Origin of the sequence: Streptococcus sp. SP8 (assembly GCF_030440045.1) — a bacterium.
GTDB lineage: Bacteria > Bacillota > Bacilli > Lactobacillales > Streptococcaceae > Streptococcus > Streptococcus parasanguinis_I.
This window is the reverse complement of sequence record NZ_JAQFJL010000007.1, coordinates 1-57,671: the sequence shown is the minus strand read 5'-3', so window position 1 is coordinate 57,671 and position 57,671 is coordinate 1. Positions and strand designations below refer to the sequence as shown.

General features: G+C 43.4%; 44 protein-coding genes and 1 tRNA gene (1 of these 45 running past the window's edge). 6 read left to right on the top strand and 39 right to left on the bottom strand.

Annotated features, from left to right (window positions below; translation table 11 throughout):
- From PCY11_RS06560 to PCY11_RS06520, 9 genes are all read right to left on the bottom strand, one after another.
- Nucleotides 1-200, bottom strand: partial view of an AAA family ATPase gene (locus PCY11_RS06560; RefSeq protein ID WP_003009019.1) — the beginning only. 862 nt of this gene lie to the left of the window's left edge; 200 of the gene's 1,062 nt are visible here — the first part of the coding sequence; it begins with the start codon at nucleotides 198-200; its stop codon lies beyond the left edge, outside the window.
- A gap of 164 nt (nucleotides 201-364) precedes the next feature.
- The gene (locus tag PCY11_RS06555) at nucleotides 365-1,090 is read right to left on the bottom strand and encodes a hypothetical protein (protein ID WP_045759992.1); all 726 of its coding nucleotides are present in this window, start codon (nucleotides 1,088-1,090) and stop codon (nucleotides 365-367) included.
- A gap of 162 nt (nucleotides 1,091-1,252) precedes the next feature.
- On the bottom strand, nucleotides 1,253-1,660 hold the full coding sequence (locus PCY11_RS06550) for a DUF4430 domain-containing protein (RefSeq protein WP_070846144.1): 408 nt from the start codon (nucleotides 1,658-1,660) through the stop codon (nucleotides 1,253-1,255).
- Nucleotides 1,638-2,126: an ECF transporter S component gene (locus PCY11_RS06545; RefSeq protein WP_070846142.1), complete on the bottom strand. Its 489-nt coding sequence runs from the start codon at nucleotides 2,124-2,126 to the stop codon at nucleotides 1,638-1,640. The genes PCY11_RS06550 and PCY11_RS06545 overlap by 23 nt, the downstream gene beginning before the upstream one ends.
- A gap of 9 nt (nucleotides 2,127-2,135) precedes the next feature.
- A complete protein-coding gene (locus tag PCY11_RS06540) occupies nucleotides 2,136-4,565 on the bottom strand; it encodes an ATP-dependent Clp protease ATP-binding subunit (protein WP_049485777.1) in 2,430 nt (809 codons plus the stop codon).
- Nucleotides 4,566-5,030 (bottom strand): CtsR family transcriptional regulator, encoded by a 465-nt coding sequence (locus tag PCY11_RS06535; RefSeq protein WP_049485776.1) that lies wholly within the window; start codon nucleotides 5,028-5,030, stop codon nucleotides 4,566-4,568. It lies immediately after the preceding gene.
- Between the two features lie 374 nt (nucleotides 5,031-5,404).
- A complete protein-coding gene (locus tag PCY11_RS06530) occupies nucleotides 5,405-5,605 on the bottom strand; it encodes an LPXTG cell wall anchor domain-containing protein (protein WP_256318478.1) in 201 nt (66 codons plus the stop codon).
- A gap of 18 nt (nucleotides 5,606-5,623) precedes the next feature.
- Nucleotides 5,624-9,115: an alpha-L-fucosidase gene (locus PCY11_RS06525; protein ID WP_256318471.1), complete on the bottom strand. Its 3,492-nt coding sequence runs from the start codon at nucleotides 9,113-9,115 to the stop codon at nucleotides 5,624-5,626.
- A 105-nt stretch (nucleotides 9,116-9,220) separates the two neighbouring features.
- Entirely contained in the window at nucleotides 9,221-16,069 is a 6,849-nt protein-coding gene (locus tag PCY11_RS06520) for an Ig-like domain-containing protein (protein ID WP_301362595.1), read from the bottom strand.
- A 240-nt stretch (nucleotides 16,070-16,309) separates the two neighbouring features.
- On the opposite strand from PCY11_RS06520, the gene PCY11_RS06515 reads away from it, so the two are divergent.
- On the top strand, nucleotides 16,310-16,927 hold the full coding sequence (locus PCY11_RS06515) for a hypothetical protein (RefSeq protein WP_049474192.1): 618 nt from the start codon (nucleotides 16,310-16,312) through the stop codon (nucleotides 16,925-16,927).
- A 78-nt stretch (nucleotides 16,928-17,005) separates the two neighbouring features.
- On the opposite strand, the gene PCY11_RS06510 is transcribed toward PCY11_RS06515, so the two are convergent.
- Nucleotides 17,006-17,527 (bottom strand): DNA starvation/stationary phase protection protein, encoded by a 522-nt coding sequence (locus PCY11_RS06510; protein WP_049522575.1) that lies wholly within the window; start codon nucleotides 17,525-17,527, stop codon nucleotides 17,006-17,008.
- Between the two features lie 169 nt (nucleotides 17,528-17,696).
- Between PCY11_RS06510 and PCY11_RS06505 the strand changes: the two genes are divergently transcribed.
- Nucleotides 17,697-18,167, top strand: a complete 471-nt coding sequence (locus tag PCY11_RS06505; RefSeq protein ID WP_049522574.1) for a small multi-drug export protein — start codon at nucleotides 17,697-17,699, stop codon at nucleotides 18,165-18,167.
- Nucleotides 18,168-18,293: 126 nt separating this feature from the next.
- On the opposite strand, the gene tsf is transcribed toward PCY11_RS06505, so the two are convergent.
- Entirely contained in the window at nucleotides 18,294-19,334 is a 1,041-nt protein-coding gene (gene tsf, locus PCY11_RS06500; RefSeq protein ID WP_003001949.1) for a translation elongation factor Ts, read from the bottom strand.
- 82 nt (nucleotides 19,335-19,416) lie between these two features.
- Nucleotides 19,417-20,199 (bottom strand): 30S ribosomal protein S2, encoded by a 783-nt coding sequence (rpsB, locus tag PCY11_RS06495; RefSeq protein ID WP_003002189.1) that lies wholly within the window; start codon nucleotides 20,197-20,199, stop codon nucleotides 19,417-19,419.
- A 264-nt stretch (nucleotides 20,200-20,463) separates the two neighbouring features.
- On the opposite strand from rpsB, the gene PCY11_RS06490 reads away from it, so the two are divergent.
- Nucleotides 20,464-20,534: transfer RNA gene (locus tag PCY11_RS06490), tRNA-Cys, on the top strand.
- Nucleotides 20,535-20,678: 144 nt separating this feature from the next.
- Nucleotides 20,679-21,428, top strand: a complete 750-nt coding sequence (locus PCY11_RS06485; protein ID WP_070846138.1) for a hypothetical protein — start codon at nucleotides 20,679-20,681, stop codon at nucleotides 21,426-21,428.
- A gap of 60 nt (nucleotides 21,429-21,488) precedes the next feature.
- On the opposite strand, the gene nusG is transcribed toward PCY11_RS06485, so the two are convergent.
- From nusG to rpmG, 3 genes are all read right to left on the bottom strand, one after another.
- Nucleotides 21,489-22,025 carry a transcription termination/antitermination protein NusG gene (gene nusG, locus PCY11_RS06480; RefSeq protein WP_003002077.1) on the bottom strand — a complete coding sequence of 179 codons (537 nt, stop codon included), beginning with the start codon at nucleotides 22,023-22,025 and terminating at the stop codon, nucleotides 21,489-21,491.
- A gap of 187 nt (nucleotides 22,026-22,212) precedes the next feature.
- Nucleotides 22,213-22,389 carry a preprotein translocase subunit SecE gene (gene secE / locus PCY11_RS06475; RefSeq protein ID WP_003002261.1) on the bottom strand — a complete coding sequence of 59 codons (177 nt, stop codon included), beginning with the start codon at nucleotides 22,387-22,389 and terminating at the stop codon, nucleotides 22,213-22,215.
- 9 nt (nucleotides 22,390-22,398) lie between these two features.
- Nucleotides 22,399-22,551 carry a 50S ribosomal protein L33 gene (gene rpmG / locus PCY11_RS06470; RefSeq protein WP_003009043.1) on the bottom strand — a complete coding sequence of 51 codons (153 nt, stop codon included), beginning with the start codon at nucleotides 22,549-22,551 and terminating at the stop codon, nucleotides 22,399-22,401.
- 144 nt (nucleotides 22,552-22,695) lie between these two features.
- On the opposite strand from rpmG, the gene PCY11_RS06465 reads away from it, so the two are divergent.
- Entirely contained in the window at nucleotides 22,696-23,610 is a 915-nt protein-coding gene (locus PCY11_RS06465; protein ID WP_003009045.1) for a neutral zinc metallopeptidase, read from the top strand.
- A gap of 329 nt (nucleotides 23,611-23,939) precedes the next feature.
- Here PCY11_RS06465 and pbp2a read toward each other — a convergent pair whose 3' ends face one another.
- Nucleotides 23,940-26,174, bottom strand: coding sequence for a penicillin-binding protein PBP2A (gene pbp2a, locus PCY11_RS06460; protein ID WP_070846136.1), 2,235 nt, complete (start codon nucleotides 26,172-26,174; stop codon nucleotides 23,940-23,942).
- Between the two features lie 103 nt (nucleotides 26,175-26,277).
- Here pbp2a and PCY11_RS06455 point away from each other — a divergent pair, with 103 nt between their 5' ends.
- The gene (locus tag PCY11_RS06455) at nucleotides 26,278-27,141 is read left to right on the top strand and encodes an RluA family pseudouridine synthase (protein WP_301362594.1); all 864 of its coding nucleotides are present in this window, start codon (nucleotides 26,278-26,280) and stop codon (nucleotides 27,139-27,141) included.
- 26 nt (nucleotides 27,142-27,167) lie between these two features.
- Here the strand turns inward: PCY11_RS06455 and PCY11_RS06450 are convergent, their stop codons facing one another.
- The 23 genes from PCY11_RS06450 to cls form a co-directional block, all read right to left on the bottom strand.
- Nucleotides 27,168-29,939 carry a GBS Bsp-like repeat-containing protein gene (locus PCY11_RS06450; protein ID WP_301362593.1) on the bottom strand — a complete coding sequence of 924 codons (2,772 nt, stop codon included), beginning with the start codon at nucleotides 29,937-29,939 and terminating at the stop codon, nucleotides 27,168-27,170.
- 143 nt (nucleotides 29,940-30,082) lie between these two features.
- Nucleotides 30,083-33,553, bottom strand: coding sequence for a GBS Bsp-like repeat-containing protein (locus PCY11_RS06445; protein ID WP_301362592.1), 3,471 nt, complete (start codon nucleotides 33,551-33,553; stop codon nucleotides 30,083-30,085).
- Nucleotides 33,554-33,697: 144 nt separating this feature from the next.
- Entirely contained in the window at nucleotides 33,698-34,750 is a 1,053-nt protein-coding gene (locus PCY11_RS06440; RefSeq protein WP_070846130.1) for a sugar transferase, read from the bottom strand.
- Between the two features lie 10 nt (nucleotides 34,751-34,760).
- Entirely contained in the window at nucleotides 34,761-35,753 is a 993-nt protein-coding gene (locus PCY11_RS06435; protein WP_070846129.1) for a stealth family protein, read from the bottom strand.
- A complete protein-coding gene (gene glf / locus PCY11_RS06430; protein ID WP_045760006.1) occupies nucleotides 35,750-36,850 on the bottom strand; it encodes a UDP-galactopyranose mutase in 1,101 nt (366 codons plus the stop codon). The genes PCY11_RS06435 and glf overlap by 4 nt, the downstream gene beginning before the upstream one ends.
- Before the next feature lie 10 nt (nucleotides 36,851-36,860).
- Nucleotides 36,861-38,276 carry a flippase gene (locus PCY11_RS06425; protein ID WP_070846154.1) on the bottom strand — a complete coding sequence of 472 codons (1,416 nt, stop codon included), beginning with the start codon at nucleotides 38,274-38,276 and terminating at the stop codon, nucleotides 36,861-36,863.
- 2 nt (nucleotides 38,277-38,278) lie between these two features.
- Nucleotides 38,279-39,427 (bottom strand): polysaccharide polymerase, encoded by a 1,149-nt coding sequence (locus PCY11_RS06420; RefSeq protein WP_070846127.1) that lies wholly within the window; start codon nucleotides 39,425-39,427, stop codon nucleotides 38,279-38,281.
- A gap of 32 nt (nucleotides 39,428-39,459) precedes the next feature.
- A complete protein-coding gene (locus PCY11_RS06415) occupies nucleotides 39,460-40,530 on the bottom strand; it encodes a glycosyltransferase (protein ID WP_045760008.1) in 1,071 nt (356 codons plus the stop codon).
- The gene (locus PCY11_RS06410; protein WP_045760009.1) at nucleotides 40,530-41,495 is read right to left on the bottom strand and encodes a DUF6625 family protein; all 966 of its coding nucleotides are present in this window, start codon (nucleotides 41,493-41,495) and stop codon (nucleotides 40,530-40,532) included. Before PCY11_RS06410 ends, PCY11_RS06415 begins: the two co-directional genes overlap by 1 nt.
- Nucleotides 41,492-42,133 (bottom strand): DUF1919 domain-containing protein, encoded by a 642-nt coding sequence (locus PCY11_RS06405; RefSeq protein WP_045760010.1) that lies wholly within the window; start codon nucleotides 42,131-42,133, stop codon nucleotides 41,492-41,494. The genes PCY11_RS06410 and PCY11_RS06405 overlap by 4 nt, the downstream gene beginning before the upstream one ends.
- Nucleotide 42,134: 1 nt before the next feature.
- Complete coding sequence (locus tag PCY11_RS06400; RefSeq protein WP_070846125.1) at nucleotides 42,135-43,283, bottom strand: glycosyltransferase family 4 protein; 1,149 nt, start codon at nucleotides 43,281-43,283, stop codon at nucleotides 42,135-42,137.
- Nucleotides 43,284-43,285: 2 nt separating this feature from the next.
- Nucleotides 43,286-44,458, bottom strand: a complete 1,173-nt coding sequence (gene cps2T / locus PCY11_RS06395; RefSeq protein WP_070846123.1) for a beta 1-4 rhamnosyltransferase Cps2T — start codon at nucleotides 44,456-44,458, stop codon at nucleotides 43,286-43,288.
- Between the two features lie 38 nt (nucleotides 44,459-44,496).
- Entirely contained in the window at nucleotides 44,497-45,873 is a 1,377-nt protein-coding gene (locus PCY11_RS06390; protein WP_049492609.1) for a sugar transferase, read from the bottom strand.
- Nucleotides 45,874-45,891: 18 nt separating this feature from the next.
- Nucleotides 45,892-46,584 (bottom strand): tyrosine-protein kinase, encoded by a 693-nt coding sequence (locus PCY11_RS06385; RefSeq protein ID WP_070846121.1) that lies wholly within the window; start codon nucleotides 46,582-46,584, stop codon nucleotides 45,892-45,894.
- Nucleotides 46,585-46,596: 12 nt separating this feature from the next.
- Nucleotides 46,597-47,292 carry a Wzz/FepE/Etk N-terminal domain-containing protein gene (locus PCY11_RS06380; RefSeq protein ID WP_049472727.1) on the bottom strand — a complete coding sequence of 232 codons (696 nt, stop codon included), beginning with the start codon at nucleotides 47,290-47,292 and terminating at the stop codon, nucleotides 46,597-46,599.
- A 44-nt stretch (nucleotides 47,293-47,336) separates the two neighbouring features.
- Nucleotides 47,337-48,068, bottom strand: coding sequence for a capsular polysaccharide biosynthesis protein Cps4B (cps4B, locus tag PCY11_RS06375; protein ID WP_045760016.1), 732 nt, complete (start codon nucleotides 48,066-48,068; stop codon nucleotides 47,337-47,339).
- Nucleotides 48,065-49,534, bottom strand: coding sequence for an LCP family protein (locus PCY11_RS06370; RefSeq protein WP_070506017.1), 1,470 nt, complete (start codon nucleotides 49,532-49,534; stop codon nucleotides 48,065-48,067). Before PCY11_RS06370 ends, cps4B begins: the two co-directional genes overlap by 4 nt.
- 468 nt (nucleotides 49,535-50,002) lie before the next feature.
- Complete coding sequence (gene nrdG / locus PCY11_RS06365; RefSeq protein WP_070846119.1) at nucleotides 50,003-50,608, bottom strand: anaerobic ribonucleoside-triphosphate reductase activating protein; 606 nt, start codon at nucleotides 50,606-50,608, stop codon at nucleotides 50,003-50,005.
- A 4-nt stretch (nucleotides 50,609-50,612) separates the two neighbouring features.
- A complete protein-coding gene (locus PCY11_RS06360; RefSeq protein ID WP_070846117.1) occupies nucleotides 50,613-51,113 on the bottom strand; it encodes a GNAT family N-acetyltransferase in 501 nt (166 codons plus the stop codon).
- 317 nt (nucleotides 51,114-51,430) lie between these two features.
- A complete protein-coding gene (locus tag PCY11_RS06355; RefSeq protein WP_003002079.1) occupies nucleotides 51,431-51,571 on the bottom strand; it encodes a hypothetical protein in 141 nt (46 codons plus the stop codon).
- Between the two features lie 11 nt (nucleotides 51,572-51,582).
- Nucleotides 51,583-53,793: an anaerobic ribonucleoside-triphosphate reductase gene (gene nrdD, locus PCY11_RS06350; RefSeq protein WP_301362598.1), complete on the bottom strand. Its 2,211-nt coding sequence runs from the start codon at nucleotides 53,791-53,793 to the stop codon at nucleotides 51,583-51,585.
- A gap of 122 nt (nucleotides 53,794-53,915) precedes the next feature.
- On the bottom strand, nucleotides 53,916-55,754 hold the full coding sequence (locus PCY11_RS06345; RefSeq protein WP_070846116.1) for an MFS transporter: 1,839 nt from the start codon (nucleotides 55,752-55,754) through the stop codon (nucleotides 53,916-53,918).
- A 170-nt stretch (nucleotides 55,755-55,924) separates the two neighbouring features.
- Nucleotides 55,925-57,460 (bottom strand): cardiolipin synthase, encoded by a 1,536-nt coding sequence (cls, locus tag PCY11_RS06340; RefSeq protein ID WP_070464702.1) that lies wholly within the window; start codon nucleotides 57,458-57,460, stop codon nucleotides 55,925-55,927.
- Nucleotides 57,461-57,671: the final 211 nt, after the last annotated feature.

Here is a 57,671-nt window from a genome sequence, read left to right as displayed (position 1 = left end):
TCATTTGAGAAGGCTTCGCGGATATAACGGAAGCGTTTTTGTAAGGTCAGTCCCACTTCTTCACCACGGTCCCCTTCATAACCAGATACAATGACACGAACGCGATCACACTGACGCTTGGCCCGCTGGATCAGGTCAATATGCCCTTGATGAAGAGGCGCAAAGGTTCCAAAAACCAGGGCAATTCTTTCTTTTTTCATATAAGCTCCTTTTTATAATTTTTTATAAATAGATTTTCTTTATGTTTTTATTATAAACTATATTTTCTATCTGTCAATAGTTTTTTATAAAAAAATATATTTTTATTCAAATCAACAAAAAAAGATCTGAAAAGAGATGCTTCTCCTTTCAGATCTTTCGAATTTTATTCACGAGTGAGGGAGTGACTGACACCGTCTTTAAGAACCGTCACACTAGACACAGAACCATCTTTTCCAACTACGATATCTAGAGTCGCTGCAGATCCATCGCCTGCTGAGAGATTAGCATGGTAATGACCATCATCCAAGGTATAGTTATAAGCGCTGATACCATAGGCTACGGGTTGGCCCCCAGGAAGTTGGATGGTTACTTGACCGCCTTGGCCAATAGTGACTCCAGTGTCGCGTTTGTCAGACCAATTCCCAGCTGCTGCGGAGAAATCCCCTGCTGCTACAGAATAGACTCCCTTGTATTGGGCATTCTCCGTCGCAGAAGCTTGCTTCTTAGCCTGAGCATGACCGTCTTCTAGACTTGGCAATTTTGCTTTCGCTGGTGTTGCTGGAGTGGCTACTTCTTTTGTTTCTTTTGTTACGGGTGCTGCTGGTGTCGCTTCTTTAGCTGGAGCTGGTGTTTGACTAGCTGCAGCTTGGTTATTTTTGCTACCAACGGTATGACTTTCTTCTGATTTGCTATCAGAGGATGAAGAGGCAATTGGATCTTTACTAGTGATCACTTTTTTCTTAGAAGAAGAACTTGTTTGTTTAACCTGACTGGTCTTTGAACTGCTTGCTTCTGAAGTTTTTTCTTCTTTATTCCCGCCACAAGCTCCTAGGAAAAGACTAGCTGTCAAAGCTAGGGCTGCTAGGGAAATGATTTTTTTGTTTTTCATAACAGAACCTCTTTTGTAACATTTGTAATATTTTGTAACATTATTGTAACACTGTTATATGAGGCTGTCAATAGTTTCTTAAATATTTTTCTAATTTGAAAGAAGTTTTAAGTAAGTTCCTAAACTTTGCAAAAAAAAGCCGGACATACTGTCCAGCTTTTCTTATTTATACACTTCTTGATAGAATTCGATCTTGTCCCCTTTTTTAACGGTGGTTTCAGCAGCACCTTTTGGAGCCATTTCGCCATTGATCTTGTACATCCAGTAAAGACCTTTTGCTTCATCTTGGCTGTGACCGTCAATCGAGGTGATCATGCCATTTTTTTCTTCAATCTTGTAGTTGGCTTTGAGCACTTTCATGAGGTTGCTCTCTTCTGCTACTTTCAAGGTTTTCGATTGCGCTTTTTGACCTTCTGGCGTCACGCTAATCGTAATCGAAATTTCGTTTTTCTTGGCAACTTCTGTGCTAGAAGCACTTGTTTGATTGTTTGTGCTATGAGACGGAGCGCAACTCGCTAAAAGAAGAGCTGCAAGTAAGGTCATCAAGCTAGAAATGGGTTTTTTCAACATAAAATCTCCTAAAGATTTGATAGATAATGGGATAGAAAATGATCGTCGACAGAGCATGGGCAAGGTTAAAACTAAAACCATTGACCAAAGCATAGGTCCACCAAGGAATATGGTATATCAAGGCATAAACACTATCGATCAAGATCCCATAAGCAAAGGACAGTAGGCCCACAAAAAGGATCTGAAGGACATGGGGCAACCACTTGTAACTGATGCGCCAAATGAGCATCAAACAGCCAAAGGCGACAATCTGAAAGAACACAATCAGGCTCATCCCCAGGAAAAAGGCGGAGACAAACATAGTGATCATCATCACAAGAAAAGCAAAGCTATACCCTTCAAATATCACCAAGAGAAAAAAGATGGCAGAAATAGGTTGGACATTTGGAAAAGGGGCAAAAGCCTGACGTAGAGCGACACAAAGGGCCGCCAAAAGCGAAATACGAGTTAATCGCTGAAGCGTCATGACATCCTCCTAGACAATCTCAAACTTGATCGTTCCGGCTGTTGTTCCAACCTTGATGGTTTGCCCTTCTTGGGCTTGCCCTTTCAGCAATAGCTCTGCTAGTTGATCTTCCACTTCGGTCTGCAAGACACGACGCAGTGGGCGAGCTCCCATTTCTGGATCGTAGCCTTTGGTTGCTAGCAACTTGAGCGCTGAAGGCTGGAATTTGAGGGTCATGCCTTGTTCGGCCAAGGTCGCGATGAGCGGTTTGACCATGACTTTCACTACCTGCTGCATATCCTCGCTGGAGAGACTATGGAAGACCACCTTTTCATCAATCCGGTTGATAAACTCTGGACGATAGGTCTTCTTCAACTCTTCAAACATGCGTTTTTCCATATTGGCTTGGTCAAAGCGGATATCTTTAGCACCAAAGCCAACGGTCTTATCATCCCGAAGGGCTGTTGCTCCCAGGTTTGAGGTCATGATGATAATGGTATTGGAGAAGTCGATCTTCCGGCCTTTGCTATCGGTTAAGACTCCGTCATCCAAGACTTGCAAAAGGACATTGAAAATATCTGGATGGGCTTTTTCCACCTCATCAAATAAGAGAACTGAATATGGTTTGTTGCGGACTTTCTCGGTCAACTCGCCTCCTTCTTCGTAGCCCACATAGCCTGGAGGAGCTCCGTTGAGGCGACTGGCCGCGAATTTTTCCATGTACTCACTCATATCAAAACGGATGAGGGCCGATTCATCATCAAACAGAACTTCCGCCAAAGCTTTGGCTAACTCTGTTTTTCCGACACCGGTAGGTCCTAGGAACATGAAAGAACCGATCGGACGCTTGTTGCTACGGATCCCCGATTGATTGCGTCGAATAGCCCGACTGATACTCGAAACGGCTTGGTCTTGACCAATCACGCGCTTGTGCAATTCTGCTTCTAAGTTTAGGTACTTCTTGGCATCGGTTTGGGTCAGTTTTTGAGTTGGAATACCGGATAATTGGCTCAAGGTCACCAAGACATCTTGGTCAGTGACTTCTTTTTTGTAGACAATGGGAGCGGCCTCTACTTCTAAGAGCTGGGCTGCTTTCTTCCACTTGCCGTCCATCAAGGCCCGGTCTAAGGCGGTCAACTCTTCTTTTACGTGACCGTTGGAATCGCGGTTTTGTACAGTAGCTGCCGCTTCATCCAAGAGATCAATGGCTGAATCTGGCAATTGACGGCTGGTCAAATAGCGATGGGCATATTTGACAGCTGTTTCGATCGCTTCATCAGTAATGGTCACATGATGGTGGTCCTGGTAGGTTTCTTTCAAGCCTTGGAGAATTTGGATGCTATCTGCAACACTTGGCTCTTCAATGGTGACTTTCGCAAAACGCCGAGAGAGGGCTGCATCTTTTTCAATATGCTTTTGGTACTCATCTTGGGTCGTTGCCCCAACTGTACGCAAGGTTCCCCGTGCCAGGGCTGGTTTTAGAATATTGGCTGCGTCTAAGGTCGAATCAATACCGGATCCTGACCCCATAATAGTATGCAGTTCATCGATAAAGAGAATCACGTGACCGTCTTCTTCGATGTCCTGGATGATATTGTTCATCCGTTCTTCGAAGTCCCCACGGAAGCGCGTCCCAGCAACGACATTCATGAGATCCAATTCCAGAACACGCATCTGCGCGATTTCAGCTGGTACATTGCCACTAGCGACACGCTGGGCCAGACCTAAGGCAAGGGCTGTTTTTCCGACCCCTGCTTCTCCCACCAATACAGGATTGTTCTTCGTCTTGCGGCTGAGGATTTGGATCATGCGTGAAATCTCTGCATCCCGACCAATCACAGGCTCAAGCTGGCCTGCACGCGCCATTTCTGTCAAATCACGGGTATAATCTTCAAGACCTCCACTGGTGCTTGGGGGCATGCCCATCATATTTCCCATGGTTTGGCGGTTAGGGTTTTGGGCGCGATAGAGACTCCGAATGGCTTTGATATCATTCTTGTCCCAGCCTGCCTTGTCCTCAAGATTCTTTCGAAGAGAGGCAATAGGAACTCCCTTGTCTTGCTCTGTAAAGGCAAAGCCGGCAAACTCCATGACTTGGCTCGCCAAGGTCCCACGGTCTGCTAGAAGAGAGAGGAGCACATGCTCTGTTCCCAAGGTCTTGGCATGAAGGACCTGGGCAATCTCTCTTGCGTGCTTCATAATGGCTTCCATCCGATAAGAAAATGGGAAGATTTCATACCGATTGTCGCTTTGAAAAGCTTGGCCTGTAATATGCTCCGCCGCATCCTGAAACTCATCGATCTGCATAGGATAATCGTTCAGTACAGAACCTGCCACGCTATAGGGATTATTGGCCATAGCCGTCAGGAGATGCCAAGTATCTAAGGTATGCCCCTGATAGTGGCCTGCTAGTATTTGGGCCGCTTCTATACTTTCTAACAGTGCTGTTGAATAGTTCATCTAGTCGGTATTTCCTTTTCTATCTACTTGTTGAATGATTTTTTTCAGCATCGTTGCTCGTAGGATGAGAGCATCTCGACCTAGGACCTCATCGGAGGTCGTCGCAAGCAAGAGCTGAGCCTCACGTTTTGTCAATAATTTTTCTTCATAGAGCATCTGGAGGATATCATGGAAGACCTGCTGGCTGATGGTCTCTCCAATATTGGCTGCCAAGTCTTGGAGCATCTGATGGTGATCTGAAAACTGGACCTTGCCAATGCGGATATAGCCACCACCACCGCGCTTGCTCTCTACAATATAGCCTCGGCTCTCGGTAAAACGAGTCTTAATGACATAGTTAATCTGACTAGGTACGACCTGAAAGACATCGGCTAACTCACTTCTTTTGAGCTCTGCCATGCCAGCTTGAGCCAGCAAGGCCTTAATATAAGCTTCGATGCTATCAGATGTGTTCTTATTTGCCATGATGCTCCTTTCTGGCTTGTTTTTTTCTAGATGGATGCTCTGTTCTTTGGCCCATAAAAAATGGCCTTGGAGTGTTCCTTCTCATCATTGACCTTATTTGACTATTATACAATTTTTACGGCTGTAAATAAAGCAAAGACTCTATGGAAATGGGAATCTCTTAAGGAAGGGAGAAAAATAAAAGAGAGTGGGACAGAAATCGGTAATTCGTTAGAATTCGATTTCGTCGTCCCACCTCCGCACAGTTGAGTAGGGCTGTAAAAGCTGATGAAATCAGCGCAGTAGAGCCCACTCAACCACTGCGTCTTGCTCGACAATCCAAAAATAATTGAGAGGCTAGGACTTGTGTCCCAGCCTCTTATGCGAAGAAGGAGCTACTCTTTGCGACGAGCAAATTTCGCGCCTCCGCCCAAGAATCCTAGACCAAGAAGACCTAACCAAGCAAACAATCCACTTTGTTTTGTACCGGTTTTAGGAAGTTTTCCTTCCGATGGTAGAGAAGGACTTTTAACCACTTCTTTTTCCGGATGGTCTGAAGTCGAAACAGAAACTGCTTCTGGGGTTTTCGGTTGCAAGAGAACAGGTCTTCCTTTTTATTTTTTGTCTTCAGCTTGAGAAAGAGTCATAACTTCTGGTTGCATCTTACTTGGGGTGACAGGAGTGGTTGGAGTCGGCATATCAGCTATCAACGGACTTTTTTCCGCTTCCTTCGTCCCGACTTCCGTAATCTGATCCTGGGCATCCACTTCGACAAAGGCATCGACTTCTGTCCGAATTTCTTTGCCTTCTTCTTGTCGAACCTCGATCAATTTCAAGCGGCGTCCGACCTTCCCTGCTTGAAGGATCCGGCTTTCGCCCTTGGCCAAGTCCTTGTTCTCACGCGTTTGACTCTCAAATGGAATCTCCTCCGCTTCGATGAGTAGTTCTGGTTTTTCAAGAATCAAATCCCGAACACCTTCGTCTGGGCGTGTCTGCGTCAGCGGTTCATAATTGCGAGCATCTTCTAAGATGGTTTCAAGGGCTTCGACTTGATTAGCTGCAGCAACCAAATCTGGCCGCTCTTGATCCAACAACTGAGTCAAGTCCGTCAATTGTCCTTGAACCGTCGGTTTGAGATCTGCTTTCAAGCGATCGAGAGAAGTAGCCTTGATCTTTTCTACTCCTTCTCTGATGATCTGTTGTAGCTCTTCTTGACTGAGCAACTGGCTATCTTTCCCTGATAGGATAAATCGGTCTACCTGGATGGCTCTGGATGACTGAGGGTCATTGAGGGCTGGATCTAGGTGCAAGCGTAATTGGTGATAACCTTTTGCTAGACCTTGCAGATTGACCAAACTCTGGTCGAGCTTGCGTTGATCTCCATAGCCACTGAAATAATGATCGCCTTCGATTTCATAATCATAGCCACGACCTTCTTCGAAGGCTATTTCTTTTCCATCCAGGGTGACGCTGTAAAGACCATGACTTGGGTCGACTACTCCTCGAACCTCCACACCCGTGCCCTTAAAGGTAATGGTCACTTCAATGTGTTTCTTGCCTTCCTCATCGGTCACTTGGTTAAAGCTGGACCAAGATTCTGTGCCATTTGAAAAGTCTTTGTTGTCCGTCTCATGGTGCCAACCCTCACTGTAATGCAGTTTCGGATCTTGGTCATCCACTTCTTTGCGATTTTCTGGCAACTGGTCTTCATTCATCACTTGGACTGTCAGTTCTGGAATAAAGCCGACCAGACTTCCTTGATCCGGATGGAGCAATTTGACCTTAAAGTCATAGACGTCGGTCGCTTTTCCTGCAAAATCAAGGGTTGGAACTTGGACTGTTTTTTCCGTCTCTCCATCTGCGAACTCAAGGGTGACGTTGGTATCTTTGTAGACCTTGCCATGAACCCCTGTTCCTGGTTCTGTGATTAATTTGAGACTGGCACTTCCTTTAGAGCCACCTTTTCTCTTGACGACGACTTGCGCTGGGTCGCCTTTCTTAACAGCTAGGGTTGGCTGAGCAAATTCAAAGAGACCCTTTTCTTGGTTATTGAGAGCATAAATCCCTTCCGTTGCGATCGCATCTCCCTTGCTATTGACCAAGGTCAAGGTGTGAGATCCTGCTGTCAAATCCGGTGTTTCATAGACCTTTTGGCTACGTTTGCGGCTTGGGCTTTGGGTATTGATGGTCGCTAGCTTTTGGCCATCGACATAGACATCCATTTCCCCATGACCAGGGTCGACAGTTGCGATCACATAGGCCTTAGTGCCTTCAAACTGATAGGTCACCGAAGCTCCCTTTTCTTTGGTCCACATAGAGGTGCCTCGAACGCCTTCTCCCTCTTCATTCCATTGGCCATTGGCCCGCTCTGCTGTCCGGTCAGAATGATAAGTCAAACCAAGCGGATAGCCATCGGTTTCTTCAATGCTAGCTGGCGTCTTATAGACAGAGACTCCGTTCAAGATTGGAGTAGCTTGGGCATCGGTGATGGACACCCGGATATAGCGACTATCAACTGGTTGCCCTTTGATCAATCGGCGGTATCCTACGGTTGAGCCAGCACCATATGGAACCCATTGGCCATTCACTGCCACATCAATGGTGAAGCCAGAAATCCGTTGGCCTTTCTCGATGGTTTCTTTAAGCTCTACCACATCAAAATGCTGTTCTTTTCCAAGATCGAGAACAAAAGAGCCGGTCTTGGCATCATCTGCAGGTGCCCAACTGGTCTTTTCATCACCATCTGTCAAATGGCTGGCCTTGTAGAGCGGATTGCGTCGTGTCGAGTCAGCTTCTACCAAAGCTCCTGCCGCATAGTTCACACTGTAGAGTTGGTCCAAGGTCTGACGGAATTCTTTCAAACGGGCCACATCGGCATCCGCAAATTTTCCGTCTTGGTTGGGTGGAATATTGAGCAAGAGTGGAGTTCCACGGCCGACCGATTTGAAGTAAATGTCCATCAATTCGCGCAAGGACTTAGGCTCTTGATTGTCATGGTAGAACCAGCCGGAGCGAATAGAGACATCGGCTTCTCCCACTGAGTATTGCTTCCCTTCTGGATCCCCGTGATTGAGGTAACTATTGGATGGATTGTTGCGGATCTTATCTGGATTGACCTTATGCCAAACTGGATCTCCAGCGATTCCCTTTTCATTTCCGATCCAACGAACATTGGTGGGCTCAGCTGAGAAGATGGCAATGTCCCCTTGGGCCTTACGAATGGCATCAAACCACTTGTCGAAGGTATAGGTGACTTTTTGAGCCCCATCGCCCCGCGCTCCATCCATCCAGACTTCTACGAACTTGCCCTTGTTTCCATATTTTGGATCTTCAAGGATTTCTTTGAGCTGGTTGAGATAGTATTCGTTGTATTGGTCCTCTGTATCCACATGGTAGAGCGGGCTGTGAGCATCCCAAGGCGAGAGGTAGACCCCCATATCCATGTCATACTTGCTGGCAGAAGCAGAAACCTCGGCTAGGATATCGCCTTTTCCTTCCTTCCAACCACTTTTAGCAATGGTATGGTCAGTGTATTTAGAAGGGTACAAGAGGAAGCCATCGTGGTGCTTGACGACCATGATGGTTCGTTTGAAGCCCGCTTCTTTCAGGGTTTTGATCCACTGATCGGTATCTAGATGCTCTGGATAGAAATAATAAGGGTCTTCTTGCCCATCTCCCCACTCACGATCGTAGTAAGTATTCATCCCAAAGTGGATGAAAGCTGCTAGCTCTTCGCGGTGATATTGCATCTGAGCCTTGCTTGGAAGTGGTCCATAATCCGCAATCTCAGGCTCCTCATTTAGAGAAGTGGCTGGTTGGCTTGCTTCTGTCCCTTGGCTAACTGCGCGATTTTCTTTCTCACTAATAGCTGGTGAGGACTGTTCTGATTCTTCTTGGTGCTCGTTCACAGTTTTCTCCTCCTTTCCTTGATCTCCTGCATTGCTCGTTTCAACCCGTTCTTCACGTGGTTCACTATTCTCAGCTTGTTCCTCTGCGTAACTGGTAGTCACTCCCAAAAAACAAGTCGCTACGACTACCGAGCAGACGCCTACTGAGAGTTTACGAATGCCAAATCGATTTCTCTGATCAACTAATCTTTTTCCCATATTCCATTCCTTTATGTCATCAGGTAAAGAGGGTGGAGACTTTCCCCATCCTCTTTCTGTTACCTGTGAACTTTTCACCGTATAGTTGCTGGCTTATCCAGCTTTTTACTTGGCCTTATCGGCTCTTTTTTTCTGATCATCCAGCACAGTACCGGCAAGACCTGCTGCTAAGAGACCTACCACAAGGCTTGCGACGCTTTCTTCCGTTCCTGTATTTGGTAAAGTCCCTTCGGAAACTGGAGCAGCTGAAACTGCTGGTGTTTGAGCTGTTTTCTCGACTTCCTTCCCTGCTGCATCTGTCCCTTCCTGACGCACTGCTTTGACCTCAAGAGATGCTTGAGGAGTTGCGGCAGCTACTGGTCCTTCTGAGCCATGAGGATGTTCTGGGTTCGGAAGCGGTTGTGGCTCTGGCCGCGGTTGCGGTTGTGGCTCTGGTTGTGGCTCTGGTTGTGGCTGAGGTTCTGGCTGTGGCTCTGGTTGTGGAGTGTCTGGAAGTACTTCTTTAGTGCCCACCTCTGTAATTTCTGCCACTGGATCTAGCTCTACAAAGGCATCCAGTTCCTTCCGGCTTTCCACACCATTTTCTTGAGAAACTTCCACCAAGCGCAATTTGCGGCCTTTTTGACCTTCTTGAACCACACGTTTCTCACCTTTTGGAAGATCCGCATTTGGACGTTCTAGGCGTTCAAAATCCATCTCTTCTGGCTCAATCACCAACTCTGGTTTGGTGTGGACCAGATTCTTAACCCCTTCTTCGGGAATGGCTGAGCCTGTAGGTGCTTTTGCGGATAGGGAAAGTTGATATACTTTTTCGAGCTTGCCATCTTCTGAGACAACCTTGACAAGAACCGGAGCATTGGCACTTTTAGCATCGATGACCGTAACGGCTGTTCCATTCTTGCCTTGTGCTGAAACGATTGGACGGTCTCCCTCATACTCTAGATGATAATCTGTCACATCTGGTTTAAAACCTTCTAGGTCTTTGCCATTCACTTGGATCGTAACGTCAGTTGTTGCCTGAGCCTCTTCTGTTGGGGCATAGGCGCTCAATTCAATGATTCCAATTCCTTTAAGATTTTCATCACGGACCATTCTTAAACGGATGGCTTTGGTTCTAGTTTCGTTGAAGCTGAGGTTAGAGATATAACCAGGCTCAAAGGCATAATCCAAGCTATACGGGATTTCTTCCCAGTTTGAGGCTTGGTTAAATGGATGATCTGGAAGATTTTTCAAATTGCCGTAATCATCTGGGACATCAAAGTCTGGACCAATATAGCGTTCAAGAACCGTTTTCGTTGGCAGACCTGTTTCCTGATCTGCAAAGAAGTCGACCGCTACTTTATTGACCAAGCGCTCTGTTACTTGACCATTTTTCTTGAAGATGAGACCAGCAAACACTTCTGTCTGATCCGGCTCTCTCTTCCAGTTGGTCCAACGGTAGTACTCATTGTAGCCACCATCATTGATGTAATCGATATAGTCGATTTGATTTGGATCGAGATCGTTGGTTTCACTAGCAAATGCCCTGGTATCTTCTGCATTGTAGTCACGGTTCACAGAGAGGTTTTCTCCTGTCTTTTCTGACACCCGGACGGTCAGCTGAGCTGTCAGATCATAGCCGAGGACTTTTCCTTCGAGCGTGAAGCTACCTTCGTGAGAAAGCGCATCAGCTGGTAGAGGCTTCCAGTCCAACGTAAGCTCCTTGCGTTCATAGCCTGTATCCCCTTGGAAATAAACGCCTACGGTAGATGGTAGAACCAGATCTTGACCGACTTTCACAAATCGGCTACCTGCTTCCACTGCTACTGGGGCAGCTTGTTTCAGTTTTTCTGCATCACTTGTGAGATGGAGGCGGTATTCTTGTAAGATAGTACCATCTTCCGCTTTATGGATGACACGGATTGGCTCCCCTTCATGAACGCTTGGCACAACCGTTGCAAGACCGTGATGGCTAGCTGTCGCTTCCACTTGTGGATAAGCCTGATCACGCGCATCGATGTAGTAATCGGTCACACTTGGGTTGACACCTGGCAATACATCGCCATTGACGCGAATGGTCAACTGGCTCTTTTCTTCTGCCGCAACCTTATTGGCAAAGATCTGAATCTCTGAAATAGAGCTTCCACGCTTGCCTTCTGGCGTCTTCATACGGATACGAACAGCATAGGTGTCGACTTTATCAAAACTGAAATGATTCATCTTACCAGCTGCTACCGGTTCTTCAACGGTTAGGTTGCTGACTTCTTTCCAGTTAGCTGGATTGTTAAATGGATGGTCTGTTTCGTCTTTAACACGATTTGGATTGCTTGGAACTGTTGGGATTTGTTCCCCTGTATAGTACTCAATCACATATTCACTTGGAGCGCCAACGCCGTGGTCTTCATGGAAACCAACATGGAGGTTGTCCACTGCTCGCTTGGTCAAGATACCAGAATCCCCAAACAAGATACCAACAGAATCTTCCGCATTGTCACGGCCCCAGTTGGTCCAACGGTTAGCTGGAGCATCGGTAAAGGAGATGACCTTATCATTGACCTTAGCAACTGGATCTGCATCGTTAGAGTCACTTGCAAAAGCGAGTGGCAAGACAGATCCTGTCCATTGCTCTGCAACGTTAGCACCCTTGACTGTGTTTGCGGAAACACGAATATGAAGACGTGTTGGAAGATCCGTTCCTTCTACACGACCAGCTAGGACAACTTCTCCTTCTTTGGCCAAGAGTTGCGGATCGACCGCATCCCAGGCCACCTTAGCTGTATAGGTCTTACCATTAGAGTGATAGGTCCGCACGCTTTCTGGAAGAGCTGGTTTCTCGCCGACTGGAGTGGTGGTGCTGACTTCTTCTACAGCAATAATGCCTTCAACCGTCACTTGAGCTTGGGCTTCTTTTTCCACACCCTCTACATGACCTGTGACTGTAAAGCTATGGTAATCCTTGACTTGATCTGCGGTTACAGCATCCCAGGTCACGCGTTTTTCTTTCGGGAATCCCTTATCATACTCGACCAAGACGGTTTCTGGAAGAGCTGGCAAAACGTTTCGATCGGTGCTGATCCGTACAGGACGCACCTTCACAACCGTTTTTTCTTCTAGATTTGGCGTGATGGTAAAGCTGACTTCTCCCGTTTGTCCTTGGTAGTTGGCTTCTAAATGAACCAATCCTGCTTCTCGCAATTCCAAACCTTTATTGGTTGCGACGGCTTTTCCTTGGCTACCAGCTCTTGTTTTCACATCGATTTGATCTGCTTTGAGACTTGCCTGGCTACCATCTTGGTAATGGGCAATGACTTCAAGTGGTACCGTTTGGTCTTCCTTGAGTTCCTGTCCTTCTGGCAGACGCAATTCTAGGCGCTCGATCTGTGGACTTTCTTCTTGGAATTGGACCACATAGGTCTGTACAGCTCCCGTATCCTTAGCCGTCACAAAGATTTGGGCTTTCAAACCATTTTCGCGATTAGCTTGTAGGACCGTCACTTGAGCATTTTCTGCACTTGCTGTGACTTGACCTGGCTCTTGACCATAAGCGAGGGAACGGAAAATGGTATGGTTGCCACTACCAAATTTTGGAAGAACTACTCCATCTAGCTGAACCGTTGGTTTCTTAGCCTTGGCTACATCTCCTCCTGCAACCACTAGTGTCGCTTGGACCGTTTCCCCATTGCCTAAGAGTCCTGTAGCTTTCAAGCGTGCTCCTGGTGTGGACAACTGATCTTCTTGACCAGCTTCCAAGGTCCATTGATCGACCTCATAGTGAGCAGTGGTCCCATCGGTGAAGACTAATTGCACAGCCTTATCCACGGTTGCTAGATCTGCTCCCTGTGGGATTTGTTTGATGACTGGAAGGACTTGTTCCACGCCGATCACATCGACCAGAGCTTCGACCGTGCGTCCTTGAACATGACCTGTCACACGGACTTGGCCAGCACGGCTATAGTCTGCCGTATCCCATTCAACGGCTTCTTCTTGGGCCTTGCCATCACTATAGACCACATTGACCTTACTTGGCAAGGTTGGTTTTTCTCCTAGATAAGCACTTTGTCGAACAGGTTCCACACCTAATACAGTGCGTTCTGCTTGGTCCTTCTTACCTGTAAAGAGGCTGACTTGGTCTGATTGCAAGCGGTCTGAGTCTGCATACAGAGTAAAGGCACCCGCCTGCTCAGTTGATTTGACAATCACAACTCCTTTACCGTTGAAGGCTTTGCGTTGCCATGTGCCATCTTCCTGCGCTTTGTAGCGTTCACGGCTGGCCTGTTCCCCATTATCGACACCGACAATTTGGCCTTGTCCATGCAAATGGAAATGCACCAAATTATTGGCAGTTGGGACAACACGACCTTCTTCATCGACGATTTCATAGGTAATATAGGTCAAATCCTTACCGTCCGCTGCGATCGCGTGTTCTTCTTTCAACAAACGAACACCCGCAGCCTTGCCGGCTGTTTCAACTTGATCTTTCGCGATCACTTCTCCTGCTTCGTTGCGCGCAATAGCTTCCACCTTACCTGGTACATAAGGGACCAACCACTCTAGATAAAGTTCATCCGGATTTGCCCCTTCTTGGTAGGTCCGGCCATCAGCTGTGGTCTTCTTGGTAAAGGTCTTCACTCCTTGTGATTCCCCATTGACAATCAATTCCACACTGTGGGCATTGGAGAAGGTCCGAACAGGAATCCGTCCTTCTTCATCCATGACACGATTGGCTAATTCTGGATTGTCCCAGTTCCAATGTGGCAAGAGATGCACCATTGGATGTTTCTCAGCTGACACCCATTGACTTTGGTAAAGGTAAAAATCATTCTTTGGAAGGCCGGCCGTATCCACGATACCGAAATAAGAACTTTTCACAGGTGTGTCATTTTGGTTGTGCCATGGGGTTGGCTCACCGATATAATCAGTACCGGTCCAGATAAATTGTCCTGCATAACCGGCATGATCACGGTCAAAGGTCCAAGAGGCGGTTGCTGTCCGACCCCAACCAACCCGGTCATTGCCGTAGTCTGATTGTTCATAGTGGCGGTCTTCTTGGTTGCTGCCGACCCATTCTCTTTCAGGATGATAGTATGAGCCCCGTGTCCGCGTTGCAGAAGAGGTTTCCGAACCATAAATGAGCCAGTTTGGATGTTTGGCCCGTAAGCTTTCATAGTTGGCCTCTGAATAGTTAAATCCAACCGCATCGAGCTCTGCTGCTACCTTTTCATGGCCTCCTGATCCATCGCCAAAGCGGAATTTATCAGCTCCCATAGTGACATAGCGGGTTGCATCCACGTCCTTGATGGTCTTGACCAAGCGACGAACGGTTGCGACAGATTTGTCTGAACCATCTGCTTCACCGACTTCGTTACCGATTGACCACATGACAATGGCTGGATTGTTCTTGTCCCGCTCTACCATGGTCCGTAGATCGTAATCTGACCAAGTATCCCCCTTACGAGCTTCTGGGTGAGTGGCATCTTTTTCAAAGAAACGACCGTAATCGTATTGCTTCTTGCCACCATACCAGGTATCAAAAGCTTCTTCTTGGACCATCAAGCCCAACTCAGCCGCAATTTTCAAGGTTTGTTCACTGGCTGGGTTGTGGGTCGTCCGGATGGCATTGACTCCCATGTCTTTCATCTGTTTGAGACGACGGTATTCAGCCTTGTAATTTTCCTCAGCTCCAAGAGCCCCGTGATCATGGTGAAGGGATACCCCGTGGAATTTCGTCGCCACCCCATTGAGGAAGAAGCCACCTTCTGGCGTCCAGTTCAGATAGCGATAACCAAAGCGTTCCTTTTGCACATCGACCAACTGCGAATCCCGATAAACCCGCGTATACAAGGTATAGAGAGCTGGATGATCCGTTTTCACATCCCAGAGGGTTGGTTTTTCAACATGCAAGGTTTGAGATAGGTTGATCTCTTGACCTGCTAAAACAGCTTGTGCTTCACTGCGTGTTTTTTCGCTCACCACTTGGCCATTTTGATCGACAATTTCATATTCCGCATAAATACTATGAGCTTGATCATCTTGGTTGACAATGTGGCTCTTCACCACTGTATCTACTGCCCCATTTTGCTGTTTTTCCAACTGAGGGGTCGTAATCGTAGTCCCATACTGCGCTAAATGAACCTTGTCCGTTACACTCAGCTTCACATCCCGGTAAATCCCACTACCAGAATACCAACGGCTACTTGGTTGTTGATTGACCACATGAACGGCGATGGTATTCTCGCTTCCATCCGCATTCAAATAAGGAGTAATATCATAAGAAAAGGCATTGTAGCCATTTGGATAATGACCGACGAATTGTCCGTTTACATAGACTTTGGAATCCATATAAACCCCGCCAAATTCCAAGCGAACCTTCTTATCTAGATCTTTGTCGTCCAAACGGAAGGTCTTACGATACCAAGCATCCCCTCCGTTTAATTGTCCCCCCTCATTTTGAGCAGGAGAGTTGTGATCGAAATCAAAGAAAATAGACCAGTCATGAGGAAGATCTAATTTTTTCCAATCCTTGACATCCACTTGACGCCCTTCTGCACCAGGAGCCGCATTTAATTTAAAATACCAATCTTTATTAAAATCACGTTCTCGATCTTGCACAATATCCTCCGCTACACGATTTTGATCTGGAGCTGCTGTTTCTTCCGTTCCTGTAGCACGCTCAGATGAAGCTGAAATGGGCTGGCCTTCGCCTTGAGGCGCCGGCTTTTCCTCAGCTCCGGTAGGGGTGATGACAGCTGGAGCTTCTGAAACCCTTGCAACAGCTCCAGGAACTTCCGCTTCTGAGTTTTCCGTCATAACACTTGGTGTCTCCAACGAAGTCGGTTCACTTTCGAGGGCTGGCTTTTCTTCCGCATGGACCCTTGAAAGACCCAAGGCAGAAAGCCCAATCACAACAGAACAAGCTCCAACTGAGAGCTTACGAATACTAAAAACAGGACGCTTTTCAAAAAAAGACTTTCCCATAAAAACCTCCTCTTAGGATTAATTATTCAATTTGTAAGCGCTTTCTTATATCTGCGAACGCTTACAGAAAATCACATATTAACTATACCAAAAAAAGAGGAGCGATAGGCCCCAATTTCGCTCCAACTATAGTTAGATTAAGAATTCCTTTAATTAGTACAAACAAGCTTTATTTGTTACCTACCCGTAATAAAAATATGATAAAATGGTTCAACTAATGTAAAAAAATGAGGTTTACCTATGAGTGAAAAAATAGAATATAAAAAAGAAAAAATTTCTTATTCCTATTCTATCGTTCCTATAATCGTGATGATTTTAATTTTTCTATTTCAAGCAATCCAATCAGGTTCTCAAGTAAAATCAACTCCCCAAGGGACCTTCTCTAGTTCAAGGCAAGAACTTCACTACTCTTCAACCCAGAATCAAATCACGTCCGCAAGGAATACCGAAGCCTCTCAGCTTTCAAGTTCAAGAAATAATGATGATTTTCTTTTTCTTTTTCTTGTATTCACCGGATTTTCTATCGCTTCCTTCTTACTTATCGCCTGCTACAATGGGATGACAGCAATTGAGCCTCCCCTCCTCACTATCACTGATGATGCTATCTATACTATTGGAAATGCATATCGAAACCAGTTACAGATGAAATATAGCGACATCCATAAAATAGAATACAAAATAAAGACTAGCTCCGCTAACGATGTTACTTATACAGATCGCTTTCTTTATTTTTATGATAAGAAGGACAAACTACTCGACAAGGTGAATTTTTCAAATGCAGAAGGAGCCGATTTTAATACAATACAAAAGCAAATTAAAGAACGCGCACCTCACATCGAATGGATTTATCCTTCCTAAATAAATTTCTACTAATTTTTCCCACTAGAAAAAACACCAAAAAAATAGAAGCCAATGGCTTCTATTTTTTTTATGATCTTATAATCCTGGTTCTTGACCAAGTTCAGCTGCCACCATCCAAATGTTCTTTTCAAGTTCTGCTTTAGCCCCAACAAAGATATCGTTGGTTACATCGTCGCCTTCAGCGTCGGTAACATCCAAAGCTTTTTGGTAAAGGCCGTCAAGGTAATGGAAGATTTCAAGAGCACGTGTCAAGCTTTCTTCTACATTTTTCGTAAATGTTCCACGGCGTTCTTCAATATTGCTGTGTTCCAAAAATTCAGTCATGCTAGAATATGGCGCGCCACCAAGAGTGATCAAGCGTTCGCTCACTTCATCCAAGGTTGCATCCAAGCTGTCCATGTATTCGTCCATCTTTGGATGCCAAACCATAAAGCCACGTCCACGCATATACCAGTGTACTTGGTGAAGGGCAATGTGAGCGACGTAGAGATCTGCTACGACTTGGTTCAAGAGGGCTTTTGTTTCTGGAAGAGTTTCTTTATTAGAAGGTGCAAAAGTTGCTACATCAGTAGCTGCTTCATGTTTCATAGTTGTCATATCGTTTCTCCTTTTTTATAATGATTCTAATTAACTATGTCTCTATTATATGCTTCCTCCACCAGAAAGTCAAGATAAAAGATTTAAAAAGTTCATTCCAAAGCTGGAATAGTTGTCAATTGAAGGAAGATACGATAGAATGAAGAAGACTAATCGAAAGGCTTGACTAATGAAATATATCTTTACCTTCCTGATCTCCATGGTGCCCCTTGTTGAATTGCGTGGAGCCATCCCTTTTGCCATTGCAAATGGTATTCCCTTATGGACAGCGCTCCTGATCGGAGTGATCGGAAATCTTCTCCCCGTCCCTCTGATCTTCTTCTTCGCCCGCCATATTCTTACTTGGGGGGCAAAAAAACCAATTATCGGAGGCTTTTTTAGCTGGTGTCTCAATAAAGGCCATCGAGGCGGACAGAAATTAGAAAAAGCTGCAGGAGACAAGGGAATTTTCTGGGCCCTACTCCTATTCGTCGGCATTCCTTTACCAGGAACTGGTGCCTGGACCGGAGCTCTTGCAGCTTCTATCCTTGACTGGGACATCAAACGCAGTAGCCTCGCAGTCATGCTCGGAGTGATACTAGCCGGCCTCATCATGGGAACCCTGTCTCTGCTTCTAGGAATCGATACCTTCGCACATTAAGCAAAAGAATGAGCCCATGATATCAGTTCACATAATATTTTCTCTGAATCTTTCCTTAGGTGAGTTATTTAGATGAATTTATCTTACAAAAAAGAGGTTTCCTTCGAAACCTCTTATTTTTTATTCTTAGTTGTTAAGAGCTGCTGCCATTGTAGCTGCAACTTCTGCTTCAAAGTCATTTGAAGCTTTTTCAATACCTTCACCAACTTCAAAACGAACGAATTCGATAACTGAAGCATTTACTGATTCAAGGTAAGCTTCAACTGTCTTGCTGTCATCCATGATGTAGACTTGTGCAAGAAGAGTGTAGGCTTGGTCAACTTTTGTGTTGTCCAAGAAGAAGCGATCCATTTTACCTGGGATGATTTTATCCCAGATTTTTTCTGGTTTACCTTCAGCTGCCAATTCAGCTTTGATATCTTCTTCAGCTTGAGCAACCACTTCGTCAGTCAATTGTGCTTTTGAACCGAATTTCAAGTGTGGAAGAGCTGGTTTACCAACCATTGCACGGCTTTCGTTATCTTGGTCGATGACGTGGTTCAATTGTGCCAATTCATCTTTCACGAATTGTTCATCCAATTCTTTGTATGAAAGAACAGTTGGTTTCATTGCAGCGATGTGCATTGAGATTTGTTTAGCAAGTGCTTCGTCTCCACCTTCGATCACAGAGATAACACCGATACGTCCACCGTTGTGTTGGTAAGCACCGAAGTGTTGTGCATCTGTTTTTTCAAGCAAAGCAAAACGACGGAATGAAATTTTTTCACCGATTGTAGCTGTTGCAGATACGTATGCAGCTTCAAGAGTTTCACCTGAAGGCATTGTCAAAGCAAGAGCTTCTTCGTTGTTAGCTGGTTTACCTTCAGCGATCACTTTCGCTGTTGCGTTTACCAATTCAACGAATTGAGCGTTTTTCGCAACGAAGTCAGTTTCAGCATTCACTTCAACAACTGCTGCAACATTACCGTTGACATAAACACCAGTCAAACCTTCAGCGGCAACACGGTCAGCTTTCTTAGCTGCTTTAGCCATACCTTTTTCGCGAAGCAATTCGATCGCTTTTTCGATATCACCTTCAACTTCAACCAATGCCTTTTTAGCGTCCATGACACCGGCACCAGATTTTTCACGCAATTCTTTTACAAGCTTAGCTGTAATTTCTGCCATTTTTGTTCTCCTATATTTTTTAATAAAATAAGAGGGTCGGGCTGAGCCCTGCCCTCTTAGGTTCGTTACTTATTGAATGAAATTAAGCGTTGTCGCCTTCTACAACTTCAACGATTTCTTCGATTGAATCAGCTTGACCTTCAGTAGCTGCCAATTCAGCTTCTACTGTAGCAACACTGTCTTCACCTTGACGTCCTTCGATAACAGCGTCAGCCATTTTCGCAGTGATCAATTTAACAGCGCGGATAGCGTCATCGTTCGCTGGGATGATAACATCGATATCATCTGGGTCAGTGTTTGTGTCGACCATCGCTACAACTGGGATACCCAATTTCTTAGCTTCTTTAACAGCGATTTGTTCTTTATGTGGATCCACAACGTACATTACGTCTGGGATACGAGGCATGTCTTCGATACCGCCCAAGAATTTTTCAAGACGAGCGCGTTGTTTGTTCAACAATGCAACTTCTTTCTTAGGAAGAACTTCAAAAGTTCCATCTTCTTCCATGCGTTTGATTTCTTTCAAACGAGCGATACGTTTTTGGATTGTTCCCCAGTTAGTAAGAGTTCCACCCAACCAACGGTGGTTGATGAAGTATTGACCTGCACGAACAGCTTCTTCTGCAACAGCATCAGCAGCTTGTTTCTTAGTACCTACGAACAAGATCACTGCATCATTTGCAGCTGCATCACGCATGAAGTCGTATGCTTGGTCTGCATATTTTACAGTTTGTTGCAAGTCGATAACGTGGATTCCGTTACGTTCTGTGAAGATGTACTTAGCCATCTTAGGGTTCCAGCGACGAGTTTGGTGACCGAAGTGTACACCAGCCTCAAGAAGTTGTTTCATTGAAATTACTGCCATGAGTAGTTTCTCCTTTTTTGTTTTTTTCTCCTCTCTCAGACGTCAACTTGCAGCACGACCACAAGGGCAACGGTGCCACAATGGATCCGAGATGAGTATTTGCTGTCTTAGACAACTCTATAAGTATAGCAGAAATCACTAGAATTCGCAAGCTATTTGAGAGATTTTTTCAATCCCTACGATGAAATGGTTTTCTAAAGTTGTTTGACGTAAAAAGTTTTTCTTGACCTATCTTTATTTTTAGGTTACAATATTATATGTTATGGCGGTATAGCCAAGTGGTAAGGCACGGCTCTGCAAAAGCTTGATCGTCGGTTCAAATCCGTCTACCGCCTTGATAATAAAATTTTTTATCATCTTTTATCTTTTAAAAATTCCCCTAGCAATAGGGGGTTTTTTTGTTGCCATTTGCTCCATTCCTTGATTATTGATATAATAAAACCTCGCCTGATCGGCGAAGCACATTAGAAAGGGTATTTATGAAAAACATTCGTTTCTTTACGATCGGCCTTCTTTCACTAGTGACACTAGCCGCTTGCTCACCTGCCAATTCTGCGCAACCAGCAAAAACAGCTTCTAGCTCTAGAAAACCGATCAAACAATCTTCTACCAAAGCATCATCTAGTAGATCGTCTAGCACTTCTTCAGACAGCACTAGCTCAGATGATTTTTCAGGTCGCTTCAGCTTGGATCCAGATGATGGCGCATCTCTCCAATATGTGCCAGGAGCTGCATCCATTCCTGAGATCGAAAAGCTCAAGAACCTCCACCCTACCACCGGTTTTGTATTAAGAACCGAAGATGGACAAGAGGTTGGTGGGCCAAAAGAAAGAAGCAGTTACGATGACGTAGTTGCGGCCTTTGGTCAACCCGTAAGTAGCACAGACAGTGCGAATCCTGGCGATGGGGTCAATGTTTGGGCAACAGACAATGGCGATATCATGGCTTTCTTCCGCAATAATGTGTTAACAGATATCACCTTCCGACTAAGAGGGGGCGATGCCAACCACCAGTCTACTAGCAGCATTTCCAAATCCGATACACCAAAAACGGCCCTCGAACGTCTCGGAAAACCCTATACCATTATGCGTTCAGAAAATGGGACCAGCTATGTCTATAAAGATAGCAACGGAGATGAATCTAGCTTTTCTACACAAGGAAATAAGATCTTCAATGTTACGTCTGCTGCAGAAACCAAGCAGTTAAAAAAAGATCACTGGCCTGGATAAAAATCAATAACGATCCATACAAAGAACCCTCCAAGTTTTTCTTGGAGGGTTCTATTTTTCTTACAATTCAGCAATTTGGTTCAAATTCACTTCTGCAACCGTATCGTTACCGAACATAGAAATGACCATTTTCACCTTGTTGTTATCAATTTCAGTGATCTTACCAGTATAGTCTGTGAAGGCACCGTCGATGATACGAACCGTATCGCCCACCTTGACATCCAAATCAAACTCTTGAACGGTTTGACCCATAGAGAGCAAGATGCTGCGGATTTCTTCTTCCAATAATGGAGTTGGTTTTGAACGGTTCCCGTGTGATCCGACGAAACCAGTAACGTTCGGTGTATTCCGAACGACAAACCAAGCTTCATCTGTCATGACCATTTCAACCAAGACATAACCTGGGAAGCGGTTTTCTTCGATTTCTTTGGTTTTACCGTTTTTCTCAACTTGTACGGTTTGAGTTGGAATCTCTACGCGCAAGATGTTTTCTAACATATTGTAAGTTTGCGCACGTTGCAAAAGATTCTCTTTTACCTTGTTTTCATATCCTGAGTAGGTTTGTAGTACAAACCAGCCTTTATCAAAACTGTCCATTTGGGCATCCTTTCTTTCTGTTTAGCCTGCTCGAGCTTTTGTGAACATACTAAAAAAAGCCTCTTGGCTTTCCTTTCCCTAGCTTCATTATACCACATTTTGCAGGAATTCAAAGAGGTTTGCTGATTTATTTTTAAGAAAAAACCGCAAAAAGTGGGACCCTGGGGATCCCACCTGGCTTCTTTTCTTAAAAGAAATTGATCATGTGCAATAGGCCACGTGCAATGACTTTGTCAAACAAATAAATCAATGCAACAAAGAAAGCGGTGTACTCAATCACTGAGATAAAGTTTTTCCATCTTTCCTTGCGATTTGGCCAAGTTGTATCTTTTAGTAAGACGAAAATATCTTTAATGAATTTCACAACTCTCTCCTATCGTGTTTCTTTATGGATGGTATACTTGCTGCAATGCTTGCAGAATTTATTGACTTCTAGACGTGTTGGTTTTGGCGTCCCACTCAACTTAATGGAGTAATTGCGTGACCCACAAACCGTACACGCTAGACTTGCTTTTTTTAATGCCATAACGCCTCCGTTCATCCCATTATAGCAAGTTTTCCACGTTTTGACAAGAACAGAAAATCTCCTGTCAAGAAAAAAGCAAATCTAAAGCGTTATCACTCTGGTTTTTTCCTCATTTTTGGTAAAATAAAACAAAAGGAGACGAATATGAAAAGTGATAACCTAAAAGAAAGTAGAAATATCGAAGACCGTCGAGGGCAAAGCTACTCCCAGTCTTCAGGCAATAGTAATCTTGGCGGAGGCATTTTACAGATCTTACTATCGCCGGGGAGCTTCAAAAGTAAGATCGTCCTCATCCTTCTTCTGGTTCTTCTAGGAGGTGGTGGCGCTAGCCTTGGGGGTCTCTTTGGAAATGGGACTTCTTCCCAACCTTACCAGTCCACCCAAGTCACGCGCACCAACAAGACCCATGTCGACGATGCAGATGCCGAGTTCGTCAGCAAGGTCCTTGGAACAACAGAAGATCATTGGCACAAGGTCTTTCAAGCTGAAGGACGTACTTACCATGAGCCCAAACTAGTCTTCTATACCGGACGGACACAGACAGGCTGTGGGGTTGGGCAAGCATCGGCTGGTCCCTTCTACTGTCCGACCGACAAAAAGATTTATTTGGATATGAGCTTCTACAAGGAATTAACAACCAAATACAAGGCTAGCGGGGACTTCGCCATGGCCTACGTGATCGCTCACGAAGTCGGCCACCACGTGCAAAATGAGCTGGGAATCCTTGGTAAATACCATCGGATGCAACAAGGTCTTTCTGAAAAGGAACGAAATGCCATCAGTGTCCGCATTGAGCTACAAGCTGATTATCTAGCCGGTGTCTGGGCCCGCTCCATTCAAGACCGAAACCTTCTAGATATCGGCGATATCGAAGAAGCCATGAATGCAGCCCATGCAGTCGGGGATGACACTCTCCAAGAGCAAGCCTACGGCTACTCGGTACCAGATAGCTTTACCCACGGAACTTCAGAACAGCGCATGCGCTGGTTCAAACGGGGCTACCAGTACGGGGATCTCCAACACGGCGATACCTTTAGCTTGTCAGATAGCGAACTCTAAACAAAGGTCTATTCAGAAATCCTTCTGAATGGATCTTTTTAGAATATAGACAAATTGCATTTTACATAAAACAATCTAAGTAACGTTGAAAAATTAAAATAATTAATACTATTAGGATCATTTCAACAGAAACTTTCCGCTGTGAGAAAAGTGCTAGAAACACTATTGTTTCTAGCACTCGGGAGTTTTGGAACCTTAGGTCCAAAACTAAGTCATGGAACTTCTTCGAAGTTCGCTGACGTCCGTACTCACCTAAGGAAAGTTTCTAAGAAGACTTTGTCTTCAATCTGCAAAAAACGATTCAGAAATTCTTCTGAATCGTTTTTTGATTAGAAACCAAGCCAGCCTTTGAAGGTATCCCAAGCGTTTTTCGCTTTTCCTGGGATATCGGCCTCGTCGATTGCTTTCTTCGCATTATCGACCATATTCGACGCTTTTTCTTTGACATCCTCAAAGAAACCTTTGTCTTCTTTGCTGTCTGTTTCTGTCGTTTCTTCTCCAACTGGTGCAATGCCGTTTTCAGCATAAGAGTTCTTCACCGAGTCAAACTGAGTACCGTCTGTATAAGGCAGAACACTATTGGCAACATTACGGAAGATCTCGGACGCCGTTCCAGCACTACTGTCCGTCAGGTAGTGATTTTCATCGGTCGTTGGGAAACCAAGCCATTGACTGATGACCACATCTGGTGTGTAGCCGATCACCCATTGGTCTCCAGAGAGGTCCTTGTTAAAGCTGGTCTCTGTCGTACCGGTTTTCCCTGCCATGGTATAGCCATAAGGCGCAGCGTTAACCCCTGTACCATTACTGAAGGTACCAAGCATCATATTGGTCATCTTATCTGTCGTTGAACCACTAAGCACTCGGGTTGATTTCTGGCTGTGGCTCTTGACCACTTGGCCACTGGCATTTTCGATCTTGGTAATGAGGTGGGCATCATTCATGACCCCTCCATTGGCAAAGGTTCCATAAGCTTGGGCCATCTGCATCGGATTGGTCGTCACACCAGCTCCCAAGGCAACTGCAAGCGATTTTTCCACCTTGTCCATGTTGAGGCCGAATTTTTTCCCGTACTCAAAGACCGTATCGAGACCCAAATCATTAGCCGTCGCTACGGCTGGAAGGTTAAGGGATTCTGCCAAGGCCTGGTACATCGGTACCGTTGGGCTAGACTGGATTCCCGCATAGTTATTAACCTCATAGCTTCCATATTGGGTGGTACTATTGTCCAATTCCTTATTGGTCGACCAACCTTCAGCAACAGCTGGGCTATAGACAACCAAAGGTTTGATGGTTGATCCTGGACTACGGGCAGCCTGGGTAGCGTAGTTGTAGGTACGGAAACCTGGATTTTGATCGCTTCCGACACGCCCTACGAGAGCCCGAACCCCTCCGGTCTTAGGATCGAGGGCGACACTACCAGACTCTGCGCGCGTGCCGTCTTCCGCTACTGGGAAGAGGGCCGTATTGTCATAGATCACCTGCATGCTTGCTTGGTAATTCTGATCCAGCTCGGTGTAGATCCGGTAGCCATTTTTGACAATGTCTTCTTCGGTCAGGCCATATTCATTGACCGCTTCATTGATGACCGCATCAAAATAGGATGGGTAGCGGTAATCCTCTGACTTGCCTTCATAGGCATCGACCAGCTGTCCATGGATATCCACAGCAGCCGACTGATCAGCCGTTTTCTGGTCAATATAGCCAGCCGCCACCATATTTTGGAGGACCGTATTGCGGCGATTGGTCGCATTCTCTACCGAATAGAGCGGGTTATAGATTTCCGGTCCCTTGAGCATACCTGCGAGAACCGCAGACTGATCCAGACTTAATTGACTGGCTGAAACCCCAAAATACTTCTTGGAAGCATCCTCAATACCCCAAACCCCATTTCCAAAATAGGCATTGTTGAGGTACATGGTGAGGATCTCTTTTTTACTGTATTTCTTATTGATTTCAAGCGCTAGGAAGAATTCCTTGGCCTTGCGCTCTACCGTCTGGTCCTGAGACAGGTAAGCATTCTTGGCTAGCTGCTGGGTGATGGTCGACCCACCACCTGAGCGACCCAGGGTCAAAATCGCTAAGAAGAAGCGACCATAGTTGATCCCGCTATTCTTGTAAAAGCTCCGGTCTTCTGTTGCGACCACGGCATTTTGCAGATTCTCACTAATGGCATCGAGTTCGACATAGGTTCCTTTTTGCCCGGTCAAACTTCCCGCCTGGTCCCCATTCTTATCATAGATAATGGTGGTCGCCTTCAGTGCATTCTGCAAATCCTTGACGTTGGTCGTCTTAGCAAGGTAGAAAAGATAGCCCCCTGTCAAGAGGCTAAAGCCTAGCCCAATGATCAGGAGAATCTTGGTCAAATGGAATCTGCGCCAAAAACGACGGAAGGGGTGTTGAGAGAGAGGCTTGCTTCTATGCTTGCCTGAGCGACTATAGGTCGGCTCTACTGTCTCTTCCGGTAGTTCTGTGTCTGGCACTTCTTCTGCCACCGCTTTGGGCAGATGATCCTTTCTAAAAAAAGTGATCAGGTTTTCAAATAATTCTTTTATTCTATTCATACCTGTTATTGTAACACCTTATCCTTGTCCTAGCAAGAAAAGATAGCTCCTCGCTATTTCTTATTTAGTTTTCTTTAAGCTTAGATTTTGCTACAATAGGGTCATGAACTATCAATTTACCATTCCACAATCCTTTCCCCAGATGACTGTGAAAGAGCTCCTTGAAGACTACTTCCTCATCCCCCGTAAGATCCGGCATTTTTTACGAGTCAAGAAGCACGTCTTGGTCAATGGCGAGACCATCAACTGGCAGAGCCCCGTTCAAAAAGGAGACCAGATCCAGCTGATCTTTGACGCGGACGATTACCCTGAAAAAGAGCTCCCAGCCGGAGACCCGAGTCTGGTCGAAGAACTCTATCAGGATGAGCATGTCATCATCGTCAATAAGCCCGAAGGTATGAAAACCCATGCCAATGAGCCGACAGAAATTGCTCTTCTCAACCATGTTTCCAGCTATGTTGGATCTACCTGCTACGTCGTGCACCGCTTAGACAAGGAAACCAGCGGAGCGATTTTATTTGCCAAAAATCCTTTTATCCTGCCCATTCTCAACCGCATTTTAGAAGATAAAAACATCCAACGCGAGTACTGGGCCTTTATCCAAGGCAGCTTAGCACAAAAAACTATCGTCTACAAGGATAAAATCGGACGCGATCGCCACGATCGGCGCAAGCGCCTGGTCGATCCACGCAAGGGACAGTATGCAGAAACTCAGGTGACGCAACTGAAAAAAATCGGACGAAACAGCCTGGTCAAATGCCAGCTCAAAACGGGGCGTACCCATCAGATCCGGGTTCATCTCTCCCATCATGGCCACCCGATTGTCGGGGATCCTCTCTATAACCCTGCACGCGGAGAGCGACTCATGCTCCATGCTCACCGCTTGACCTTCACCAATCCATTAACCCTTGAAACCATCCAAGTCGAGGCCCCTTCCAAGAGTTTCGAAGAAGGGTTGAAAAAATAAGAAAAGAAGCCTGCGGCTTCTTTTTTTTATTGATAGCGAGGAGTTGCAAATCCACGGATATTGCCATGTCCGATTCGGTAGGTATTGCGACGGACTTGGTTGTTGGAGTTTCCTTCAATGGTATGAATGATTCCGTTTGAGACGCTTTCGACAATTCCGATGTGATCCGCAAAGCCATTGTTTTGTTGGCTATTTTGATCCCAGTTAAAGGTGATGATGTCCCCTGCTTTTGGTGTAGTGGTACCATCTTCATTCCAGATGCCCAAGCGTTTGAAGATCTGGATGTGACGTTCGACTCCACATTCACGACCAATCAAACCGCTCAAACCTTCCCGCTGGAAGACTGTTGTGACAAAGATATCACACCAGTCATCGGTCGTCTTCACTGCATAACCAACTGGAAGTGGTTTGACACTGTTGTAATCATTGACCAATTGATGGTGAGCTGCAGTGCCGCCACGAACGCCCACTAGACTAGCTGCTGCCCGTAAGACACGGTCCCGTTGCCCATTCGTTACACGAGGATTAAAAGCAGTTTGATCTACTGTCGCACGAGGATGAAGGGCTGTTTGACCCAGGTTAAAGCCTTCAACGCCACCATCGACATAGTCCACATAGACGTGGGTGGTATAGTTACCTGATTGGTACTGGTGATTTGCTGCAGAGACCTGCACTTCTGTGTGCATACCAGAAGGTGCTGTTGAATACCAGAAGAGATTTTCCTGATGAGCTTGAGACCACGCAGCGACACGGATGTTCTTAATCCGACGTCCCTGAGGCGCTTGATCCACCGTTACCGTAAAGGTTCCAGCACCAGAATTAACATTCTTGATCCCTGTTTGTGTCTTTGTCTTAGCATTTCGGAATTCGACTTCTGTCGTCGTGGTACCAACACCCACACGAGAGCCATCATTTTGGATGTAGTAGAGGTGGATATGGTACTTACCAGTAGAGTTCTTGTGATCGCTGGCTTTAACAGATACCTTGTAGTCTCCGTTCGCTTGACGAGTTGCTTCATACCAGCGGATATCGTCTTGGCCGTCCTTATCCGACCAAGTTGGGACTTGCACAGTTCGCACACCTTTAGGATTGTAGACATCCTTAATGATGACGTCAAAGGTACCTGTATCCTTGTTGTTGTTTTGGATTAGGATCGTACCAGAACGGCGGGCTTGACGCACTTCTGTCGTAGTTTCTGTAATATAGCTTCGTTGATTATTTTGATCTACGTAATAAACATGGACATTGTACTTACCATCCTCATTTTTATGATCTGAGGCTTTAATGGTCGCACGGTAGCTGCCATCACTTTGAAGGACTGCTTTATGCCATACCAGGTCATCAGGCCCGTTTGAATCTGACCATGTTGGGATCAGAACTTCTTTCAAACCAGTTGGAGCTACAACATTACGAATAACGGCATCAAAGGTGCCTGTTACAGTATTGTTGTTCTCAATTGTGACAGTGCCACTTGGTTTGACTTCACGTACTTCTGTCGTAGTCTCTGTGATGTAGGCTTTTTGATTATTTTGATCTACGTAGTAAATATGAACATTAAATTCACCTATGTCATTCTTATGATCAGATGCTTTAATGGTTGCACGGTAGCTGCCATCACTTTGACGCACTGCCTTATGCCAAATCAAATCGTCCTGACCATTTTTGTTAGACCAAGTAGGGACTAAAACTTCTTTCAAACCAGTTGGAGCGACTACATTGCGAATAACGGCATCAAAAGTACCTTTCTCAGTATTGTTATTCTCAATCGTTACTGTGCCACTTGGTTTGACCTGATGAACTTCTGTAATTGCCTCTGTCACATAACGTCGATGATTATCGGCATCAATGAAATGTACATGAACGTTGTATTTCCCACTATCGTTCTTATGATCGCTCGCTTTAATAGTTACACGATAAGAGCCATCAGCTTGGAGAGTTGCCTTGTGCCAGATAAGGTCATCTTGACCACCAACCAAACTCCATGATGGAACTAAAACCTCTTTTAGACCAGTCGGTGCAACAATTTTGCTAACAACCGCATCAAAGGTGCCTGCTACTGGGTTATTGTTTTCAATCGTCAGAACACCACTTGGTCGAACGTAATCAACCGAAACTACTTGTTCAGCGATATAGTGGCGTTTACCAGAGTTATCAACGACGTATGCATCGGCACGGTAGTCTCCTTTATTCCCTTTATGCTCACTCGCCTTAATCGTTACGCGATAGCTACCATCAGTTTGCTTAGTAGCCTTATGCCAAATAAGATCATCTTGACCATTTTCAAGACTCCATGATGGTACCAAAACCTCTTTCACACCTTCTGGGGATATGATATTGCTGACAACTGCATCAAATGCACCGGTAGTTTGATCATTGTTTTCAATTGAGAGAGTACCACTCGGTTTCTGTACTTTTTCTGTTGGTATACTATTATCTTCTGCTTCTATCACTCGTGCCCGTGCGCCGTAGGGAGCACGACTAGCTACCACGGCAGGTACTGGATGCTCTGATACAACCTTGTCGCTAGTATCCTTGTCAGAAGACTGGTTATTGCTAAGAGTCGGTGTATTAGGTGCTGTCTCTACTCCAACAGCATTTTCTGTCTGAATACCTTTCTCAACTCCCACTCCTTCGCTTACAGTATTCTGAGCTTCTGATGAAGTTGTTGTTGCAACGACAGCTGATGTTTTTTCTGGTGTTTGATCGGACGCATGTTGCTCATCGGCTTTGACTTGTTGTGTCGAAAAAGCCAACAAAACGGCTGTCCCAGCATAAAAAATAAGATCTTTCTTTTTCATGTATCTTCCCTTACAATTTTTTTACGGATTGTACCCACATAGTAGTATTATAGCACAAACCGCCGGATCAAGAAACAATATCATTAGAAGATTTTATCCTGTTTTTAAAGAAAACAGAAGGCCAATTTGGCCTTCTGATCAGCTTATGCAAAAATAGAGAAGAAAGGTGCTCCAAGCTTGTTATCCATCGGATCCTTACTCTTAATAGAGTGAAGATAATTGATAGAGTACCAGCCGTTGTTGCCGCTATTATATGGATCGCGTACATAGGTTCTTCCATTGTCATAACCATGCAAGACCAACTCATGGGTATAAGGATCGCTAGTAAATTGGCTATTGCCTACCGCAGCAAGTACATGCTTGCCAGCCATGAGGGCTTCTGCAATGCTTCCAGCTCCATTAATCAATTGGCTCTTCAAGCCCCAGTTACGAGTGGCAGCTACAATCCCATCAGAATCTGTTCCTGCTTCACCTTTGTTAAATGAATCAGTATTGTTGTAGAGATAATCAGCCACTGTTGTTGGCAAAACAGTTCTGCCAAGAATATCTGTGAAGGTCATGGCAAGAGAGGTTGGCACACAACCTGACTGATCGACATTGCTCACACCGTAATATTTCCCAGCCCAACGAGGATCACGTTGAGAATAATAGGTTGTTTGTGGATTCACCTTTTGATTTCGTGGAGTCAAGGCTGTCTGACCGAGGTTAAAACCTTCAACTCCCCCATCTTTGTAGTCCACATAGACGTGAGTGGTATAGTTGCCCGCTTCATTACCGTGATTATTGGCAGAGACAGTGATCTCTGTGTGCATACCTGTCGGCGTTGCGGAATACCAGTAAAGATTTTCTTGATGAGCTTTAGACCAAGCTGCGACACGAATATTCTTAATCTGACGACCTTGAGGGGCTTGATCTACAGCTACTGTATAAGTCCCGTTCGTTGCATTGACATTCTTGATAGCAGCTTGCGTCTTGGTCATGGCATTTCGGAATTCCACATCTGTAGTCGCGGTGCCAACACCTACGCGAGAACCATCATCTTGAATGTAATAAAGGTGAACATGGTACTTACCAGTAGAGTTCTTGTGATCGCTCGCTTTTACAGATACCTTGTAGTCTCCGTTCGCTTGGCGTGTTGCTTCATACCAGCGAATATCGTCTTGGCCATCCTTATCAGACCAAGTAGGAACTTGCACAGTCTGCACCCCTTTAGGGCTATAGACATCCTTGATGATGACATCAAAGGTACCTGTATCCTTGTTGTTGTTGACAACCGAAATGATTCCCGTTGGTTTATCATGCTTAACGGTTACAACTGTTTCAGTAACATAATGACGGTTGTTATCATTATCAACGACATAAAGGTCTGCACGATAATTCCCTAGTGAGTTTTTATGATCACTCGCTTTAATAGTCACTCGATAACTTCCATCTGCTTGACGATTTGCCTTGTGCCATACAAGATCATCCTGTCCGTTTTCAAGGCTCCATGATGGAACTAAGATTTCCTTTACACCAGTCGGTGCCACCACATTACGAATAACCGCATCAAAACTACCAGTTGAAACATTATTGTTTTCGATCGTTAATGAAGCAGTTGGGCGTGATTGACGAACGTCAACTACTTTTTCAGAAATATAATGACGATTGTTGGAATCATCTACAATGTAGGCATCAGCACGGTAATTACCAGTTGAATCCTTATGATCCGTTGCTTTGATAGTCACACGATAAGAACCATCTGCTTGACGCGTTGCCTTGTGCCAAATGAGGTCATCTTGGCCACCAACCAAACTCCATGATGGAACTAGAACTTCTTTTAGACCAGTCGGTGCAACAATATTACTAACAACCGCATCAAAGGTACCTGCTACTGGGTTATTGTTTTCAATCGTCAGAACTCCACTTGGTCGAACGTAATCAACCGAAACTACTTTTTCAGAAATATAATGACGATTGTTAGAGTTGTCGACGATGTAAGCATCGGCACGATAGTTTCCTTTATCGCCCTTATGCTCACTTGCCTTAATCGTTACGCGATAGCTACCATCAGTTTGCTTAGTTGCCTTGTGCCAGATAAGATCATCTTGTCCATTTTCTAGACTCCATGATGGGACTAAAACTTCCTTAACACCTAGTGGTGCTGTGATATTAGTGATCACAGCGTCGAAAGTCCCTGATTTAGCATTATTATTTTCAATAGTAAAACTTGCTTTAGGTTTTAACTGCTCAGGTGCCTTACTAATGAATACTTGAGTCGAGGTTCCGCCAACACCTGTCAATTGCCCATTGTTTTGAACATAGTAAAGGTGGACATTGTAAAGACCGGTTGAGTTTTTATGGTCCGCTGCTTTTACATTGACGGTATAGGTCCCATTTGCTTGACGGTTGGCTGTGTACCAAACAAGGTCATCTTGACCACCTGTTTCTGACCAGATTGGTACAGAAACTGTTCGAACTCCATTTGGCGCCTTAACATTTGAGATGACAACGTCAAAGCGTCCCGCCATGGTATCGTTATTGACAATGTCAATTTTCCCACTTAAGCTGCCTTCTGTCGGGTCAGCTGCGGGTTTTGCGTTCGCTGTAAAGCGACCTGTATAGTCCACACTGTGGTCAAAGAGGTGTTTTCCTGGAAGCAATTCCGCTTGAGAAGTGAACTGCCAAGCGCCAGCTTTCCCATTGTAACGCAAGCTTTTCGCATCGTTTACAGACAGTTTTGGAGAAGGATATTGCGCAACCCAGAAATTCTGAAGGCCAAATTGAGCGGTGTTGACTGGACCTTTCTTGCGAAGATTGTTTTCATCCAACCAGCTGGCACTGGTGTAGAACATCAAGTTGGTGTAGCCATTTTTACGCATTTCGTCAGCCCAAGCTTGGGTGGTGCGGTTGATGTTTGACTGCATCTTGGCATCCTCAAAGTCATTGACCATGAGGGTGTTCTTTGGAAGATTCAAGCGTTGCGCCGCTGCGATATAGAACCGTGCTTCTGCACGCGCTGCTTCTTCAGAAGTATAGCGAGAGAAGTGGTAGGTCGATACTTGCAGACCAGCTGCTTGCGCATTGCGAATTTGGTTCTCCGCATTCGGGTTCTTGTACCAAGTATCTTCTGTCAATTTGACAACGACACCACCCACGCCCTTATTAGCTAGGGTACGGTAGTCGCCAATACTAATATCTCCGTTGTGGCTACTCACATCAACGAATGATTTTGGTTGAACGGCCACATCCGTCGAGCGACCAGCAGGAGCGTGAGCACCTGTGTTAAAGAAGGTCGTCCTTCCTGTATCAGACGGAAGAGGAGTTTCTTCTTTCTCAGTAGTCGATGCTTCCGTAGTCTTCTCTACAGATGGGGTCACACTTTCTGAAGCAGTGGTCTTGCTTACAGGTACCACAGCTGGTTCGGTCACATTTGCTGGTGCTGTGTAGTTGCTTGCGACTGGTGCGACTGACTTTTCAGTAGTTGCTACTTCTGGCGCTGTTTCAGCTTGGACTTGATTGCCTTCAGTAGTAGCGACTTCTTTTGAAACCAGCTCATCTGCACTGACTCCCTGAGCAGATACAGCCATCAAGACTGCCGCTCCGGCATAAAAAATAAGATCTTTCTTTTTCATATAAACTTCCCTTTATACAAATTTTATACGTTAATCATTTTACCACACGGTTTCAGCGATGAAAAGTTTTATACGGCGAATTTTTAAAATTAGTGATATTTTTTTGAAAAACTAAAAAAGAAGTCCGTCTGACTTCTTTTGATCTTATGCTAAATGATTTAACGCCGTCTTTAAGTAGTGACCATCTCGGATTTCCTGACCAACACGCTTGGCATTGTCCACCAAGTCTTGGTAATCAGCATCTGAAAGATTGTCGATTGTCTCCTTCAAATCATGGAGAGACTCTACTGCAATCCCGCAGCCCTTCTCAAGCACAAAATGAGACAAGGCTGACTGTTTCCACACGACAAGCGGGAAGCCCGATGCTAGATAAAGCGACGCCTTGTGGGAGTTGTTGTAACGGAGGTATTCTCCAAAAAAGCCACTACAGGTCTCAACGCTATCTCCATCCCAGACCAGACCAAAACCGCCCTCAAGGGCTGCAGGAAGTTCATCCGGTAGGAAGGAACCAAAGTAGGTTTCATTTGCAAGCGCTCTACTCTCATCAAAGCCAACACCATAAAGGTTATAAGACGGTGCTTCTGGAAGAGTATAAAGATAACCAGCTTTTTCCTTGGCCAAATTACCTGCCACAATTATCGGCTGGTCTTTTGTTTGGCCACTCTTTTCTTGAAAATCTGGAATCAAATAGTCAAAAATACCAAGGCTGACAATCTTGTCTTCTACAACCCCTTTATCCACTAAGACAGATTTCATAACCGGGTTGTGAGCAATAATTCCTGTAACACTACGGAACGTATCACTTTCAGTTAGTTTCATCCGTAACTTCATCCTAAATGGTAAGGTTTTATCATTCACAAAACGCAGTGTTTCCAAATCATGAACTAAAAAATAGACGTCCGTACCCCTGTTTTTAAGTTTTTTTAGTAAATGGTTAAGAAACAAAGAATGATGTAACAAAGGAAATTGAATTATGATCTCATCATTTTTCTTTAGGTCTTTGAAAGCTCTAAAGAGAGCTCTATATTTATGAATTTGTGCCCTAAGAACATTCATTTGATACCAGTCATCCACCAAAACTTTCAAAGGAGAATAACCTAATTTATTTAAAATGGCTTCAACGTCATTACGTGCTTTATTTCCCGCATTTTTAGCATTATTGTCGTGTAAAAATTCTTCTTTTAAATAGTATTTCATCTTTTACTTCTCATTTTTCATACGTTGATTTTTTAGGATAATATTCATTTAAAATTTGCTTGAAATGAATGATGTTTTCTTCCCTAAAGTCCCCATCATCATTGACACAAAGCAGTTTTTTACGTCTATCTGTAAAGATAGATTCCAGCTTATCCACTTGATTTAAACCAATTGTTTCTCCGAAATTTTTAGACATAGGATAAAACTGATTACTTTCAATTTGCCAATTAGAACAAACGTATTGATTGACGTCTACTCCATAGTCTCTAATTTTATTTCGTGACGTTTTATCTAATGTTGCTCCCTCAATTTCCCACAAATGTGCCAAAGTACTCTTCTTCATTGGAACAGGTAAATGTTGGTTCACGTATCCTGTCGGACCCCAAGGCAAGAGTAACAAGTTTTTCAAAACCAAGGAACCATAACGGAAATTAAAGAATTTCCAAGGCGAAGATTTCAAAGCCTTCTTATTAGGAAAATGCCGATAGATTAATTCAACGTTATTGTGATAAGTGTTCGTAAATGGTGACCATGGAACTAAAGCATCGTATACTGCTAAAAGCTTGGGTTGACCATTTTTATAAAAATCTGAAGGTTGACTATCTCTAATCAAGTACATATCATCATTGAAATACAAATAGTTCTCCGACAATCCTTCAATCCGATGAAGATTAAGCTCAATAGCCGCTGAATTATAGGTAGGTAGATATTCATTAGGCATAAATTCCTTATGAGTGACCAATTTAAGTTTTGGATGCTCCAAATTTAACCAGTCAGGCTTTTGCCCGTTGGTAATTAGATAAACATTATTCACCCAAGGAGCATGCTTTTCAATCATTCGAAACCAGTAATTAAAAATACCGTAATCACGATAACGTTGCTCTCCGTCGATTTCTTGGTCTATTTTTGACATTTGACCTGTCACGGCTTGTTTCTCGCGGATAAACTCAGTATCACTTCCGTCGACCCAAAGAACCACGATATCAATTTTTTCTTGTGTCATTTAATAAATTCTTTCTCAACGACTTCTAGAGCACGCTCAATAACCACATGCATATCGTAGTATTTATAGTCTGCTAGGCGTCCACAGAAGATGACCTTGTCATTTTTGGATGCTTCTTCTTGGTACTTGGCAAACATCGCATTATTCTTTTCATCATTGATTGGATAGTAGGGCTCATCGCCTCGTTTCCAATCAGCTGGGTATTCACGGGTAATCACCGTCTTCGGTTGAGTCCCATACTCAAAGTGCTTGTGCTCGATGATCCGAGTGTATGGAATTTCACGCTCGGTGTAGTTGACCACAGCATTACCTTGATGATTTTCCTCATCCAAAACTTCGTGTTCGAATCGAAGGCTACGATATTCCAACTCTCCATGCTTGTAGTCAAAGTACTGGTCGATCATCCCTGTGAAGACAATTTTTTCAGCTGAAGCTTCCAGTTCTTCACGATTAGCAAAGAAATCAACGCCAAGCTCTACTTCTACATCACCCAGCATGTTTTCAATGATGACATTATAACCACCAATTGGAATCCCTTGGTAACGGTCGTTAAAGTAGTTATTATCAAAGGTCAAACGCACTGGGAGGCGCTTAATGATGAAAGGAGGCAGGTCTGTTGCAGAACGTCCCCATTGCTTCTCCGTATAGCCCTTGATCAACTTTTCATAGATGTCCAGACCAATCAACTTGATCGCTTGTTCTTCCAAGTTCTTAGGCTCAACATCTTTCATATCCGCCGTTTGCTCCGCAATCTTGTTTTTGACTTCTTGAGGAGTCTTTGTCCCCCACATGGCATAGAAGGTATTCATGTTGAAGGGAAGATTGTAGAGTCTGCCCTTGTAATTAGCTACCGGTGAATTGATATAGTTGTTAAATTCAGCAAATTGGTTGACATAATCCCAAACCTTTTTGTTTGAGGTATGGAAAATGTGGGCACCGTACTTATGAACATTGATTCCTTCAACTTCTTCACAATAGATATTACCACCAATGTGGTCCCGTTTATCAATCACTTTTACTTTTTTGCCACGCTTGGTTGCCTCATGAGCAAAAATTGCCCCCGATAGACCAGCACCAACAATCAGATAATCGTACATAGTTGTCTCCCTATTTTTTTATTAATTGCTGTTTCAACTCTTTCACATTCACTACCTTGAAGAGTAAAATCAAGGTTCCATAGATGATCCCACCTAGGCCAGCATATAGAACGACATTCAGCGTCGGCGAAAGGTGGACGATGAACTTGACTAGTAGCAAAAGACCATACATGAGGCCTGAAGCGAACACAATCTTCATCATTGAGCCCATAATCGGCACTTCTTTAAGATAAGTTCGTGTGAAGTAGAGTTGAATCCCCCATACCAAAGCTTCTGTCAACACTGACACAATCGCAGCTCCAATAAAGCCCAGTTTTGGTAGGAAGATGAGATTCAATCCGACACTGACAATGGCAGGTACAGTAGTCGAAATCATAAATTCTTTATTTTTATTGTGAGGGATTAGAATTTGAATCCCCATGATATTGGTCCATCCGATAAAGAACATTCTAAAAATCATGATGGCAATGGCATAACGCGCATCCTGGAAGTCCTTCCCTAGGAAGAATTGAACAAAATCATCATTGACGATTAGCATACCGGCAATAATCGGGAAAATGACCAAATTATAAATCAAAAAGGACATTTGGTGCATCTTGTTAACAGCCTTTTGGTCCCCTGAGGATAAGAGGCTCGATACCCGAGGCAACATGACGCTGCCCAGTGAGGTCACCAAGGTCAACAAAATATTGACGAGTTTTAAGGCTTGGTCGTAAATCCCCACATCCTTTGTAGAGGCGAGAGCCCCAAGCATGGTCCGATCCAAGGTGACATAGAGGGAAATGGCGATCTGCGGTAGAAAGAGCAGAATGACCGGCTTTAAATGTACCCGTGCATAAGCCATATCAAAATGGGCTTTCCCAATGAACTCCCGAGCGGGTAGCCACATGCTGAGCTGACCTAAGAGCTCAAAGATGGTGAGCAAGAATACGTAGAGATACAGATCATTGGCAGATTTGACAAACAAGAAGATGGAGATGACTCCAACCAGTTTGACCGTGATATTCCGAACCGTAATCTTGCGAAAATCTTCTAATCCCTGAAAAAGCCAGGAAATATCGAGTCCCTTTGAAACCAAACTGAGTCCTAAGATATAGGCCACAGGGTTTTGCATAGAAGGAAGGGTTAGACATAAAAGAACATAGAGGGTAAGGGATAAAATCGTAGCCCCCAACTGAAGGGTATAAATCCCCCAGAAATTCTTTTGAATATCTTTCCGGTGTCCTGAAATCTCCTTAGTTCCATAATTGGCCACTCCTAGCGTCGCCAAAAGGAGAAAATAAGTAACAATGGAGTTGAAATAGCCATAGGTCCCCAAGTCATTTGAACTAAAGACCCGCGTCACATAAGGGGTGGTGATAATCGGCAAGATAATCACCAGTAACTGGTAGGAGAGATTATAGGCGTAATTTTTAAGAACTTTCATGATCATTCAATTCTATCTTTTATTTTGTATTGAACTGGCACAAGGCTAGCAAAAAGTGTAAAAATAAAAATATTATATCCTGGTCTTATCCAAAAAGCTTCTATCATACAATTAATTGTAATAAGCGATAATAAAGCTAAGAATAGGAACATACCCTGTTTATAAATTCTCTTTGATGCAAGTACATAAATCAATACCAGTAATACTACAGGAACAACTCCGTAGTAAAATAACATTTGAATATAAGAGGAATCTACATAGTTATAACTGTATACTGATTCTGTTGTGCCACCATATCCTATAAACTTAACCCCGGTTGCTCCAAACAAATGTAATCCATAGGTCTCTATTGCATTTTTCCCTAAAAATAACCTCATACTGAATAAGTTGTTCAAACTCACAAATAATGAAGAAGACCAGGTAAAGAAATACGATAAGTAAAACATTAAGAAAGAAAATATAGCTGCAAAATAAGGTAGGATCCCATAAATTTTAAATTTTCTTTCTTTAGTAACATACATAACAATAAAAATGACAGTTGCTACAAGTACAGAAAGGGCATTTAACCTAGCATCACAAAATTTGATGATAAAAAATGCTAAACTAATACCTACCAAGGTTCGTAGTATGATGAACCTTTTCCGTAGTACATATCCCCAAGCAATAAATAAATAAAAACAGTGAGACGCAAAGTCAGTTGGATAAATGAAACCAAAGGAATTTCTAATCACAAGGCCAGACGAACGGACCTGAGCAAATTGTAAATTAGGAATAACTCCCAGAATTGAAAGTAAGAACACTCCGAACACTATCGTTCCTGACACAATAACGTATGTTTTTAAGATAACATCAATATCTGCATCATATAATAACAAAATCAATAATGAATAAAGTAGGAAATTAGTCCCGCCCGTATGCATGAATACGACAAAACTTGTTAGTAGTAATAAAATAGCAGTTAAGATATAAAAGAACGTGAATTTTTTTATATACAAAAATCTAAAACATAATAATAATGAAAAACAGATTAATAAAACAACCGGAAGGTTTGGGATTATTCTGTTTAACATTGTTGTCATAAGAGTATCGTACCCAACAATGAGAGTCAATACTAGAATAACCAAAAGGTTCTCAAACTTAATTTTTAACATAATCCCTTTTTCTCTTAATAAAATAGCTACACCTATTTAAAAGCAATTTTACGTAAAATTGGATTCATTTTCATTTTTTCAATAAAGATGACTGTCCGAAATTTTCTTTTGGTGAGAAGATCAATACTCAATCTTCTAAGAAAAGAAGAAATATTTCGCTGTCTCAATAACGTCTTATAAGACCCAATAATTTGATTCCTGTTTCCTGAAAAGATATCGTAAAAAGCTTTATTATCGATAATAGATCGCAGTAATTTTATCTTTTCTTTCCTTCTCGCATTTAAATTAGAAATTTGAAAGGTTGCACTTACAATGATTTTTGTCTTAATTTCTTGAATTAACGTAGCATCTTCTAGTTGGAACTTTTTAAGTAATTTTTGCAATATTTGAAGTTCATCTAATTGAATTTCAATTCTTCTAGGATGAAAACTCGTCAGTGCAGAACCACTTCTACCTGCAATATAATTATAAAGAGTCGAATCAATAAAAAGAATGTTATCTAATTGTTGATAAACTTGGAAATTAAATAAAGTATCTTCTCCTATTGGTTTACTAGGAAACTTAATATTATTTTTTAGAATGAATTCTTTGTTATAGATTCTCGACCAAACATTATACATCATATCAGTTTTGAAAAGCTCTATAAATTTATTTCTAAATTCATTCTTTCCAAGAAGACCACAATGCGTATAAAAATGAGGGCGACAAGACAAAATAGTGTCCTTATTTTCTTTAATTTCATTGTAGCCAAAACAAAGAACATCCCATTTATCATTGAGGTTAGGAAATATTTTTTCAAAGAAATCCTCAGATACGAAGTCGTCTGGGTCCATAAAGTATAAATAATTCCCCCCCGAGAGAGAAATACCTAAATTCCTCGCTTCTGCCACTCCGTTATTTTCAATGTGACTAACAAAAATATTCGAAAAATTACTTTGGTACTCATCACAAATCGCACCACTTTTATCATTTGAACCATCATCAATTAGCAGAATTTCATATGTGATTGATGACGGTTGCAAAAGTATTGAATCTAGGGCTCTTTTTAAATAACCTTCAACATTAAATACGGGAACAATAATGCTCAAATCTATATTATCCATTAACCCTTCATCCTTAATTTATGACGAATAAACTCTAGTGTCCATTTCTCTTTTTTAAACTTCTTTAAAATTGTTGATTTAACATATGCCCAATAGAATTTATTTCTTGTTACTTCTAAAAACTCTTCCTTAGAAATCTTCTCTCCAATAACTAATTGATTTGGTATAACATAAAATGAATCTACTAGTCTAAACTCAGGACACTTAATCACTCTCTTTTGAAAATGTGCATATAGAGGACGATTAATCTCTATATTACCATCGATTAAATTTATTGATTCCAAACCATTTTCCTCTGACCAAAAATAATAGCGTTTAGGTTCATTTTCACCATATTCTCGAAATGAGAAATGACTAATATCGATATCATCAAAAAACTTATCTTGCAGTTGTTTGAAATTACTTTTTTCAAAAATCTTTTGGATACCGTTTGCCTCATCAAAAATAAAACTTTGCTCATTAGTGAAGACATTTTGATAATCCAATCGATAGTTTAAACCTTTACCAGACATAAATATACGATTAACTTCTTGTGAATTTTTAAATATTTGGAGGTGACCAAAAAGGCCATATCGAGCATAATCATTCTCAAAAAAGCTATGCTTTTCCAGAAATTGATAAATATCACCAAGTAAGACATCTGTATCACAAAATCCCCAGTAATCATACTCTTTTAATTCTTCTTCAAAAATAAGCCCGTAAGCAACCCTATAGTCACATAATTTGTAAGGTGTTTTGAGAGAAATTTTAAAATCAAACTTAGACTGGATTTTTTCTCTTAAATCATCAAAAGAAAGAGTTACAAATTCTATATTTTTAGCATTTAAAATTTCAAATTGGTCAACCTTTTGATCCGTATAAATTAAGAAATCAATTTTTTGATTACGTTTAGCAGTCAACAAAAAATAAGGAAAAAAGGTTGGAAGTTTTCCAAAATATGGAATAATTAGTCTTATCTTTTTCATTTAGTTAGATCCTCTCCACCTTTATTCAGCCAAGTTACAACATTAAAATAGCGATGATATGTTTTCAAGTCGATGCCAACGTGTCCTTGCTTTTCAGCTGATTTGAAATGAACTAAGGAAGGTAAATCACTATAATTCTTTGAAGAGAAAATAACCTTACTCTTGTATGGAAGCTCTTCGAACTCTTTCATCAATTCATAAGTACAAGCATCATTGTCATTGAACTTGAAATATAAATGATCCCAATGAATTCTTTCTAAACGACGGTTCCATTTTTGAATTGCTTCTTCCTCATCTGCATAATGCAGGAAATGAAGTTCAATATCATCAAGGAATGCTAGAGGATAGGCATTATCAAAGTCTTTGATATATTTTGATTCCTTAACAAATTTCAAAGGGATGTTTCCGCTCAAATAATGTTTTAAATTCTTAAGCATCTTAATGTAATCAGGTGAAAAGATAAACATCCCTACAAATGGCGTTTGGTAAGGTAAACCCAATTCTTGATAAACTTTTCCTGCCCAACAATTATCACAAATAATCGTGAAATTCTTATTCTTGAGTCTTCGCCGAGGAATAAAGTTAATAATTGGATAAACGATTGGTTTTAATTTGTTCTTAATTGTTTCAGTATTCATCTTAATATTTCTTATACAGCTCCGAAAAATTCAGAATATAACTTTGTAATGAGAAGAGTTCTTTTTGACGTTTGACCGATGCCTTACCAAATTGCTCTCTCTTATCGGTATTGTTAGCTAATTCTTGAATAGCCTTAGACAATTCTCTAGGCTGATTCGGTGTAGCAAGAAGACCGTTTTCGCCTTCCTTCACCATTTCACAGACACCGCCATGACGGTAACCCACTACAGGTTTACCACAAGCCATGGCTTCTAGCACGACTGTTGGTAATGGATCTGGATTGATACTTGGCAAGACAAAGATATCAAACATATTATAGAGTTCTGTCGTCTTGCTATAATACTCAATCCGCTTGATTTGGCTAGCTACTGGTGAGTCTGATATAGCCTTTTCCAACTCATCCACGCGCCACTCTTCCCCTTCAAATGCACTACCTGCTAAAAAGGCTACTGCTTTTGGATTAGACTTTAAGATTGGCCTCACAGCTTCTAGGAAGTCTCCTTGCCCTTTCCAGGCATTTACTCGACCAACCATTCCAATAACCAAGGCATCCTGTGCGATACCAAACTGGTCACGGACCGCGCTAGCATCCATCTCTTGATAAACAGCATTGTCAACACCATTATAGATGACTTGAACTTGGTCATTTTTGACAAAACGAGACTGCTTGACATGATTAGCTACAGCATTTGAAACTGTCACAATCTTATTCGCATAGCGCCCCATCAAAAAGTTGATAAAATCTGAAATGGCTTTTGGTTTGACAATAATTTCGTGCACATGCCAAATCAAAGGAAGTTTTAACTTCCACTTGAGGTAAATTCCTTCAAGAACCGCTGTGGTGTTGTTGTGAACAAGGGTAATCCCATTTTCTTTAGCATATTGAGCAATCTGTTTGGAGTAACGGTTATAAGAGCCAAAGTACTCAAGAATCCCTTTTGGATTAAAATATTTCCGGCGCAAGATTGGGTAATCAATGACTTTAACCTTAGCACCGACATCTTCTAGAGCACCCACTAAGACACCGTCGTTGGGTAAAATAACGTGTGCTTCAAAAGCATCTTTATCCAATCCTTTAATAAGCTCCAACAAAACCTTGTCAGCACCATACATTTCTGCACCAGCATGGAGATATAAAATTTTCTGCATTTCTAACCTTTAAATACTTTCTCGTAGTCTGTGACAATCTTTTCCCAAGTAAAGGCTTCAGAGATACGTTTACTTGATTTTTGATTAAGGTCTTCGATAGCTTGTACAGCCAATTGCTCAGCTTGATCAATGACACTTGCTAATTGATTTTTCTTCCAATAGAGAGCACCATCTTCACCTACTTCGCGGTTGAAACCAACATCTAACAACAAGTTGAGCTTGGTTGATTCCAAAGCTTCAAGAAGAGAGGGGTTGGTCCCGCCTACCTCATGACCATGGAAATAGGCAAAGGCATTCTCACGAATGTATTTGAGCAATTCTTGGTCATAAACAGTCCCTACAAACTTCACTCGGGGATCTTGATCAAATCCAGTATCTTTACGCAACTGTTCATAGAACTTGTTTTGTTCTACATTGGTAATCAGAACAAAATCTTTTTGGGAGTTTGACTGCATAAAGCCACGAATCATGGCCTCATAGTTGTTTTCCGGTACAAAACGTCCCACAACAAGGTAGTAATCCCCTTCAGTAACTTGCTTATCTGCAAACCAAGTCCGTACTTTCTCGTCTTCTTTACTCAGGATAGACTTGCTTGTATCGGTTCCATAAGCAATATAGGTCGTCTGTGGTTGATACTTAGCGTAATCCTTCTGAATATAGGCTTCGATATTCTTGCTGTCACAGATCAAAAGGTCGGCATGTTTGACCATGAGTTGTTCAGAAAATTTCCAGTATTTGCGAACTGGAAGACTCCACTTGGCCCGAAGCCACTCATGACCATCCGGATTGACCATCAGAGTCCCTCCGATAGCCTTGATTTTCTTTTTAATTTTTGAGATAAAAGGACCAATCCGGCAAGCTAAGACATAGAAGATCGGAGCCTGGTCTTTGTTTTCTTTTGCGATTTCAATGGCCTTGTTGAGGGCTGCAATATCATAAGCAATGGCACGCGCAGGACCGATATTAGGGACATCAATGTTGTAACAGATTGCACCGTTATGCTCGAAAGTATCTGCAGTAATCCCTGATTTGGCTGAGTTCTCCCGCATACAAGCTACATAATACTGGATATTTTTATCTTGTTGGAATTCCGTCAACTTCTCAACAAAGGTCTCAAAACCACCATATTTTGCTGGAATCCCTTTGGAACCAACGATATAAATTGATTGTGTCATTTTTCTCCTAACATGGAAAGGACGAAGTAGGCATTTTCCTACTTCGCTCCTTCTTTTCTAAGTACAACCTTCACGGTCTTGAGCAGGATCTGAATGTCTCTCCAGATCGTCCAACCATCCATATACGCAACGTCGAGTTTGACCACTTCGTCAAAATCAGTAATCTCACTGCGTCCGCTCACTTGCCAAAGGCCTGTAATCCCTGGCTTGAAACTGAGTCGGCGTTTTTGGGCTGGCGTATAGTCTTGGTATTCGTCTACCGTTGGAGGACGAGTTCCGACTAGACTCATATCACCGATCAACACATTGTAAAATTGTGGTAATTCATCCAGACTGGTCTTACGGATAAAGCGTCCGATTGGTGTGACCCGTGGATCGTTTTCCATCTTAAACATCCCACCCGTCATGGTGTTTTGCGCCATCAGATCTTTTTTAATCTCTTCGGCATCCACGCGCATGGAGCGGAATTTATAGAAATTGAAATACCGTCCGTTCTTTCCGACCCGTTTTTGTACAAAGAAGGCAGGGCCGCCATCTTTACGGATTAGAGGGACCAAAACGATACTCACTAGTCCACAAATCAAGAGACCAAAGAGGGCTCCCGCAATATCCAAGAGACGTTTGGCAAATACGTGGCTCGGTTTGTAGAAATTGGTTGAGAAAGTGACGACACTTAGTCCCCCGACTTCTCGAACCCGTTTATTGCCCAAAGAAGCGAAGTTAAAGGCATTGAGATTGACCGATACATCGATCCCCATACTCTCAAACTCCGAGACGAAGTCACTAATATTGTAGTCCTCACTTGGCAGATTGATAAACACTTCATCCACCACTTCCTTGGTCACAAAGTTCATCATTTGATCCGGCTGCACCACCCGTACACCCGAATGGGTAAAATCCGTATCGTCCATGACGGTGACACCGATCAATTCCCCATGATAGAGGCTGGGCGAATGCAGAATATCAAATACCTTTTCCATCCGACTAGTCGCTGTAATCAGGAAAATCTTTCGCGAACTTTTCCGCCGTGGTGAAACAGACTTCCGGTATCTCTTGAGCAAGAGATCCATGATGTAGACGGAAAACGTATTGAAAAGAAAGAAGTAGATCATCCCCCGACGAGAAATGGAAAAGACCCCGTCGAGCATAAAAGAGGTAAAGGTGATTCCAACAGCGAAAAATACATTGTATTTCAAGACCTGAAAGAGCTCATCTAGATAGCCTCTGCTGTAAAAACGATAGGCAATATTGCTAATGTAGAAGGCTACAAAATGCAAGAGATAGAGAATGGCAATTGTCTGCGACGTGTATTCTGCATCCTTAAAAAGACTCACAATGTAAGCTGAAAATAGGACAGCCAAACTTTGAAAGAGAACAATATTTAGTTTTTCCAGTTCGATTCTTTCTTCTCCCATTTTCCTCAATCCTATTCTTTACTTTTTCCCGTACTCTCCGTAAGATCCATATCCACCGTATGAACCATACTCAGCAGCTTTAATGTTAAATTTATTGAGCACTACTCCCAAGAAAGGTGTGCCTGTTTGTTCTAATTGATCCTTGGCCTTTTGGACAGCCTTGCGTCCGTTGGCACCAGATTCTGTGATCAAGACAGTTCCATCACAGCGTTGGGCGATAATGGCCGCATCGATCACGACCCCGATTGGAGGCGTATCGACAATGATGTAGTCAAAATGCTCACGCAGGGCATCCATCATCACAGTATAGTTCTTGCTTTGCAAGAGACCTGTTGGGTTTGGCGCTACTTGTCCAGACTCGATGATATCCAAGTTTGGAAAATCAGTCGCATACAAGATTTGGTCCAATTGACTACGGCCAGATAAGAAGTCGGTCAAGCCTTGGATCTTAGTACGGCTACGGAAAATCCCTGTCATGACAGAGTTCCGGATATCACAGTCTACCAAGAGGGTCTTGTAGCCCGCACGCGCAAAGGCAACGGCCAAGTTGGTTGAAGTGGTTGATTTCCCTTCATTTTCTTGAACAGATGAGATGGCGATGACTTTTAAGTCTACCCCACTCAATTGGATATTCGTCGCAAGGGCATTGAAGTACTCTTCTGCCTTCCGAACTTCTTGCAATTTATTTTTTGAAATTTCTAACGTATTCATGCGATCCCCAGTCTACAGTTTCTTAATATCTGGCACAATACCAAGCAAGGTTAAGCCCATCAACTCTTCGATATCTTCTGGTCTCTTAACACGATCGTCCAAGACTTCTACTACGACCATGAGCACCACCATGAGGCCTGCTCCAGCAATAAAGCCAAGAAGGACATTGCGTCGGATATTTGGTGAAGAAGGTGATTGAGGCACTTCTGCTTCATCCAAGGTTGTAACATCTGACACCTTGGTCACAGAAATGATCTTTTCAGCCGCTACATTCCGAAGGCCATTGGCAATGCGAGCCGCTTCTTTTGGATTTCCATCCTTAGCCGTGATCGAAAGGATACGAGTATCTGTCGGAACGGATACACTGATCTTTTTCGACAACTCAGCTGGTGTCATATCGAGTTTCAATTCTTCGATGGCTTGGCTCAAGACATTTTGAGAAAGAATGATCTCACGGTAGTCCTTAACCAAGTAAGAACCAGCCTGCAAATCAGAGTTTGTCAAGGCATTGTTGTCTTGGTTTTGACGACTGACCACATAGATCCGGCTAGTACTTTGGTATTCTTTCTTGGCTAAAAAGGCACTGTAGCCAAATGCTGCAATGGCAAAGACAAGAGCGACCAAAACGATCGAAAACTTGCGTTTCCATAGGGTCTTCAGCATAGCGAAAACATCAATTTCCACTGCTTGATTTTCTTGATTGTTCATTTCCTAATTACTCCTTCATGTGGATCTCTCCACCTGTTTTCTGGTTAGATTAATTCATCCGCTAACAAGAGTTCTTGATTGCTGACAAAGAGAGCTTGTGCTCGTTGTTCTCCGTATTCTTCCTTGATCAAGCGATAGGCTTCTGCCATATAAGGCGGTCGTTTATCCACATTGTGCATATCACTGGCCACAAAGTGCACCAAGTCTTTTTCTAAGAAGTACCGAGCTCGTTTTTTGAGTTGTTTTTGTTCATCCCCAAAGAGGCGAGGCTTGAGAACACTGGAACTATTGATCTGCATGTAGCAGCCCATGTCAATCATCTCTTGCACGCGCTCCTCATTTTTCTCCAAGCACTTGTAGCGCTCGATATGGGCCACCACCGGTGTCACACCTAGATGGAGCAAACGGTCCAAGGCCGTATGGATCTCCTTGTAAGGTGTTCCCATGCTGAATTCAATCAGCGCAAAGCGCGTCTCAGCTAAACGTGGAATGATCTTTTCTTCCAGTTTTTTCAAGACATCATTGGTAAAGTAGATCTCTGCCCCGTAATGAATCGTTAAATCTGGCGCGACTTCTGCCGCAATTTTTTTCACTTCTTGAAAATTTTCAGAAATCTTTTCTTCTGGAGTTTCAAACATCCCCTTGCGACGATGAGAAGTGGAGATAATGGTCCGTACCCCTTGGCGATAGCTTTCTTCCAATAAGGCACGTGTATCTTCTCTTGTCTTTGGTCCATCATCCACATCAAAGACGATGTGCGAGTGGATATCAATCATTTTTCTTTTCCTTCCATTACTTTTTGAATGGTTTCCTTAGCCTTGGTCAAGCTGGCTTGATCCAACTCCATGACATAGAGGTTGGATCCAGGCATAGCATAAGACGGCAAGTCATTTCGTCCTTGACCAGTAATCGCTTGAGATGTCACCTCATAAGAACCACCCGTTTCTAACTGGGTATTGATCAAGTTCATCATAGTCGGCAACTGCATATTGGTTTGGACAGAATCTTGGAGGTTTCCGATAATCTCGTTGTAGTTGCTTAAGACCTTAGTTGAGGTCAACTTTTTGATAATGGCCGCAATGACTTTTTCTTGGTTTTTCCCACGGTCATTGTCGCCACCTTGGAGTGAGTAGCGTTCGCGAACAAAACCGAGGGCTTGCTCTGAATTCAAATGAACCTTTCCAACCGGGAAATGGAACTTGCCATGCAGGCTCGTGAATTCTTGGTCATTTTCCACATCGATCCCCCCTAGAAGGTCAATCAACTTGAGGAAGGAGGTGAAATTGAGACGAACATAATAGTTAAGCTTGATATCATAGAGATTCTCAAGGGTATGGATCGAAGCATCCACTCCGTAGATCCCCGCGTGGGTCAACTTATCGTTCTGGTTGTTACCACCATCTGCAATCGGTACATAGGCATCCCGTGGAGTCGTTGTCAATAGGACTTGCTTGGTCTTCCGATTAACCGTCATGATGATATTGACATCTGAACGAGAAACCGAGGTTACCGGACCATAGGTATCGATCCCGCTGACATAGATGTTAAAGACATCCGCATTGGCAGACACCTTGCTCGTCGCTGCCACTTCTTTTCGGACCTTGTAGGAATAGATTTTCTTCAACTTCTTCGCATAGTCCGCATCTTCTGCGGCAATGGTATCCTCAAAGGTACTGTTGAGGACCATAGCAGAAGCATTCCCTTCTTGCAGGCTCTTATAAGCATCTAGATAAGTCGGGGCATCCACTACAGAAATTTCCTGACCCTTGGTCTTTTTGATGTTGTCCAAGAGGGCAGTGAGATTGGCTTCGTTATTATTGCCCTTTGGTGCCACCACTTCCTTGATTTCTTTGATATCTTTGATGTCACTGTCTTTCTTGACATAGACAGCCATCTCAAATTCTGTATAGTTAGAGTGGCCATTGACATTACTGGTCAGATTCAGCAGCTGTTGACTAGCAAACAAAACTCCTGAACTAGCCAATAAACCGACAAGAAGCAGGACCAAAGTTGTCTTTTTGGCCTGATTTTTGATCACAAACCAAGCTGACAAGAGCAAGAGAAGAGCTAGTAGTGCAATCACGAGAACATTGACATAACGAAAAGCCAAGATGTTATTGGCCAACATGGTATAGGTCGCCCAACTTGCAGTCATAAGCAAAAAAATAAGCAATACGGAATTAATGATTCGCAATTGCCCCCACTTATGCTCTGAACGACGACTCCGTCTCCTTTGTGACATAAATACCTCCAATTAGTCCTAATCATATTTATTGTAACATATTTTTAGCAAAAAATGCATTAATTATCACTTTTTTGTCCGTTATGGACATTCGGAAAGTAAGCGCTTTCTAAAACAAGCAAAAATCCCTTGTATACTTATGCAGAGAATCTAAAAAACCGGGCGAAAAACCCGGTTTGAGAATGTAGACAAACTGTTTTTTACATCAAACAAGTTAATGAATGCCTAACAAATTAAAATGAGATGCTTTTTAGGCTTATTCAATCATCTACTGAAACTTTCCGCCGTGAGAAAAGTGCTAGAAACACTATTGTTTCTAGCACTCGGGAGTTTTGAAACTTTAGGTTCAAAACTAAGTCATGGAACTTCTTCGAAGTTCGCTGACGTCCGTACTCACCTAAGGAAAGTTTCTAAGATGACTCTGTCTTCAATCTGAACCGGGTGAAACACCCGGTCTTTTTGAAGATCCTACAAAAGATCATCTCGTTTGACCTGCTCAAAACTTTCTTTGCCGTCATTGAGCTTGTCCCAGATGACGACTTTTCCTTCTTTGAGGGATTTTTGAACATCAATGATCCGCTGATTAGAAGACCCTCGGAACTGCAACATAAGGTTGCGTTTGCTCTTATCATAGCGGCCATCAACCAGAATATCAATCAGTGAGAGAAGCTCTAGTTTGTCTGGTGTCTCCAGCATCATTTCTTCCCAAGTGTAGCCAGTCCAAGACCAAATATCTTTGTCGGGCAACTCTTTTCTCACGCGCTTGACCAAGGGCAGAAGGATGCCGGTGTTGAGAAAGGGTTCCCCCCCAAGCAGGGTCAATCCCTGAACATAAGGCTGGGCAAGATCTGCCATAATCTGTTCTTCCAACTCTGGTGTATAAGGAATGCCTGCATTGAAAGACCAGGTCGCTACATTGTAACAGCCCTCACAGTGAAACATGCAGCCGGCCACATAAAGGGAGTTGCGGACTCCTTCGCCATCGACAAAGTTAAAAGCCTTGTAGTCGATGATGCGCCCTTGACTCAGTTCTTCACTCTTCCATTCACCTGGTTTAGGTGTATTCCATGTCATCCTTCTACTCCACTTCTATCCAATAACGCTCCGTTCCATTTCGAACATCTTCAAATTGACCGCCATTAGCTAAGATAACCGCTCGGCTGGCAGGATTTTCCGTGCTACAAGTCACCAGAGCACGATGGATGTTCTTTTCTTTAGCTACTTGCAAACCTTGACGGAGAGCCTCCTTGGCATAACCCTTGCCTCTTTCCGAGGGACGGATGGAGTAGCCAATATGACCAGCATAATTCAGCAATCCCTCATTTAGTCTCAGCCGTAGATTCAAAAAACCTAAAGCATGACCTGATTTATCAAACAATACGAACTGAATTGATGGAACGCGATTTTCAGGCAAGTTTATTCCCATTTCTTTATTAAGGTTAGTTTCTAGCCACTCCTCATAATCAAAGTTCTCAGCATCCCAAAAGCCGCCGTCGTGGGCCGACTGGGTCTCTTCAAACTCTGCCATCATCTCTAAAACTGTTTCTTTATCTGCTAATCTTGGTCTGCGTAGTTCCATATTCCCCTCCCCATACGAGAAAAGCGAGAGCGAACTCTCACTTCACAATATAAACAAATATTTTTAATAAAATGAGTTAATAAATACTGAAACAATAAGGTGACGCTTATTTATTAAACTTTTTCAAGAATCTACTGAGACTTTCCGCCGTGGGAAAAATGCCTGAAACCAACAAGTTTCAGGCATCCGGAATTATTGAGACCCTAGGCTCAATAATTAGTCATGGAACTTCGTAGAAGTTCGCTGACGTCCGTACCCACCCAAGGAAAGTCTCAAAAGAGAATTCCATCTTCAATATGAAGCGAAAATTCTCACCTTTATTTTTTCTTATTCTTATTTAAAAATTGTTCTCTCAGGCTAGCTACTCGGTCTTTTTTATTGATTCCACCCTTTGAATGCTTCTCATGGAATCGTTGAACCTGAGCCTTACCCTTATCATCTAATTGGTATTTTCCCATAATGTCCTTTTCTAATCTGTCACTTGGTGTCCAGCTGATTTGATAGTGGATCCATTCATGTGTTTGACACGCGCAGCGATTTCCTTATGACGGCCATTGACCATCGGACGAGCTTGCGGGTTTCCTAGATAACCACAGGTCCGTTTGACCACATCAACCGTTTTCGGATCGCTATTGCCACAGTTTGGACAAGCAAATCCGCGCTCAGTCGGCGTGAAGTCTCCCTCAAAATCACACTTGTAACAACGGTCAATCGGCGTATTAGTTCCGAGATAACCGACCCGGTCATAGGCATAATCCCAAACCGCTTCAAGGGCTTTTGGATTTTGTTGGAGCACAGGGTATTCACAATAGTGGATAAAGCCACCAGAAGCTCCCGCTTCAGGATAAACTTTTTCAAAATCCAACTTCTCAAATGGCGTTGGGTTCTTACGAACATCGTAGTGGAAACTATTGGTGTAGTATTCCTTGTCTGTGATATCCGGGACCTTCCCAAATTTCTCCGTATCCAAGCGACAGAAGCGGTCTGTCAAGCTTTCTGACGGTGTTGAATAAATAGAGAAGTGGTAATCATACTGGTCAGACCATTCTTCCACGCGCGCTTTCATATCCTTGATGATATCGATCGTGAATTGTTTGGCTTCTGGATTGTGTTCCCAATTTGGACCATAAAAGACGGTTGCAACTTCATAGAGTCCGATATAGCCAAGAGATACGGTTGCTCTGCGATGACGGAAGAGCTGATCTACCTGGTCATATTTGCCCAAGCGTTTTCCGAAAGCGCCATACTGGTAGAGAATCGGTGCATTGGCTGGTGTCGCTTCTTTGGTGCGTTCCACCCGGTAAACCAAGGCATCTTCAGCGATGTTCATCCGTTCATTAAAGATTTGCCAGAATTTCTCCTTGTCTCCGCCCGATTCCAAGGCAATCCGAGGTAAATTGACCGTCACAACCCCTAGGTTCATCCGGCCAGAATTGACTTCCACACCATTCTCGTCCTTCCAACCTTGAAGGAAAGAGCGACACCCCATGGGCACCTTGAAGGAGCCTGTCAATTCGACAATCTTGTCATAAGAGAGGACATCTGGATACATGCGTTTCGTAGCACATTCCAAAGCCAATTGCTTGATATCATAGTTAGGGGTTCCAGGTTCTAGGTTGAGCCCCCGCTTGAGGGTAAAGATCAGTTTTGGAAAGATAGCTGTCCGATGTTCCGATCCAAGTCCCTTGATTCTAATTTCCAAGATCGCCTTTTGGATTTCCCGCTCGAAGCGATTGGTTCCAAGACCAAAACCAAGCGAAGTGAAAGGAGTTTGCCCGTTTGAAGTAAAGAGGGTATTGATCTCATATTCTAGCGATTGCATGGCATCATAGATGTCTTTTTGAGTCTTACTCCAAGCATAGTCCTCTTGCTTTTCAGGAAGTACCCACTCTTTGGCATCCGCTAAGTGTTTTTGGTAGTTCTTTCCTGCATAAGGGGCCAAGACTTCATCGATCCGGTCTGCTGAACAGCCACCATACTGACTAGAGGCCACATTGGCAATAATCTGCGAGATTTGTGCCGTTGCAGTTTGGATAGACTTAGGACTTTCGACTTCTGCATTCCCGATCTTAAAGCCATTTCTGAGCATGCCTTCAAAATCGATCAAACAGCAATTGGTCATCGGTGTATAAGGGCTATAGTCCAAATCATGGTAGTGGATGTCCCCTTTTTGATGGGCATTGGCTACGTGTTTGGGCAACATTTTGAGACCAATAGACTTACCAACAATCCCCGCCGTCAAATCCCGTTGCGTATTAAAGACATCGCTGTCCTTATTGGCATTTTCATTGACAACCGCTTGGTCCTTATTAAGGAGTTTTCCAATCGTAAAGTTGATATCCGTTGCTTTTGAGCGCTCAAAATCCCGCTGCGTCCGATAAGTAATATAGCTCTCTGCGATGGCATATTCATTGGCTTGAAGCAATTCATGTTCGACGACATTTTGGATCTCATAGATCTTCACACCATTTGGAAAACGTTCCAAGATCTCTGCAATCACGCGATCGACAATGGTTTCTAGCTTGGCTTCCAGCACAGGAGTGAGAGAAGTCACTTCTTCTGTCGCCTTCAACAAGGCTTTATAAATTTTTTCAACATCGAATTGAACACGGCGGCCATCTCGTTTTTCAACAAAAATATCCGGGGCCATTCTCAGTTTTTCTTCTCTCAAGGTGATCATACCAAACATGCCTCTCTTCATTTATTTACATACAAGTTGTATTATACCACTCCAAAAATAAAAATCAATATCTTGTGGAAAATTTTATAAAAAACTTTCTAAAGCACAAGATATTGATTTTCTTAAGAGCGTTGATAGAGTTTGAAATGACGGTATTTCTTCTCAACGAGACGATAATTTTCTTTGAGCAAGTCCTTCATTTTGGAGGTCAATTCTACCTGATTATTGACCACAATATACTTGGGTTCAGACCGATCGATTTGTTGGGTTACATTTGTCCGGTTTTCATTAATCCCCAGATAAGAAGTCGGGGTCAATAAGGCAGAAGCTGCCAAACGATCACTTTCTTGATAGAGAATAGCTGTCGTATCCCAAGCATAGATGGTATCTTTGGCCTTACTATGGTTATGAATGTAGCTAGCAATAGCGCTCCGTTCACTCGATTGACCAGACTGAAGCACAACATCTTGAACCACCGGATTCGCCAACAGATAGACAAGGGCTACTAGCGGTAAGAAAACTTGGCTCGTAAAGTAAGCGGCCCAAACTTCCTTGTTTTTCTTCTTCCGACCACGACGTTCGATCCCATCGTTTTCTTCCCCATCTCGTGAGAACCAGATCGCAAACAAAGGAAGAACAAATGGCAACATCGGTAACAATTGGTAAGCTCCCTGTTCAGGAAGACCAATCGACACGATGAGGACCACCAAGCTACCTGCCCATCCCATAAAGCGGAAGATCCGGCGAGCACTGCTATTTTGCTTCGTAAAGGACATCAAAAAGGCAGAGACCAGACCAAAGGCGAGCGCCAACAGTCCATAATAAATGGCATTACTGAAGGTCTGTCCATTGCTAAAATTCAAGGCATTAAAGACATAGGTCACTTGGTTAATGGCATAACCAAAAGTCTGATTCAAAACGGTGATATAGCCAATTGGATAAAAGACGAGTGAAAAACCAAGGAGAGCTGCCAACAGTTGATAAAAACCACGCGCCCATCTCTTCTGCTTGATATTAAAGGCTGTTAAACCAAGGAAGGCCAATAAATAAAACAGGGCACTGGTCATCGGATCAATCAAGAAAGCCACGGCCGCAATCGCACCGTAAAGGATAAAGCCTTCGTCCTTACGATGCCCAATCAGATAAGCCAAAATGAAATTCATGCTGGCAAATAGGATTGGAAGGCTAAACAAGGTCACATAAGTCCCTCCAAAACCAAGGCCTAGCACCAAGAAATAAAAGAGTAGCTGGACATTCTTCGCTGTATCTTTATCAGACACCAACAGGCGCACAACCCGATAGAGATAAGTACCCGCAAAGAAGAGGGCAATCGCTTGGAGGATCATCAAGATCCAATGTCCACCAGCTAAACTTCCCAACCAGTTGATCGCATAATAGAGAAGACCATTGGTTCCGTAAAAATCACCAAACGGGACTTGACCTTTGGTCATTGCCCAGCCAGCATACAAGTTTTGAGATTGCTGATCGGTTGCAAAACGGGTCAAAAATGGGACCCCGACATGCAGCAAACTAATCAAGAGACTCAATACAAAAGGAATCGCTAGGGGCACTGGACGCTTGGATTGACGACGGATCTGCTCAACTGCCACATCTGCTTCTAGCTCTTCCGTATCCTCTTCTACCTTAGATGCTTCCGCTTTTGTCGCTTCAACTCCCGCCTTACGGGAACGACGACTCATCCGACTGAGCGTTTGCTCCGCTTCCTGTTCCGATTCTTGTGTAGGTTCTGCTACTGCTTCTGGCTTGGTATCACTAATGGACTCTGATACCTCCATTGCAACCGGCTCCTCCAAGACTTCTGCCTGCTGGCTATGAGTCGGTTCTTCTTCACGAAAAATCGATTTATCCAGCACTTCGCGAATTTCACGTGTATCCTGGAAACTATCTCCCACATGAATCCCTAATTTTTTCGAAGTCATTTCTTGCTCTTTTTCGCTCATTCTTTTTCCTTTTCTTCACTATTCCTCTGCTTTTCCTTTTAGAAAAAAGCTCATTATCTTCTCTAGTATACCAAATTCTGCCGACCATGTCAGCCTCTTGCCACATAGTCCTATGGAAAAAGAGTCAGATCTCTCAGCTTCTGACTCTTTCTTCTGTATTCCCACACCTATTACAACATCGGTGCGAACAATTGCATAATTTCCTTGATTAAGCTTTGGTGCCATGTAAAGCGGAAGGTATCTTCCGTGATTTCTTGGGATACTTCAAAGATGTGGTCAAAATCCGCCCGAATCTCTTTCAGAGCAGGCGTCCGATACATCCAAACCGCATTTTCATAGTGATGGACCAGACTGCGGTAATCAAAGTTAATCGACCCTACAACCGCCATTTCATCATCGGCAAGAACTTGCTTACTGTGGACAAAACCAGGCGTGTACTCATAGATTTTCACACCAGCATCCATCAGATCCAAGTAAGCCCCACGCGTAACAATTTGGATCAATTTTTTATCCGGAATATGCGGGGTCACGATGCGAACATCCACCCCACGAAGGGCCGCATTGCGGATATCTTCTGTCAAATCATAATCGATGATCAAGTAAGGAGTCGTGATATAGACGTAATCCGTCGCTTGGTTGATCATATTTTGATAAACCGTCTTTCCGACCTGCGACTTGTAAATCGGCTTTGGTCCACTCCCATAGGGAATGTAGAGCCCTTCTCCTTCGACCGCCTTATTTTCAATATGGTAGCGGTCAAAATCCTCGATTTCCCCACGGTTGATGTACCAGTTCATGAGGAAGAGTCGCGTTAAGGCCTTAACAGCTCGTCCATCTAAACGGATGGCACTGTCCTTCCAGTGACCAAACCGCTCAATGTGGTTGATGTACTCGTCTGCCAAATTGACACCACCCGTATAGCCGATCTGCCCATCAATGACCAGAATCTTGCGGTGGTCTCGGTTGTTATATGCCACTGTTAGACGGGGGATCACCTTGTTAAATTTATGGGCATCAATTCCCATCTTTCGCAACCGTTTGGTATAGTTCCCTGCCAAGGTCGCCATACAGCCGATATCGTCATAAAGGAGTTTGACTTCGACCCCATCTTTCACTTTCTGCTCTAAAATCTCTAGGATACTGTTCCACATCAAGCCCTCATCAATGATGTAAAACTCGATGAAGATAAATTTTTTCGCCGCTCTCAGATCCTCTAGTAGTTGCGCATACATGTCCTCTCCTAGAGGATAAAAGGTTGACGCCGTCCCATTGTAGAGATCCGCATTGTGGTCCATGGACAAAATCGACTTGACCAAGCCATAAACTGCCTTGCTTTCTTGCTTGAGCTCCTTACCCAACTGATGACTATTGTCCTCTCGAAACTTCATGGACTCCATATTTTTCAGCTGGATCATTTCCTTTTTGGACAAACGCCGCTCTCCAAACATGAGGTATAAAAGCGATCCAAAGACAGGAATGACGGCAATCAAGAGCCAGGTCACCTTATTTTCAGGCGGGGTATTTCGATTAACAATAGCTAAGATTGTCGACACATATAAGAGCCCAATGACTGCAACAGATAGCCAATGAGGGAACCATCTATTAAGCCAGAAGAAGGCCGCAAAGGATGCCCATAGTTCAAAGCCCATAAACAAAATACTAAATCCATATTTGGACATTAATAGACGTAATTTTCGAAAGGTCACAGCATCCTCCTTTTTTTCTTTCTACTAGTATACCAATTCTTTTTACCCGTTGCAACGACCAACCAAGCCCCTTCTAGACAAACAAAAAGAGAGTGGGACAAAAGTCCTAGCCTCTCAATTATTTTTGGATTGTCGAGCAAGACGCAGTGGTTGAGTGGGCTCTACTACGCTGATTTCATCAGCTTTTACAGCCCTACTCAACTGTGCGGAG

What these genes read in the sequence shown, in the direction of transcription:
- PCY11_RS06555 (WP_045759992.1), bottom strand. Translation starts at nt 1,090, where the DNA reads ATGAAAAACAAAAAAATCATTTCCCTAGCAGCCCTAGCTTTGACAGCT.
- PCY11_RS06550 (WP_070846144.1), bottom strand. Translation starts at nt 1,660, where the DNA reads ATGTTGAAAAAACCCATTTCTAGCTTGATGACCTTACTTGCAGCTCTT.
- PCY11_RS06545 (WP_070846142.1), bottom strand. Translation starts at nt 2,126, where the DNA reads ATGACGCTTCAGCGATTAACTCGTATTTCGCTTTTGGCGGCCCTTTGT.
- PCY11_RS06540 (WP_049485777.1), bottom strand. Translation starts at nt 4,565, where the DNA reads ATGAACTATTCAACAGCACTGTTAGAAAGTATAGAAGCGGCCCAAATA.
- PCY11_RS06535 (WP_049485776.1), bottom strand. Translation starts at nt 5,030, where the DNA reads ATGGCAAATAAGAACACATCTGATAGCATCGAAGCTTATATTAAGGCC.
- PCY11_RS06525 (WP_256318471.1), bottom strand. Translation starts at nt 9,115, where the DNA reads ATGGGAAAAAGATTAGTTGATCAGAGAAATCGATTTGGCATTCGTAAA.
- PCY11_RS06520 (WP_301362595.1), bottom strand. Translation starts at nt 16,069, where the DNA reads ATGGGAAAGTCTTTTTTTGAAAAGCGTCCTGTTTTTAGTATTCGTAAG.
- PCY11_RS06515 (WP_049474192.1), top strand. Translation starts at nt 16,310, where the DNA reads ATGAGTGAAAAAATAGAATATAAAAAAGAAAAAATTTCTTATTCCTAT.
- PCY11_RS06510 (WP_049522575.1), bottom strand. Translation starts at nt 17,527, where the DNA reads ATGACAACTATGAAACATGAAGCAGCTACTGATGTAGCAACTTTTGCA.
- PCY11_RS06505 (WP_049522574.1), top strand. Translation starts at nt 17,697, where the DNA reads ATGAAATATATCTTTACCTTCCTGATCTCCATGGTGCCCCTTGTTGAA.
- tsf (WP_003001949.1), bottom strand. Translation starts at nt 19,334, where the DNA reads ATGGCAGAAATTACAGCTAAGCTTGTAAAAGAATTGCGTGAAAAATCT.
- rpsB (WP_003002189.1), bottom strand. Translation starts at nt 20,199, where the DNA reads ATGGCAGTAATTTCAATGAAACAACTTCTTGAGGCTGGTGTACACTTC.
- PCY11_RS06485 (WP_070846138.1), top strand. Translation starts at nt 20,679, where the DNA reads ATGAAAAACATTCGTTTCTTTACGATCGGCCTTCTTTCACTAGTGACA.
- nusG (WP_003002077.1), bottom strand. Translation starts at nt 22,025, where the DNA reads ATGGACAGTTTTGATAAAGGCTGGTTTGTACTACAAACCTACTCAGGA.
- rpmG (WP_003009043.1), bottom strand. Translation starts at nt 22,551, where the DNA reads ATGGCATTAAAAAAAGCAAGTCTAGCGTGTACGGTTTGTGGGTCACGC.
- PCY11_RS06465 (WP_003009045.1), top strand. Translation starts at nt 22,696, where the DNA reads ATGAAAAGTGATAACCTAAAAGAAAGTAGAAATATCGAAGACCGTCGA.
- pbp2a (WP_070846136.1), bottom strand. Translation starts at nt 26,174, where the DNA reads ATGAATAGAATAAAAGAATTATTTGAAAACCTGATCACTTTTTTTAGA.
- PCY11_RS06455 (WP_301362594.1), top strand. Translation starts at nt 26,278, where the DNA reads ATGAACTATCAATTTACCATTCCACAATCCTTTCCCCAGATGACTGTG.
- PCY11_RS06450 (WP_301362593.1), bottom strand. Translation starts at nt 29,939, where the DNA reads ATGAAAAAGAAAGATCTTATTTTTTATGCTGGGACAGCCGTTTTGTTG.
- PCY11_RS06445 (WP_301362592.1), bottom strand. Translation starts at nt 33,553, where the DNA reads ATGAAAAAGAAAGATCTTATTTTTTATGCCGGAGCGGCAGTCTTGATG.
- PCY11_RS06440 (WP_070846130.1), bottom strand. Translation starts at nt 34,750, where the DNA reads ATGAAATACTATTTAAAAGAAGAATTTTTACACGACAATAATGCTAAA.
- PCY11_RS06435 (WP_070846129.1), bottom strand. Translation starts at nt 35,753, where the DNA reads ATGACACAAGAAAAAATTGATATCGTGGTTCTTTGGGTCGACGGAAGT.
- glf (WP_045760006.1), bottom strand. Translation starts at nt 36,850, where the DNA reads ATGTACGATTATCTGATTGTTGGTGCTGGTCTATCGGGGGCAATTTTT.
- PCY11_RS06425 (WP_070846154.1), bottom strand. Translation starts at nt 38,276, where the DNA reads ATGAAAGTTCTTAAAAATTACGCCTATAATCTCTCCTACCAGTTACTG.
- PCY11_RS06420 (WP_070846127.1), bottom strand. Translation starts at nt 39,427, where the DNA reads ATGTTAAAAATTAAGTTTGAGAACCTTTTGGTTATTCTAGTATTGACT.
- PCY11_RS06415 (WP_045760008.1), bottom strand. Translation starts at nt 40,530, where the DNA reads ATGGATAATATAGATTTGAGCATTATTGTTCCCGTATTTAATGTTGAA.
- PCY11_RS06410 (WP_045760009.1), bottom strand. Translation starts at nt 41,495, where the DNA reads ATGAAAAAGATAAGACTAATTATTCCATATTTTGGAAAACTTCCAACC.
- PCY11_RS06405 (WP_045760010.1), bottom strand. Translation starts at nt 42,133, where the DNA reads ATGAATACTGAAACAATTAAGAACAAATTAAAACCAATCGTTTATCCA.
- PCY11_RS06400 (WP_070846125.1), bottom strand. Translation starts at nt 43,283, where the DNA reads ATGCAGAAAATTTTATATCTCCATGCTGGTGCAGAAATGTATGGTGCT.
- cps2T (WP_070846123.1), bottom strand. Translation starts at nt 44,458, where the DNA reads ATGACACAATCAATTTATATCGTTGGTTCCAAAGGGATTCCAGCAAAA.
- PCY11_RS06390 (WP_049492609.1), bottom strand. Translation starts at nt 45,873, where the DNA reads ATGGGAGAAGAAAGAATCGAACTGGAAAAACTAAATATTGTTCTCTTT.
- PCY11_RS06385 (WP_070846121.1), bottom strand. Translation starts at nt 46,584, where the DNA reads ATGAATACGTTAGAAATTTCAAAAAATAAATTGCAAGAAGTTCGGAAG.
- PCY11_RS06380 (WP_049472727.1), bottom strand. Translation starts at nt 47,292, where the DNA reads ATGAACAATCAAGAAAATCAAGCAGTGGAAATTGATGTTTTCGCTATG.
- cps4B (WP_045760016.1), bottom strand. Translation starts at nt 48,068, where the DNA reads ATGATTGATATCCACTCGCACATCGTCTTTGATGTGGATGATGGACCA.
- PCY11_RS06370 (WP_070506017.1), bottom strand. Translation starts at nt 49,534, where the DNA reads ATGTCACAAAGGAGACGGAGTCGTCGTTCAGAGCATAAGTGGGGGCAA.
- nrdG (WP_070846119.1), bottom strand. Translation starts at nt 50,608, where the DNA reads ATGACATGGAATACACCTAAACCAGGTGAATGGAAGAGTGAAGAACTG.
- PCY11_RS06360 (WP_070846117.1), bottom strand. Translation starts at nt 51,113, where the DNA reads ATGGAACTACGCAGACCAAGATTAGCAGATAAAGAAACAGTTTTAGAG.
- PCY11_RS06355 (WP_003002079.1), bottom strand. Translation starts at nt 51,571, where the DNA reads ATGGGAAAATACCAATTAGATGATAAGGGTAAGGCTCAGGTTCAACGA.
- nrdD (WP_301362598.1), bottom strand. Translation starts at nt 53,793, where the DNA reads ATGATCACCTTGAGAGAAGAAAAACTGAGAATGGCCCCGGATATTTTT.
- PCY11_RS06345 (WP_070846116.1), bottom strand. Translation starts at nt 55,754, where the DNA reads ATGAGCGAAAAAGAGCAAGAAATGACTTCGAAAAAATTAGGGATTCAT.